Genomic DNA, 56,701 nt, shown 5'->3' on the forward strand with positions numbered 1-56,701 from the left:
GTCAGGGGAGAGCTTGCCATGGGAACTCGCTAAACTGCTGTTGCCGCTATGCTACTGTGAACTATCCAAATTTTTACGGTTTTTTTACAGAATATTTCTCCAGGAAAATTGAGCAATAAAAAACCCCACCGGCTGGCAGGGTAATTCTAAAATTTTATGTTCTCAGTATTCAGCTTTTAAAGATTGAGGCTGAATATGGCCTAGCGGATATATTCTTTCAGGATGCTGTTGCGGTTCGGGTGACGCAGTTTACGCAGCGCTTTTGCTTCGATCTGACGAATCCGTTCACGGGTTACGTTAAAAATTTGGCCAATTTCTTCGAGGGTTTTCATGCGGCCATCATCCAAGCCATAACGGAGACGGAGGACATCACGCTCACGGGCACTGAGGGTATCAAGTACATTTTCAAGATCTTCCCGCAGGAGGCTCTTGGAGACTTGATCCTCGGGGGTTTCCCCATCGGCTTCGATAAAGTCACCCAAGCGAGAATCTTCTTCTTTACCAATCGGCGTTTCGAGGGAGATCGGTAACTGGGCAGACTTGGCGATGAAGCGCAGTTTTTCGATGGTCATTTCCATGCGCTCAGCAATCTCTTCCTCGGTGGGTTTGCGGCCTAATTCCTGGGAAAGAATCTTGGTGGTTTTTTTGATGCGGGAAATGGTTTCGTAGAGGTGAACAGGCAGACGAATGGTACGGGATTGATCGGCGATCGCCCGCGTAATCGCCTGACGAATCCACCAGGTCGCGTAGGTAGAGAACTTGTAACCCTTCTCATGGTCAAACTTTTCGGCGGCACGGATCAGACCCAAAGAACCCTCTTGGATCAAGTCCTGAAACGAAAGGCCGCGGTTCATATACTTTTTCGCAATGGAGACCACCAGACGGAGGTTTGATTGCACCATTTTGTCTTTGGCACGGCGACCATGGAACAAGCGACGCCGAAAATCTTTGAGGGGCATCCCAGCGGCTTCGGCCCACTCTTTGTCCGTAGGAACGCGAGACTCATGCTCGGTGAGTTGTTCCCGCATCCGCTCTAGTTCGAGCAAATCAGCAATTTTCCGGGCCAGCTCAATTTCTTCTTCAGCCCGCAGCAGACGAATCCGGCCAATTTCTTGGAGGTAAATCCGAATCGAGTCTTCGGTGTAGGGTTTTTTCTTGGTGGCAGTTTCCTTACGACGACTGGTTTTTGCTTTCCGACTTTTTTTCGTGGGGAGGGTAAGTTCTACATAGTCGGTACCTTCTTTAATTTGCGCTTCCGCAAGGGCACTGTAATCAATATCACCCTCATTCCGAGTCTGATCCAGTACGGGGTTCGTCGCTTGGGTCATGCCTATTTCCTCTTGTTCGTTTAAAAAAGCAACTAAATGGACATTCAATGGGGACTTCTAGCAAACAGAATGATTCTGTCGAAGTCGAGGTCTTCCCTACCAAAGGATATGTTTGATAGAAAAAAACTGTGGGTTTTGATTGTACTAGTAGATGGGAACTTTCCTGCTACCTTTTGGGGGTTTTATTCCGTCTCTAAAACTAGTCAAAATCTGTAATGAGCTTCTCCGACGAGATAGCTTGGAGCAAATCCTTAGCCATTTTAGTGAATTTGTCTTTTATTGCCCACATGGTTATAGCAAAATCTGTAAACTTCGCCCACCCATAGGTTTTTGTTAAGTACAAATATTCTAGTGCCCAAGTAAAGCGACTGATGGATGGCGATCGCCTCTAGCATCGCCAGTCGCAAAAACTACTTCAGGTGGGATGCAACCTTTGTCAAGGGCTATCCAGAAACTTGATGCTAATAGGTTAACTGATCTTTTCTGAAAATGTTCACCATGGGCAAAATTTTCTGCGCTAAAGGTTTTCAAACCGAGACATCTGTGCTTTGGTAATGCGATCGCCGCAAGATTTCCATGCCAATGATTCACAGCCTCCAGCGTTTTTGATCATCCACTCAAGAAAGGTATGCTGCAAAGCCCGTCTCGAAGCGATCGCCCCATGTTGGTGGGGAAAGATTCTGCTATGGTATTAAACCAGTTTAACCATCAAAACTTCTGGTTGACGGTTTTCCCAGATCCCTATTTCTAAAAACATCTCAGGCCATATGAAATCCTATCTCGCGGCAGCGATCCAAATGACCAGTAAGCCCGACTTAGACCACAACTTGGGCGAAGCAGAAGACTTGATTCAATTGGCTGTCAACCAAGGGGCGAAACTTGTGACGCTTCCGGAAAATTTTTCTTTCCTCGGCGAAGAAGCCGCTAAGCTTGCCCAAGCCGATATCATTGCCCAAAAAAGCGAAAAATTTCTCAAGACTATGGCCCAGAGATTTCAAATCACCCTCCTCGGTGGTGGTTTTCCGGTGCCTGGCGGTGACAATAAAGTCTTTAACACGGCCCTGTTGATTTCCCCTGATGGCCAAGAATTAGCCCGCTATCACAAGGTGCATTTGTTTGATGTGAATTTGCCCGATGGGAATACCTACAAAGAATCAAGCACAGTCCAGGCGGGCGATGCACTTCCCCAAATCTTTGCTTCGCCGGAGTTGGGCAAAATCGGTTTATCCGTTTGTTATGATGTGCGCTTTCCGGAGCTATATCGTTCGTTATCAAAGCAAGGAGCCGATATTCTTTGCATTCCTGCTGCATTTACCGCCTATACCGGTAAAGATCACTGGCAAACCTTGATTCAAGCCAGAGCCATTGAAAATACCTGTTATGTAATCGCACCAGCACAAACAGGCAACCATTACGGCATGCGTTATTCCCACGGCCACGCGATGATCGTCGATCCTTGGGGAACTGTGCTGAATGATGCGGGCGTTCACCCAGGGGTGGCGATCGCCGAAATTAATCCAAATCGCCTAGCCCAAGTGCGCCGTCAAATGCCCTCCCTCGAACACCGGGTTTTCGGTTAGGCTGCAACCAAGACAGCGGTGGGCTTTGGTAAAGTTTCTCCTGCCGCTTCGTAGTCTTCAATTAAGCTTTCTAGGCATTCAACACCATTTTGAACAGCTTCTTGATAACTCTCACCATGGGTACGCCAGGTTTGACCAATAAAATCCGGAAAGCCAACCAGATAACAATTATCAGGGTCACTCCACTGAATTACCATTTGATATTTGAGTTTATCCATCGTCTTTTGCCTCGTTAACCTGTTGAATGGCATCTAGAATAGTTTGTTCCTGATAGGGCTTTGCGTCTGTTCCATCTTTTCCGGCTAAGGTGATCCTGCCTGCATATTTTGGATGTGTCCAGTTGGTATGACTTCCTTTGCCTGGTCGCATCGTAAATCCAGCCCGACGCAAGAGTTTTTTTAACTCACGAATCTTTTTAGGCATCCTTCACTGCTTATATTTTAGGTGTCAGCATGATTAATTGTCTGGCCTGGAGCGATCGCCCTAGATCTAACCCGACTCCCAGAGCTTGGGAAATTTCACCAAGCGTTTTTGTGCCGTCGCAAGCCTGCATAAACTGAAACTCAGTGTCGTTGAGGCTAACGAGTTGGTAGTCGTAGTCAAAGAGAGACTGGCTAGGCCAACCGTTCAGACAAGGATGAACCTCTGCTATTGCTTGGGCAAGAGTTTGATCGTCAGACCAATCCATTTTTGCCAGGGGCGGTTTGCAGAGGAAAAATTCGTAGTGGCTAATGGTGGTATCCAACAATTCGATTAAACGATAACGGGAACGCTCATCTAAGTTTTTTGCCCGCTCGATTAACTCTGGTTCCTTACCCACGAGTCGCTCTAGATCCCAAAACTGTGGATTAGAAAAGCCAACAAATTCTAGTTCTGACGCATCAATGAGTTCAAATAAAGTCTTGATGTTGTAGTCCACTTCCTGGGGATGGACATACATATCTGCAAAGGATGCATCCCGGTGATTTTCTAAAGACCAGCGTTCTTTGTCGTATTGAACGAGGCGATTATTTTCTGGTAGGTTCGCGAAAATTTGGCGGCCTACTTTAACTCCGTCAATATAGTCACCGCGCTTATCGGCCTGCAAAATGGCGATCGCCTCTTGCATCAGTTGAATTTCCCAACGGCCCAACTCCGCATAGACAAAAATATGGAAAATGCCGCCGGGGGCTAGTTTTTGCGCGAGGGCTTGAATTCCCTGAATTGGGTCGGGCATATGGTGCAAGACGCCGACGCAATTGATTAGATCAAATTCCCCTTCTAGTTCCGTTGCCTGTTCAATAGGTAAACGCTTAAAGGTGACTGGTGCGGTGTGGTGATCGCGTACCCCAGACTGTTGACAGCGTTTTTCGGCAACTTCTAAGGCCCCTTCACTGAGGTCAATGCCGACAATTTCAGCGGCTGGGTTTAAATGAATTAAATATTCCGTACCGACTCCCGTACCACAACCAGCATCGAGGATGCGAATTTTATCGGTGCTCGGTTTACGTCCAGTGCAAAAGTTGTAGGCGGCCTGCCAATGCCAACGCCAGTTATACCCTGGGGGCGGTTCATCCAACAGCGGCTCCGGCGGAAAAGGATAGGTATTGTAGAGATTTCGGACGGCTTGTTGGCGATCGCTAGGGTGAGTCATAGAGGGAAGGTCGCAAATAGATTAACTGGCTTGAAAACAGTACAGGTCACATTGTGCAACCTTGATCCCCAGTTTTTCTGAATTTTTGACATACTTCTTAATAAATTTCGTGTCCGGGCCGGAAACGTTCTACCCTAAAGTCTAGCTAACTGATAAACATCTCATTTAATAAAGCATTTGGGAGAAGCGATCGCCAAAGGGAACCCGAAAACTCTTGCTGACTTTCTCCCCAATTTCGCTATAAATTGAACATTTTTGATTGGAGATAGTTGAAAATCCATGACGATTAAGGCCAGCGGTGGAAGCTCTTTAGCTCGCCCCCAGTTATATCAAACCGTTCCCCTCTCCAACATTTCCCAGGCAGAGCAACAGGATCGCTACCTGGAATCTGGAGAACTAACGGCACTGAGAACGTTTTATGACTCTGGACTCAAGCGTTTGGCGATCGCCCAAGCGATTAAACTGAGTTCCCAGCTCATCGTCTCCCGTGCCGCGAACCGGATTTTTGCCGGTGGATCCCCTCTTGCTTACCTCGACCAACCGGAAACCGATACCGATGACAGCGATCTCGGCGTTTCCATGGCCGTCGGGGATGCCAGTGGCGCCACAGGGATCTTTGGTGGTGTCAAAAATTTGTTTCTCGGTTCTGGTGGCGGTAAGATTCCCGCTGGTTTCCGGCCAATCAGTGTTTCCCGTTACGGCCCCCGCAACATGACCAAGTCCCTGCGGGATATGGCTTGGTTCCTCCGCTACACTACCTATGCCATTGTGGCCGGGGATCCGAGCATCCTCGTGGTCAACACCCGTGGTCTAAAAGAAGTCATCGAAAATGCTTGCTCCATTCCGGCGACCATCGTGGCGATCCAGGAAATGAAAGCGGCTTCTTTGGATCTGTTCCGGGGCGATCGCGAAGCCCAAGAAACCGTGGTTCAGTATTTCGACGTGTTAATCACTGAAATGCAGACCCAAGTGCCCAACGATAAATTGCGCCAACGGCCTTCCATCGATGCCCAGGGTTTACAACTGCCCCAGAGCTACTTCAACGCCGCCGAAAAGCGTCAGAAGTTCGTGATGAAGCCTGGCTTGTCTGCCCTAGAGAAAAACTCAGTCGTCAAAGCCGCCTATCGCCAAATCTTTGAACGAGACATTACACGGGCCTACAGCCAATCCATTTCTTACCTTGAATCCCAAGTGAAAAATGGCGACATTTCCATGAAGGAATTTGTCCGTCGCTTGGCGAAATCCCCCCTTTATCGGAAGCAATTTTTTGAACCTTTTATCAACAGCCGAGCTTTAGAGCTTGCTTTCCGTCACATCCTCGGTCGTGGCCCCTCTTCCCGCGAAGAAGTCCAAGAATACTTTGCCATTGTCTCTAGCGGTGGTTTAGCAGCCCTGGTCGATGCTTTGGTTGATTCCCAAGAATATGCCGATTATTTCGGGGAAGAAACCGTGCCTTACCTCCGTGGTTTAGGCCAAGAAGCCCAGGAATGTCGTAACTGGGGCATGCAACAGGATCTGTTTAAATACAGCGCACCTTTCCGCAAAGTCCCTCAATTTATCACGACCTTCGCCAGCTATAATCAACCCCTACCGGATCAGCACGTATATGGCTCTGGTAACGATGCCTTAGAAATTCAATTTGGGGCAATCTTCCCGAAAGCAACCCGGAGTCCCAGCGCCAGCCCTGCTCCCTTTAATAAAGATACCCGGCGGATCTTGATTCACCGTGGCCCTGGCATTAACAACCAACTAGGTAATCCCCGTGCCCGCGCCACACAACCCGGCAGCCTTGGAGCCAAGGTATTCCGTCTCAATAACGAACTACCGTCAGGTAAGACTACCAACGTTAGTTTCTCGGAAAGTGCGACCCAAAAGGTCATTGAAGCGGCTTACCGTCAGGTCTTCGGTCGGATGGTCTATGCTGGCCAACGCCAGAAAGTGGCAGAGATCAAGCTCGAAAATGGTGAAATTACCCTGCGGGAATTCATCCGGGCCTTGGCAAAATCTGATGTTTTCCGGAATACTTACTGGTCTTCTCTATACGTAACCAAGGCTGTGGAGTACATCCACCGTCGTCTGTTGGGTCGTCCCACCTATGGTCGTCAAGAAATCAACAACTACTTTGATACCTGTGCGAAAAAAGGCTTCTATGCGTTGGTAGATGCGATCATTGATAGTAAAGAATACGAAGAAGCTTTCGGTGAAGATACAGTTCCCTACGAACGCTATCTGACTCCCGGTGGTTATTCGCTGCGTCAGACTCGCCCCGGTGCGCTCCGTGAAGATGTAGGGGCTAAGGTTCAGGTTGAGAAGACAGCTCGCTTTATTGAGTTGGGTACTTCTAGCACGAAGAATCTACCGGTGACGGATGTGGATGCTCGCCTCAAGCAAGGGGTTAACGTCCAACGTCAGCAAACGAAGGCCTTTAAACTCACGGATACCTTCAACAAGGTCGAACTGAAAACGGCGATCGCCGCGGCTTACCGTCAGATCTTTGAGCGGGACATCGAGCCCTATGTTGTCGATGCGCAATTTACTGCCCTCGAAAGTAAGCTGGGCAACCGCGAGATCAACATGAAGGAATTCATCGAAGGTCTGGGTTGTTCTGAGCTGTACCAGAAGGAATTCTATACTCCCTACCCCAACACGAAGGTGATTGAAATGGGAACGAAGCATTTCCTTGGTCGAGCTCCCTTAGATCAGCAGGAAATCCGTAAGTATAACCAAATCCTTGCTTCCCAAGGTCTGAAAGCCTTTATCGGCGCGATGGTTAACAGCATGGAGTACCTCGATAACTTCGGTGAGGATACGGTACCCTTCCGTCGCTTCCCGACTTTACCGGCGGCAAACTTCCCCAATACGGAACGACTCTACAACCAACTCACGAAGCAAAATCGTGATCTTGTAGTACCGAGCTTTGAGCCTGCGGTAAAACGCTAAAACACGAAAATTCGGTTAAGACCATAAAAACTGCCCCCCTTTCAAAATTAAGAGAGGAGGGCAATTTTTTAATTAGTTTTTTAGAGGATTATTTTGGGAAACCGACGGTTATTGATACTACTGGGAAATTTGTAAAACGTAGGGAGCGCGACCTGCATTGCCAGCTTGTTCAAAGTTGCCGATAAAGACTTGGTAGCGGCCTGGATTCCAAACACCAGCAATTTCGGCAGGAATCCCGCTAAAAGGATCGGCGATCGCACAGAAGGGATCTGCACTGGGATCATCGGCATTTTTGATCAGAAGCGTAAAGGGTCTGGAAACGCCACCGTTAGGATCGACGACGCTGAGATTGAGAGACATCAGGCCATTGCCATTAATGCGAAAGGTGTGGTTAGGGCGATTGGCAATCCAGCCACAAAAGTTACTATTGGTTGGCCCCCCAGCCTGGCCGGTGATTGTCCCGTTAAAGACTTCATTGGAGGTAATGGCTCCGTTAGCGGCGATCGTAAAGGTTTCCGGGCCGGCGATCGCCCCTTGAATACCACCAAGACCAGCAGCAATGGTCAGGAGCGTTGTTGCCCCAATAATGGTCGGTGCATAAAATTTTGTCATGGCTGTCCCCCTCCCCAGTTGGGTTATACCGTCAGAGGCTCCCTCGATAAAGTGAGCGTCTAGGCTCTATGAAAGAAAAGATTCCAGGAAAGTTCCACTACTGCTGTTTTGTGAAGGCTTGTTAAGCAAAAAGGACCTGAAACAGCGATGGCGATCGCCACCTTTAAGATCGATACCAAGCAAAAATAAACCATGGTTGAACATGGGAAGATTCGCAATTTGCCAATCGAGCGGTACCATTTTAAAGGGTTTGAGCGAAATTTCCCGTCACCTTATCATAAACAATTTGATCACCCTCCCCCAAAAGGAGCCGATTAGTAAGCATCTAAGGAGAAAATCCATGAGTCGCGTGTATGTCTTGCTGTTTAATGCCCGGACAGAAAATGAAGGGATTCACACACTCCAAACTGGCGATCGCAACAAAATTTTAATGTTTGAAGATGAAGATGACGCCACCCGGTTTGGGCTAATGTTGGAGGCCCAGGATTTCCCGCCCGTCTCCATCGAAGCCATGGATGAAGAAGACATTATCGAGTTTTGTCGGGATGCAGATTATGATTGGCAACACGTTGCCGCCGGTGAATTAGCCACGCCCCCCGAAGCGAATGTGACAGATTTAGCTTGGGATCCAGAGGGAAAGCAACAGCCAGCAGAGCAAGCCACAGCGTCAGAAAATGATTTGTCGGATACAGAATTAGACCGCATTCGACGTCAATTAGAAGGGCTTTTGTAGTGTATTTGGGAATAGATTAGATTGACAGCATCTTAAGGCCCAAGGCGATCAAAACCCCACCGCCAAAAAATTCTACCTTTTCACCTAAGTGCCCGGAAATGAGTTTGGCACAAAATAGGCCCCCATAGGTGGCACAAAAAGCAGCCAAGCCAATGCTGAGGGAGTAGGGCACAAGCGGTTTACCAATGAGGCCGAGGGAAACGCCCACCCCCAAAGAATCGATGCTGGTGATGCTAGAAATAAACAAAATTTTCCACAGGCTATGGATTTTGACGGATTCACCATCGTCATCGCCTGGCTTGGTTCGCATTTCTTGGTAAGCGTTGTAGCACATATGTCCACCCACCAAAACCAATAGGGCAAAGGCCACCCAATGATCGTAGGCCATAATTATAGTCTGGGCAAAACGTCCCAAAATGAAGCCGAGGGCGATCGCCACCCCTTCAGAAAGCCCCGAACTGAGCGCAAAAAATAAAGCCCGTTTTCCAGAAAAGTGGCGAATACCAAGGGCTAAGGCGGCGGAAAAAGAGTCAATACTGAGGACAAGGGCGAAAATAATAATGTCTGATTCAAAACCCATAAATGCCGTGGTGATCGCCAACTCGAAAGGAATGCATTTATTACTATAAACGAAAAATCGTGGGTCGATTTATCATAGTTTTTTCATTGTTTCCGAGTTCCACAAAATTATTTAAAAAATTCTTCCCAAAAAAGTAATTGCCTACAAATAAATCCTAATCCTCGTGAGACTGAGCGAAATAATAATCTGCTTTTTACTTGGAAAATGACGACTCTAGACTTATAAAAATCGGGTCTAAATAATCATTATATTGAGAGCATTTTAAGGCCCATAGCAATCAGAATACCACCGCCAAAAAACTCTACCTTTTCCTTTAATTGACTAGAGATTAATTGTGCGCAAAATAAGCCCACATAAGTAGCAAAAAAGGCTGATACTCCGATCCCCAGGGAATAGGGAATTAAGGGTTTGCCCATTAAACCAAGGGAAATACCAACCCCCAAAGAATCAACACTGGAAATGCTAGAGACTAGGAGGATTTTCCAAAGGCCATGAATTTTTCTGGATTCATCATCATCGCCTGGGAGTTTTTGCATTTCTCGGTAGGCGTTGTAGCACATGTGAACACCGATGAGGATCAAGAGAATAAAAGCAATTCCTTGATCATAGAAGGTGATGTATTGGGCGAAATTACCCAGGAGAAAACCGAGGGAAATAGCGCCGCCACCGGAGAAACCTGAACTGAGCGCAAAAAATAAGGCCCGCTTGCGGGAAAAATGGCGTGCTCCTAGTGCAAGGGCGACGGAAAAACAGTCAATACTCAGCACTAGGGCAAAGAGAAGAATATCTAAGTCAAAGTCCATGAAATCCCCTATGGGTACTTCCCTAAAAAGATTATGGCGATCGCCATCAACAAAAAAACAAAAAATTGAATTATTTGATTCTTATTTCCTACGAGTCTTAAACCTTAAAAAGCGGCTTTTAAATTCTCAGAAAGATAATCTGCTGTGGCTTCAACTAAGGCGATCGCATTTTCATAGAACATCCGCGTCGGGCCAAGCACCGCAACACTGCCAACGGGCGTTTTTTCCTGGTAATAATATGTGGAAATAAGGGCGCAGGTTTTCATGGGTTCTAGGGGATTTTCGGTGCCGATGTGAATGAGCGTCGGGCGATCGCCTGGTAAACCACTAAAAACCACCGGGAGTAGCTGTTCTTGTTTCGCCTCTAGCAAGTGCAATAGGGTTTGTAACTGCTCAATTTGGGAAAACTCAGGTTGCCGCAGCACTTCCGAAATGCCCCGTACCAGAATTGGCGTCGCAATCGTATTAGGCACAATCTGAGCAATCTTACCCAAAATCGTCTCCAATAACAGCTGACAATGGTGAAAGTCTTCGTCTAAAGCCTGGGGATCAAGGCTGGCAATTTCTTGGAGCGATCGCCCCTGGAGATGGTGATTTAAAAAATTCGATAGAATCTCTAGCTCATCGGGGTCACAGTCCAGGGTCAAGGACAACGATTGGGGTTGATAACTATCCGTCACCACAATCATCATCACCTTCTGATCCCCCAGGGGGAGCAACTGCAGATAGCGTAGGCGAGCATGGTTTTGATGGGGCACCGTGATTAGAGCAATATAACCACTTAACGTCGCCAGGATTTGCGTTGCTCGCTGGAGGGTCGCTTCTAGTCCCCAATACTCTGCAGCGGTCTGTTCCTGTAACGTTTGGCTCGCTCGTTTGCGGGTCTGGGAATTGGGGGTGACGAGCTCGTCCACATAAAAGCGATAGCCGGAATCAGAGGGGACTCGTCCCGCCGAGATGTGGGGTTGATACAAGAAACCTGCCTTTTCCAACTTGCCCATCACATTACGAATGGTGGCAGAACTGACCTGAAAGTCATATTCCTCCACAAGGGTTTTGGAGCCTACGGGTTCCGCTGTGGAAATGTAATGGTTGACCGTTGCTCGAAAAATATTTTGGTGACGGGGATTAAGAATTTTCTGAGCAACCATACGCCGACAGTAGTGCTTTCAATAACTAAGAAATATAAAAAAATAGTAAAAAAACTTGGCTTAACTTAAGAAAGATTTAAGGTCTAAGTTTGGGTTAGTATAGCTCATTCTTCCCTAGTAGCGCGGTAGGCTTTGATCCACAGAGAGGGTGTAAAGGTGAATCCCACCTTCAATATTGATCACTTGGGTAAAACCTTGTTGTTGCAGCCAATAACACATTTGCGCCGAACGTACACCGTGGTGACAAAGCACATAGGTTTCTGCCTGGGGGTCAAAGTCCACGGCAATGCGGGCAGCCCATTGTTCAAATTGACTCAGGGGTAAATTGGTAAAGCCTGGGAGAGCGACAATCTCTAGCTCATCGGGCTCACGCACATCAATGAGTTGCAAAGATTCGGTCGTGGCGACGCGCTGGGCAAAAACTGTGGGACTGACGGCCTGGAGTTGTGGGTTAGAACTAGGGTTGGTCATGGTCAAGCTACTGATAAAAAATTAAGAGGTGAGCATTTCTAGCATTTTCTGGCTGCGTTTGGGAATGCCAAGGCTGAATTGCTAGGGGATCTTCACCTTAGGGGGGTTCAAAGTTAAGGAGTATTGCAGTTCCCCCGGAGAGTCGGTCAAGAAAATTTGGGAATGGTACAAGTAACGTTAGAGGCGTTAGATCTTCTGTCCCACTTTTTGAAGATGGTACAGGGTAAAGCATTCTGCTTGGCGATCGCCTTTATTCTGCGTTAACGATTTATAAATATTGCATTTTTTAAGAAACAGCCATTAATTTTTTTGAGTTTGTATGAACTTTGCAAATTTTCCGTGGTTATCCACGATTATTTTATTTCCCATTATTGCGGCATTATTTTTGCCCCTCATCCCCGACAAAGATGGGAAAACAGTGCGCTGGTATGCCTTGACCATTGGCTTAATCGACTTTGTGATCATCGTGACAGCCTTTTACACGGGCTACGATTTTGGCAACCCGAATCTGCAACTGGTAGAGAGCTATACCTGGGTCGAAGCAATCGATCTGCGCTGGTCAGTGGGGGCCGATGGCCTTTCCATGCCCTTGATTCTTCTCACGGGTTTTATCACCACTTTGGCGATCTTGGCGGCCTGGCCCGTAAGCTTTAAGCCAAAGCTATTTTATTTCCTGATGCTGCTGATGTATGGCGGTCAAATTGCTGTCTTCGCCGTGCAGGATATGCTGCTGTTTTTCTTTACCTGGGAACTAGAACTGGTTCCGGTTTATCTGATTCTGTCCATTTGGGGTGGCAAAAAACGGCTCTATGCCGCAACGAAATTCATCCTCTACACCGCTGGCGGTTCGTTATTTATTCTGATTGCCGCCCTGACCATGGCCTTTTATGGGGATACGGTCACCTTTGATATGACGGCGATCGCCCAGAAAGACTTTGGCATTAACCTCCAACTGCTGCTTTATGGCGGCCTTCTTATTGCCTACGGGGTGAAGTTACCGATTTTCCCTCTGCATACCTGGCTCCCCGATGCCCACGGTGAAGCCACGGCCCCGGCCCACATGCTCCTCGCCGGAATTCTCCTAAAAATGGGCGGCTATGCCCTACTGCGGATGAATGCGGGGATGCTCCCCGATGCCCATGCCCTGTTTGGCCCGGTGCTCGTGATCCTCGGAGTCGTCAATATCGTTTATGCGGCTCTAACTTCCTTTGCTCAACGTAATCTCAAACGAAAAATCGCCTATTCCTCCATTTCCCACATGGGTTTTGTGCTAATTGGGATGGCTTCGTTCACTGATTTGGGGACGAGTGGTGCAATGTTGCAGATGATTTCCCATGGGCTCATTGGGGCGAGTCTCTTCTTTATGGTTGGTGCCACCTATGACCGTACCCACACCCTGATGCTCGATGAAATGGGTGGGGTCGGCAAAAAAATGAAGAAAATCTTTGCGATGTGGACGACCTGCTCGATGGCTTCCTTGGCACTGCCGGGGATGAGTGGTTTTGTTGCTGAATTAATGGTATTCGTCGGTTTCGCCACCAGTGATGCCTATAGCCCTACTTTCCGGGTGATCATTGTTTTCCTCGCGGCAGTGGGCGTCATTTTAACGCCGATCTATCTGCTTTCGATGTTGCGAGAAATCCTCTACGGCCCTGAAAACAAAGAGCTTGTGGCGCATGAAAAACTGATCGATGCTGAACCCCGCGAAGTCTTTGTGATTGCGTGCTTGTTGATTCCGATTATTGGGATTGGTCTGTATCCGAAGGCTGTGACCCAGATCTATGCTTCTACCACAGAAAATCTAACGGCGATCCTGCGCCAATCGGTGCCAAGTCTTCAGCAAACGGCACAGGCACCTAGCTTAGATGTTGCGGTTCTGCGTGCCCCAGAGATTCGCTAATCGTTCAAACTTGAGTCCATAATTTTTGCAAGGCGGTGTGTTAATGGGCACCGTCTTTTTTGTTAAGAAGATAGCGACGGCAATGGCAGCCTAACCACTCACAGAGAAGGTATCAGTTTCGCCGTACCAACCCGCTAAACTCTGGCCAGAAGCGACGGTGTAGGGAAGTGGGCAACCTTCTAGGGCTTCGCGCTCCGTTAAGGGGGTTTCGTCGATGAGGCTATAGTCTGGCTTCACGTAGGCGTGTTTTGTTTCGTCGTAGGCTAACACTTCGCCATTTTCGATGTTGTAGATCCAGCCATAGATTTTCAGCTTGCCCTGGTGGAGCCGCGATCGCACTACGGGATAGGTTTTGAGATTATCAATCTGGACAAGAACATTTTCTGCAACGAGGGTTTCGACCAGTTCTTCCCCTTCACAGTGGGGGTAAGTATCCCGGACGAGACGACGGGTGGCTTCGGCGTGCTTGAGCCAATCGTAAACCAAAGGCATATCCGCTTGGAGTTTGTTGAGCTTGAGCAACCCCTTCATCGCGCCACAGTGGGAATGGCCACAGACAATAATTTGCCGAATATCGAGGCCTTGGAGAGCATATTCTAGGGTGCCCCCTTCGCCACCATTGGCCGCACCATAGGGAGGAATAATATTTCCGGCATTGCGGATGACGAAGATTTCACCAATATCCGTTTGGGTAATCAGCGCCGGGTCAACGCGGGAATCGGAGCAACAAATGAACAGAACGCGGGGCTTTTGGCCGTGGGAAAGTTGTTCAAAAAGATCCTGGTGGCTCGCAACATAGCTTTGCTTAAATTTGTCCAGGCCGCGAATAAGTTTTTTCACTGTTCGATCGTCCGATGTCAAAACGAGGTGACTACTGAGGGATCATAGTAAACCAAAACAATCCATTTAGATAAATGAGGATGGCACATATTTTTCATAAGGTATACCAATCACCTGGGGAGATTTTTGGCGATCGCCGACTCAATAATCCCGTTAATTTCCCCCCTAGATGCCGCTAAAATAAGCTTGATTTAATCGGTCGAGCCTATGCCGGATTTAGCCATCCCCATCCTCAACGTTCAACACTTGACCCGGCGCTTCGGGGGCTTGGTGGCGGTGCATGATGTGTCTTTTCAGGTGGCCCCAGGGGAAATTTTCGGCTTGATTGGGCCGAATGGGGCGGGCAAAACAACTTTTTTTAATCTGTTGACCGGGATGATTCCCCCTTCCCAAGGAAACATTCTGTACCAAGGCCGCAAGATTCACGGTCTGGCTCCCCACCAAATTGCGGCCTCTGGTATTGCGCGGACGTTTCAAAATCTGCGCTTGTTTGGAAATTTGTCGGCCCTCGAAAATGTGGCGATCGCCCGCCATCTGCACCAAAAAAACAACATTTTTGAAGGAATTTTAGGTTTACCCAAAGCGAAAAAAGCTGAGCAAGAAACCTACGACCGAGCGAAGGAATTGCTAGATTTGGTGGGCTTAACTGGAAAATACCGTCAACAGGCAAAAAATTTTTCCTATGGTGATCAGCGGCGTTTAGAAATTGCCCGCGCCTTGGCTCTAGAACCCCAGCTTTTACTCCTCGATGAACCCGCTGCCGGGATGAACCCCAACGAAAAAGGCGCTTTGAGTGATTTGATTCGACAAATTCGGGCGCAATTTGACCTGACGATTCTGTTGATTGAGCACCATATTCCCCTGGTGATGGGACTGTGCGATCGCCTGGCGGTGTTGGATTTTGGCGAACTGATTGCCCTCGGTTTGCCAGAGGATGTAAAGGCAGATCCAGCGGTGATTGAAGCGTATTTGGGGGATGAGTAAATGTTGGAACTCATTGATGTCTCAGTCAATTACGGTGGTATCGAAGCCCTGAAAAATATCCACTTATCGGTCAATGCCGGGGAAATTGTCACCCTGATCGGCGCGAATGGAGCAGGAAAAACCACCACTCTCAAGGCCATTTCGCGGCTGGTCAATCTCCGCCAAGGCCGAATTCTGTATCACGGCACCGAGATCACCAAAAGTGCCCCCCATGCCGTTGTCAGGGCTGGCATTGCCCATAGTCCAGAGGGAAGACGAATTTTAGCGCGGCAAACAGTTTTAACGAATTTGGAATTGGGGGCCTACACGCGCCAGGATCGGTTAGGGATTAAAGCAGATCTCGAAAAACAATTTGCCATTTTCCCGCGCCTCGCAGAACGGAAAAATCAAATTGCGGGCACCCTCAGCGGTGGGGAACAACAAATGTTGGCGATCGCCAGGGCGGTGATGGGGCGGCCAAAACTTTTACTCCTTGATGAACCGAGTCTGGGTTTAGCGCCCCAAATTGTGAAGGAAATTTTTCAGGTGATTCAACAACTCCACGCCGATGGCACCACGATTCTTTTAGTCGAACAAAATGCGAGTCTGGCCCTCGAATGTAGCGATCGCGCCTATGTTTTAGAAGCGGGTTACCTTAAAATTAGCGGCAACGCCCGGGATCTACTCACCGATGAACGGGTTAAAGCAGCCTATCTTGGCTAGGTAGGTGCTCACTTCTTCCCTGCGGTACCCATTGTGAAAGCTGTTCGTTTTGTTCCCCTGCGCCCCAAGGCTTGGCAGAAGGTCATTCGTTTATTTTTCGCCACGGCGATCGCCTTGATCTTGGTGCGAAATGCGTTGCCTTTGATCAGACAGATTAGCTTTTTTGGCCTGTACCAAGTCGCCACCCCAGAGAAAGTTGTTGCTTTGACCTATGATGACGGCCCGGCACCGCCCTATACCGAAGCGATTTTAGAGATTCTCAACGACTACCAAGCGAAGGCCACCTTCTATGTGGTGGGGCAAAATATCGAACTCTATCCAGACACCATCCGCCAAACCATCGCCGCTGGCCATGAACTGAGTAACCATTCCTACGAACACAAATACATGGCCTTCCGTTCCTGGGACTACATCACCAACGAAGTGGACAAAACGGATCAACTGCTGCGGAATTTGGGGGTCACGGGCCAGATCGATTTTCGGCCGCCCTGGGGTCGTCGTTTTCTTCTGCTTCCCCTTTATCTCCATCAGCAACAGAAACGCCTCGTGATTTGGGATGTGGATTCTTTTGATTGGGAAATTGAGGCTAGTCCTACGGACATTGCGGCACGGGTCATTGGGGCTGTACAACCCGGATCGATTGTTTTGATGCACGATGGTGGTGGCGATCGCCAACGCACCGTAGAAGCGACAGATTTGATTTTGAGTCAGTTGACCGAAGCTGGCTATCGCTTTGTGACCGTGGCTGAACTCTTTGAATTGTCCTAAAAAAATTAAGCCGATTGCACCGAATCTATTTCCCCCTGCAAAGGACAAACGCAAGTCTCTTGTTCCAACCATTGGGAGCCAACTTGATGGAGGGCGGTCATCACCGGCTGAATTTCTCGTCCCTTTGCTGTTAACGAATATTCCACCCGGGGGGGGATCTCTGCGTAAATGCGCCGTTCCACCAGGCCATGGGCTTCTAGTTCTCGCAGGCGCACCATTAACGTTTTGGTACTGATCCCCGGTAAAGCCTTAAGCAGTTCATTGGTGCGGCGATCGCCTGTAAAAAGCTCCCGCAACACTAAAATTGACCATTTATTTCCCAACAAATCCACCACAAATTGGATCGGACATTGGAAATTAACATCATTACAAGGGTTGGGGTCAGTCATTGGCCAAACATACTTCATTGCTAAAACTTTAACATTTCTTCAATGTCCCCGGAATCCTAACAAAGGCAACATTTTTTTACCCCAGGTAACTATAGGCTAGCCGGAGAAACCCTCTTGAAACTTCAGGATAATTCCGAAAAGATGAATCCCAGAAAGATTTAAAAAACACCTTTTAATCAGCCTATGGTTACGCTCACTGACCAGCCGAGTCCAGAACTTCTCAGACCAGGGGTTAAAAAACCAGTTCAAGAAACCCTCCTAACACCCCGCTTTTACACCACGGATTTCGATAAAATTGCCAACATGGTGCTCTCTTCCCACGAAGAAGAAATTTTGGCGGCCCTCGAAGAATTGCGGGCCGATTATAACCGCAACCATTTCATCCGTGACGAAAGTTTTGAGCAATCTTGGGATCATTTTGATGAAAAAACTCGCAGCATTTTCATTGACTTTTTAGAACGTTCTTGTACTTCTGAGTTTTCTGGCTTTCTTTTATTTAAAGAGCTTTCCCGCCGCCTCCGCGATCGCAGTCCGATTTTGGCCGAAGCTTTTCACCTGCTGGCCCGGGATGAGGCACGCCATGCGGGATTTATCAACAAATCAATGGTGGACTTTGGGCTTTGTTTAGACCTGAAATATCTCACCCAAAAACGAACCTATACTTTCTTTCCGCCGGAGTGGGTAATTTATACCGTTTACCTGTCAGAAAAGATTGGCTATTGGCGTTATATCCTCGTGTATCGCCACCTGGAGAAACACCCAGAACACAATATTTATCCGCTGTTTAAGTATTTTGAAAGCTGGTGCCAGGACGAAAACCGCCACGGAGACTTTTTTAAAGCCCTATTGCGATCGCAAAAATCCCTCTGGAAAACTTGGCAATCTCGCTTGTGGTCGCGCTTTTTCTTGTTAACGGTATTTGTCACCCATTCCCTGACGACCCTGGAGCGGTCTGATTTTTACGAGATGATTGGCCTTGATGCCCACCAATACAATCGGGACGTGATTCGCAACACCAACGAAACGTCTCTACGGGCTTTCCCGGAAGTGCTCGACACGAACCATCCGCAGTTTTTCCCCCGCTTAGAAGCCTGCGCCGCCGCCAATGAGCACCTAAAGGCGATCGCCACCAACGGCAACCCCAAAGTGATTCAGTTTTTCCAAAAAATCCCCTGGATCACCAACATCGTTTGGCATATGGCTTTGATCTTCTTCACCAAGCCTGTGGATGCCGAAGCCCTACGGGCCGAGGTTCACTAAAAATTCCCCTCAGCATTTTTCCGCTTATTTACCCCATGGAGTAGCCATGACGACCCTATCCCAACGCCTCCGCTTTGGTACCCAAACCTCCCATACCCTCTCAGAAAATACAGCTTTTATGAAGTGCTTTTTGAAAGGCATTGTGGAGCGGCAACCCCTCCGGAAATTGATGGCCAATTTGTATGCGGTCTATTACACCCTGGAGACGGCTTTTGAACAGTACAAAGACCACGAAATTCTAGGGGAAATCTATTTCCCGGAGTTGAACCGAGTGCCCCATCTGGAAGAGGATCTTGCCTTTTACTACGGTGAGCATTGGCACAGGCAACTGGAACTACTCCCGGCGGGTAAAGTCTACCAAGCGCGCTTACAAGAACTGGCCGCCACTGATCCGCTGCTCCTGATTGCTCATGCCTATGTGCGCTATATGGGAGATCTGTCTGGGGGTCAGAGTTTAAAGAATATTATCCGCTCGGCCTTAGCGTTACCCGATGGTCAGGGCACCAGATTTTATGAATTTGACTCTTGGCCGACCCCAGGCGATCGCCGCAATTTCAAGTTGCAATATCGAGACGCCCTGGATCGGTTGAATTTAGACGAAGAAACCATCCAAAAGATTATCAACGAAGCCAATTATGCCTTTGCCCTCAACCGGGATGTGATGCACGAGTTGGAGCCAGACGTAAAGGCTGCCATCGGCGAACACACCTTTGATTTGTTAACTCGCCAAGACCGCCCGGGCAGTACCGAAAACCGCGATCGCCAGCCCGATGATCCGGCCCTTATCGCGTCTTCCTAGAACCAGTTTTAATCCTCTATTCCTACGAGTTTCCCCGAGCGCTTTTAAGTATCGTTTGAAAGCATTATTTCTCACTGAGATTAGAAGTGCTAGGGGATTTTTTTTGAAAAATCAACTTTAATTAATCTCTTTTTCCGATGAATTTAGCCTGTCAAAATGTCCGCTTTAATGGGCCGCTCCTCCAAAAATATAATCAAGCGGTTCCCCGCTACACCAGTTACCCTCCCGCAACGGAATTAACCCCTGATTTTGAGGGGAATCTTTTCCGCCAGGCGATCGCCATGGGGAATTATAAAAAAACGCCCCTTTCCCTCTACTGCCACATTCCCTTTTGTGAAAAGCCCTGCTATTTCTGTGGCTGCAATACGATCATTACCCAGTACAAACCGGCGGCGGCTACCTATCTGGACTACCTGATTCGTCATATTCAACAGGTTGCCCCCCTCGTCCAAGGCGATCGCCTGGTGCAACAACTCCACTGGGGTGGCGGCACACCCAATTATTTAAACTTGGAGCAAGTGACGCGTTTGTGGCAAACCCTCCAGGACAATTTTCAATTTGCGCCCGATGCGGAGATTTCCATCGAGATCAACCCCTGCGAGGTGAGTCGCGAGTATATTTTTGCCCTGCGCCAACTGGGGTTTAAGCGGATCAGCTTCGGCATCCAGGATTTTAACCCCCAGGTGCAAGCGGCGGTAAATCGCATCCAACCGGAGGAAAAACTCTTTGAGGTGATGGCCTGGATTCGGGAAGCAGGTTTTGAAAGCGTCAATGTAGATTTAATCTACGGCCTGCCCTACCAGACCCTGGCGACGTTTACAGAAACTGTCCAGAAAACGATCCAACTGAACCCCGACCGCATCGCCGTCTTTAGCTTTGCCTATGTGCCCTGGTTGAAACCTCTGCAAAAACGGATGCCCGAAGCGGCGATGCCCCCCACCGCCGAAAAGCTGGAAATCCTCAAGATGACGATCGCTAACCTCACTTACCACGGTTATGTATTCATCGGCATGGATCACTTTGCCAAGCCCAACGACGAATTGGCGATCGCCCAACAGGCCGGGGAATTGCACCGGAATTTCCAAGGCTACACCACGAAGCCGGAATCGGATCTTTTAGGGTTTGGCATGACTTCGATCAGTATGCTCCAGGATGTGTATGTCCAAAACCACAAACGCTTAAAAGATTTTTACGCGGCCATTGATCAACGGGTTCTCCCCATCGAAAAGGGTGTCCAGCTCACCCAGGATGACCTGATTCGCCGCACCGTGATTATGGAATTAATGTGTCAGTTTCGCCTGTCGGCCCCGGCGCTGGAGAACAAATATCACCTGGGCTTTGATTTGGACTTTAACGACTATTTCCAAGCCGAATTGAATGCTTTAAATGATTTGGAAGCCGATGGGTTGATTCACCGTTCCGGGGATGGCTTCCAGGTGACGCCCAGCGGTCGGCTCTTGATCCGCAATATTGCGGCGGTGTTTGACACCTACCTACAACACAAAACTGAGAAAACTTTCTCCAAGGCGATTTAGCGATCGCCACCGTTTCCCCTGGGGCGGATCATCAACCGGGTTCGCCCCATTGTCTTGTTTTATTGTTTGAGAATTCATGACCCAATCTGTGCAACAACTCCCCCAAAAACCAACCCTAGACTGGGTTGCCGTGTTCTTTTTTGGCGCGGTTCATCTCCTGGCCCTTGGTTTGGCCCCCTTCTTTTTCTCTTGGTCGGCGATCGCCGTTTGTCTGTTTCTCCACTGGCTCTTTGGCAGTATTGGCATTTGTTTGGGCTACCATCGCCTCTTGAGCCACCGCAGTTTCAAAGTCCCGCAATGGCTGGAATATACCCTGGCGTTTATCGGTGCCCTTGCTCTCCAGGGTGGCCCTATTTTTTGGGTGGCGGGCCACCGGCTGCACCATGCCCACACGGAAGATGAAGTTAAAGACCCCTATTCCGCAAAACGGGGTTTTTGGTGGAGCCATATGCTCTGGATTTTCTACCCCGATCAACAATTTTTTGATGCTGACCAATACAGCCGCTATGCCCAGGATCTCGCGAAACAGCCCTTTTACCGTTGGCTAAACCGCAATTTCCTACTGCTACAAATTCCCTTGGCGATCGCCCTTTATCTCCTCGGCGGTTGGTCTTGGGTCGTGTATGGGATGCTGGTGCGGGCGGTGTTGCTATGGCATAGCACCTGGTTTATCAACTCTGTCACCCATGTGTGGGGCTACCGCAGTCACGCAAGCGACGATAATTCCCGCAATCTCTGGTGGGCGGCAATTCTCACCTATGGCGAAGGCTGGCATAACAACCACCATGCCTATCCCAATGTGGCGAAAGCCGGTTGGCGCTGGTGGGAAATCGATGTTACCTGGTGGGCCATCTGGCTCCTACAACGGCTTGGTCTCGCCACGAAAGTCATTTTGCCGCCAGCCGTCGTCACAGAATAAATTTGCGTTTGATCATTACCGCCAATTCAAAAAAATAACCCCCCATTTTCCGTTTGGCATGGGGGATTTTTGTAGCAATATCAATCGTGGTTAGCCTAGCGAATCCCAAGCAATTCCACATCAAAGATCAAAGTGGCATTGGGGGGGATCACACCACCAGCACCACGGGAACCATAGCCCAGTTCCGCGGGAATAATCAGCGTGCGCTTACCACCAGGCTTCATGGTAATGACACCTTCGTCCCAACCTTTAATCACTTGCCCAACACCGATCACAAAAGAAAAGGGTTCATTGCGCTTGACGGAGCTGTCAAACACGTCGCCGTTTGTCAGTTTGCCAGTGTAATGAACCGTCACCATTTCCCCTTCCATGGGGGATGCCCCTTCACCGACAACTTCATCGATGTACTGGAGGCCGGATTCGGTTGTGACTGCTTTTGATAAATCAATATCCATATCTTTGAGTTCCTCGGTGGGATTGGCGGCAATTTGTACCACTGGACTGGTCGAGTCGAGTTCAGCGGCGATCGCCGTTTGGCTGGTCCCATTAAAGACCGCAGACAAGATTAACATAACCCCACAGATAACGATGACCCCAAAACTAAGCCAAATTTCTCGCATGGATGTTCATTCACTCCCAGATTTACAAACAGTGTGCATTGCTTTCCTATCTTACCGGGCCTATCGCCACTGCTTATTTTCCAGTTCGCGCACCTGCCGCTCTAAACGATCAATGCGACCGCGCAGTTCATCCATTTCTGACTGACGAGGCACCCCAAGATCCCGCAAAATATTCCGCACCTGCCGCTCGAAATAAGCCTCTGCATTGCCCTGTTCGAGTTTGAGTTGGTTCATCATGTCATCGAGCATTGTTTTGGCCTGCTCTGGGTTGATCGTCCCTTCTTTTACCCACTGGTCACTGGCTTCTTTGACTTTTTCGGCGACGATCGAGGTGGTCCCAATCCCAATCATCAGCATTTGTTGCAGGAAGTTGTTGTTGTCCATGGTGTAGTCTGTCTCGTCTTCAGTATGGGTTTCCCTAAATGGTTTCAACCTTAAGCTAGAATAGCTTAGCGAATTTGAACCTAGTTATATTCTAATGATGCCTGCTTCTTCTGAGTCCCCCCGGATTGCCACCGTTGCCCGGGTGACGGGTGAAACCAATGTGAAAGTAACAGTAAATCTGGATGGGACCGGCAAGTGTGAGGTGAATACTGGAGTGCCCTTCCTCGACCACATGCTGCATCAGCTTTGTTCCCATGGTCTATTGGATCTGCACATCCAGGCCCAAGGGGACTATGAGATTGACGACCACCACACCAACGAGGATGTGGGCATTACCCTGGGGATGGCGATCGCCAAAGCCATTGGTGAGCGCAAAGGGATCCAGCGGTTTGGTCATTTTGTCGCGCCCCTCGATGAGGCCTTAGTACAGATCGCCTTAGATTTTTCTGGTCGGCCCCACCTCAGCTATGGTTTAGAAATCCCCACGGAACGGGTCGGCACCTACGATACCCAACTGGTGCGGGAATTTTTTGTGGCGATCGTCAACCATGCCCAAATGACGATCCACGTGCGCCAACTAGACGGTATTAATTCCCACCACATCATTGAAGCGACTTTTAAAGCCTTTGCCCGGGCGATGCGCATGGCCCTGGAAATTGACCCCCGTCGAGCGGCAACGATCCCTAGTTCTAAAGGGGTTCTTTAGGCTCTTTCTAAAATTTTTATTCCCAACATTTGCAAGCAAATTTTCACAGCTAAAGTGTATTGGGGCATTGCTTCGCTCCTCTCCCCTTGCGGAAAGGTTAAGGTACACTTTTCTGAAGAATTGGCTCATTTAATCAAGAATGCTCACGGAAAACCCACCTACCTCTAGTCCGAAAGCTACCCGTCGTCTTTGGCTTGCGGCGATTAAACCCCCCATTTATACGGTGGCGGTGACCCCTGTGATCGTGACAACGGCAGCGGCCTATGGGGAATTTGGGGTGTTTGACCCGGTGCGGTTTGGGCTTTTCCTGGGGGCGGCAATTTGCTTAATTGCTTGGATGAATCTCAGTAATGATGTGTTCGACGCGGACACGGGCATTGATGTCAATAAAGCGACTTCGGTGGTCAATCTCACGGGCGATCGCCAACTGGTTTTTGGCATTGCCCTCGGTTTTTTGGGTCTGGGAATCACCGGAATTGCCCTAATCAGCTATCTCCAGCAGGATTGGATGGTGTTTAATTTGTTGCTCCTGGCAACGGCGATCGCCTATACCTACCAGGGGCCACCGTTTCGGTTGGGTTATCTCGGCATTGGCGAGTTTGTCTGTTTTCTCGCCTATTGGATTACGGGGTTGGGAGTCTTTTATAGCCAAGCCCAAACCCTCACGCTCAATGCGGTCTGGGCCTCGGCTTGGGTTGCTTTGACGACGAGTATTATTTTGTTTTGCTCCCATTTTCACCAGGCCGAAGATGACCTAGCCGCCGGGAAAAAATCGCCCATTGTCCGCCTCGGCACCTACCAAGGGGCGCAGGTATTGACCTACAGCCTGGGAGCCGTTTTAGTTTTGACCTGCCTATTAGTGGCTGTCGGCACCTGGTCGCCCTGGATGCTCCTCACGTTTGCCAGTGCCCCCTTTGCCCTGAGTCTGATCAACCATGTCCGCTTGAACCATGACCAACCCGACAAGGTTAGTAACTGCAAATTTTTTGCGGTCAAGTTTCACTTTGCCAGCGGTCTGTTGTTGGCGATCGCCTATGTTTTGTCCTATTACAACCTCGAATTTCTCAGCGTTACGGGCTTGGGTTATTAGCGATAGTTCGTAAACTGAATCGGCATCGGGAAATCTAAATCCCGCACCGCCTGCATTACTGCCTGGAGGTCATCCTTTGACTTGCTCGAAATGCGGACAGCATCTCCTTGGATCGAAGCCTGCACCTTTTTAAAATCTGTTTTGACCATCTTGGTGATTTTCTTCGCATCATCCTTAGAAATGCCCTGGCGCAGGGTGATCACTTGGCGCACACGGCCACCACTGGCGGATTCTGCCTCGCCATAATCAAAAAGTTTCGGTGACAGATTCCGTTTAATGGCCTTGGTGACCAGGATAGTTTGCACTGCATCGAGGGTAAAATCGCTGGCAGTATTAATTGTGATGGTGTTTTCTCCCAGCTCAATGGTGGTCTTGGTATCCTTGAGGTCATAGCGCGTGTTGATGTCCCGGAGAGCTTGATCAATGGTATTGACCACTTCCTGACGATCAAAATCACTCACCACATCAAAGGAATTTGTAGAAGCCATAAAGATACTTAGCTGAATTCAACAGATGAAAATTTCAAGGTTCACATTGGCCTGTAAACGTTGTGCGAGGCCCTGGGGATTTTCCTAGAGGCTTTGGACGGCGATCGCACTCAAGGCAAAAAGCGTAATGTTGGCGATATTTCCCACGGCAAACATCATCGAACGCAATACTGGAATGTTGAGGATGTAAAACAACGGGTAGAGGGTTCTCGCCACCAAAAAGGCGATCGCCGCAATTTTTGCCCAGGGAGAATCCACCCCCGTTACCAACGCAGACAAACAAGCAACACCATAAACCGCCAACGCTTCAAAAGCATTTTGGTGCGCCCAATTGGCCCGCTGCGCATAATCTGGCAATAGATCTACCGTTGCCCTAGGCCGCCGAAACATCTCCAGGCGATCGCTCATTTGACCAGCCAGTTTAACCCGCGCATAGCCCACCACCCCATAGGGCAGATAAACCAGAAATACCGCGCCGATCAACGAATAGATAAGGACAGCAGAAACAGACAGATTCATGGATTAATCCTAAACAACTGGGCAAATGGGTAGCACAAAAAAATTAATCGAAATAGAAGAGGGTGACAAGTTTTCGCTGTTCTTCTGCTTCTTGGCAGGTTTGCAGGAGGGTGTCACTGTCATGGAACGCAAAACAAATAAGCTGTTGGCAGCGGGAAATAATTTCACTATTACACAGGCTGCTGGCTTCTCCCAGAGAAAGTTCATCATTCTCGGGATGCTCTACCAGATGCACGACCTTTTCGAGTTCCACACGGGATTCACGGGGTTGCTTTTCGAGGCTCTGGGGCAGAATTACAGTTAAAAGGCTCGAATCAGCCCGCATTACACCCTTAATCGCCGCTGAGTTTGTCCCCGTTGCGCCGGAGGTGATAATTCGATTTCCCCCTAGGGCTAGGGCATAGCTCATCATTTCGATCAGGTGCTGGTGGGTAATCGGGACATGCCGAGAACCGAGAAGAGCAATGCGCTTAGAGCCAGTTTGTTGAATGGCAGCTAGCTCCTGTGCCAGGGTGTCAAGGGTCGGAATATCTAAAGATTGACTCAAAGATCGTAAGGGGACTCGATAGCCTGAATAATCGATGCCATTTTAATCAAACATCCCTGATAAAGCAATCCTTCTGTTTTTCTTTGCCGAGATGCTTGCATATTCTTAAATGCTAGTGCTACATTTATATACTGTTTGCAACCCGGACGTATAGCTCAGTTGGTTAGAGTACATCGTTGACATCGATGGGGTCACTGGTTCGAATCCAGTTACGTCCATACACAAGAAATAACCCCTAGCCGTTTCCCGACCAGATACTGGCGAGTTCGGGTCGGAAAATGTCCTGTCTCGTTTTTCTAGCCCATTAGCGCTATGATTTTACGGCACCTAGGGGGCGATCGGCGATCGCCTATGGTCTTTTCCAGTGATTGAGCCGCTGTCTGGCCGATACTGATTCAACCAGAGGAGCTGTGCCCATTGACTTGAGGTTGTGAAAATGGGACTGGTGATTCTCATTCTCAATGCTCTAAATACTGGGGCAAAAATACCGGGATTGACAACATTAGGCTATATTTCTGCATAACAAAATTAGAAAACTCCTTTATTATTCCTTAAGGTCAGGCTCCACAACTGTTGCGTCCCCTTAGCTTTTGATTTACTGCTTTATGACGTTTCTCCAGCATTCTATCCAGGCACAAGCATCGTTGCTCGATATCCTCAATGAGCGGGCACGCAGCCAACCCAATGCCCAAGCCTATGTTTTTTTAGAAAATGGAGAAACTGAATCTGGTCACCTCACTTACCAAGAATTAGCGACCCAGGCAAAGGCGATCGCCTCCCATCTGACCCCCTGGCGTGGGGAACGGGCATTGTTACTGTATCCGTCTGGATTGGCGTTCATCACAGCATTTTTGGGGTGTCTTTATGCCGGGGTGATTGCGGTGCCTGTCTATCCGCCGAAGCGCAACCAAAAGTTATCGCGCCTGTTGGCGATCGCCGATAATGCCCAGGCCAAACTTGCCCTAACCACCGAGGCCTTGTTAGGAGATATTCAACAAAGATTTGCCCAAGCAGAGCCGTTTCAGGATTTAACCTTTTTGGCGACGGATACTTTAAAACAAGCTCCCCAAGGCTTCAAGCCCCAGGAGATTCAGGGGGATGATCTGGCATTTCTGCAATACACTTCTGGCTCCACAGGGACACCCAAGGGCGTGATGGTTTCCCACCGGAATATCCTCCACAACCAGCGACTGATTCAAACCGCCTTTGGCCATAGCGAAAAGAGTATCGGGGTCGGTTGGCTGCCCCTTTTCCATGATATGGGTCTCATTGGCCATGTACTCCAGCCGCTTTACGTGGGCTTTCCCAGTATTTTGATGCCTCCGGTGGCGTTTTTAACTAATCCTCGTCGCTGGCTCCAGGCGATCGCCAAGTATCGGGCTACGACCAGCGGTGGGCCAAATTTTGCCTATGATCTATGTGTTGATCGCCTAACGGACAGTGATCTAGCCGATCTAGATTTAAGCAGTTGGAATCTTGCTTACAGCGGTGCAGAACCAGTGCGGGCGGCGACCCTCGAAAAATTCAATCAAAAATTTGCCCCCTGTGGTTTCCGGCCAGAGGCCTTTTATCCCTGCTATGGCATGGCGGAGGCGACCCTATTCATTACGGGGGGTGATAAGCAGCAAGCCCCGATCACCACCAGTTCGTCCGAAGAGTCAGACAATTTATTTGTTAGTTGTGGCCAACCCTACCATGACACCCAGGTGGCGATCGTTGATCCGGAATCTTTTGCCCCTTGTCCTGAAGGGACGACTGGGGAAGTGTGGGTGCGGGGGGACAGTGTCGCCCAGGGTTATTGGAATGCCCCCATTGCCACCCAAGAAACCTTTACGGCAACTCTCAATCACCATCAAAAATCTTTCCTGCGCACTGGTGATCTCGGTTTTATCGCCGCAGGAGAACTGTTCATTACCGGTCGCCTCAAGGATTTAATTATCGTCCGGGGAAAAAATCACTATCCCCACGACATCGAGCTCACGGCCCAACAATCCCACCCAGCTCTCCGGGAAAATTGCGGGGCGGCCTTCACGGTAGAAATTGACGGTACAGAACGCCTAATGCTGGTGCAAGAGGTAAAACGAACCTTTCTCCGAAATCTGGATGTCGAGGCGATCGCCCAAAAAATCCGTCAGGCGATCGCCGCAAACCACGAACTACAAACCTATGGCATCATCCTGATTAAAACCGGTAGCATCCCAAAAACGTCCAGCGGTAAAATCCAACGACACCGTTGCCGTCAGGCGTTTCTGGCCGATGAGTTGATGGTTGTGGGCCGCAGCGTCCTGGGTGAAGTAGATCATGTTTCCGCCCAAAGTTTTAATCCTCCCCAGAAACAACAACCCTCCCAGTCGACCACTGACTTAATTAAGCCCCTCCGCGAACAATTGGCCCAAGCCCTCTCGTTGCCCCTTGATACTATCCAAGACGATCAGCCCATCGCCGCTTTGGGCCTAGATTCCGTGCAAGTTGTTGAAATCAAGCATTACATCGAGCAAAAATTCGACTTAACAGTGCCCCTTGAAAAATTTTTTGAGGATCTTACCGTTGCCCAACTCGCCCAAGATATCCTGACTCTAGCTAATCTCCCCCAAGAATCCCAACATCACCAAAACGGACATTTCCCCCAAGCGACTCAGCTAGAAGCAGAGGGCATCGATCTCGACCAACGGTTGCGCCTCGCTTATAAACCAAGCCGCAATGTCCTCGATAAAGCCAGGGAGTTTAACCTGCCGGATCAATTGCGAGCCAATGATCTACTGCCCTATTTCCGAGCCCTTGAACGCAATGAAGGGGCCACCTGTATTTTTGAAGGGCGACAACTAATTATGTTGGGCTCCAATAATTATCTGGGGCTGACTGCCGATGTCCGAGTACGAGAAGCCACTGCCAAGGCCGCTCTAGAAGAAGGGCCGAGTTTAACGGGATCACGACTACTCAATGGTTCGACCCGCCAACACCGAGAATTTGAGCGAAAACTTGCCGCCTTCGTCGGTCATGAGGATGCTTTAGTCTTTACCACGGGATATCAGGCGAATTTAGGCTTTATTTCCGCCTTGATGAACGAAAATACAACGATGATCCTCGACAGTGAGGCCCATGCTTGCATTTACGATGGGGCGTTTATGAGTCGCTGCCGGGTAGTTCAATACCAGCACAATGACCTGCAAGATTTAGAACAAAAATTGATCCAGGTGACGCCAGAGTCCGCAACAATGGTCACGATTGATGGTCTGTATTCAATGACGGGGGATATTGCTCCCCTACCAGAAATTCGGCAATTATGCGATCGCCATGGGGCTACCCTCGCAGTAGATGATGCCCATGCTCTGGGTGTTTTGGGAAAAACGGGCCGGGGAACGGAGGAGCATTTCGGGATGATCGGCAGCAGTGATATTCTTTGCGGCACTTTTTCCAAGAGTTTGGCTTCCATTGGCGGTTGGGTCGCCGCCGAAGCAAAGGTGATTGATTGGATTCGTTTTAACGGGCGGTCAATGTTATTTTCGGCTTCTATACCCCCCACCTCCTTGGCTGCGGCTGCCACGGCCTTGGATATTTTGATCGCCGAACCCTGGCGGGTGCAAAAGCTCCATGAAAATGCCCAATATTGGCAACGGGGGTTACAGTCCCTTGGGTTTACCGTTGGCACTGCGCAAACGCCGATTATTACGGTACACATTGGCGATGATTTTAAATGTATGCAGTTCTGTAAGGCGCTACTAGAGGCGGGAGTTTATGTGAATGCGGCGGTATATCCGGCGGTGCCTCGTAATAAAGCCGCCCTCCGCACCAGTGTGATGGCGACCCACACCCAGGAACATTTAGACAAAGCCCTCGCAATTTTTGCGGAAGTCGGTCAGCAATTTCTGGCTGAAATCGAGGCTGAATAGATGCGACACGCAATTATTACGGGGGGATCGAGTGGGATTGGTTTGGCGATCGCCTGTCAGTTAGCTCAACAGGGGAATGTCAATCTTTCAATCATTGCCCGCAGTCCCACTAAGCTCCAGGTAGCGCAAACTCGGATTCAAGAAGCTTCTACCGATGTCCAGCAGCAATGTTTAACCCTCAAGGCAGATGTGGCCCAACGTAGCAATATTGAACAGGCGATCGCCACAGCCATAGAAAAATTTGGAGCGCCGGATTTATTAATCACCTCAGCGGGAATGGCTCACCCCGGTTATTTTCAGGAACTGCCCCTGGAGATTTTTGAACAAACCATGGCGGTAAATTATTTCGGCACGTTGTATGCGATTCGCGCTGCTCTCCCAGCAATGAGTGCCCAAAAACGGGGCCAAATTGTGATGATTTCTTCTGGAGCGGGTCTAGTGGGTTTGTTTGGCTATACCCCCTACAGTCCGAGTAAATTTGCCCTGCGGGGTCTGGCGGAATCTCTCCGGGGAGAATTAAAGTCCCAGGGGATTCAGGTGGCGATCGCCTATCCGCCCGATACCGATACCCCCCAACTGGCCGCCGAAAATTTGACAAAACCGCCGGAAACCAAGTTAATTACAGAGACCGCCCAAATGTGGACAGCAGAACGGGTTGCCGCCACCATTCTCCGGGGTATCCAGCGACAACAATTCGTTATTACCCCTGGCTTGGAAATGCAACTACTTTATCGCCTCCATAGCCTGCTGGCCCCCGTCCTGCAATGGTATTTTGATCGACTGGTGGCCCGCGCCCGCCAACACTAAATCTTTATCCCTTTCCTTTACCCTGACCCCATGGGATCGCCCACCATGACCCATTCTGCGAAAACCATTGTTGATCTGCTTCGTCACCGCGTTGACAGCACCCCCGACCGCACCGCCTATCACTTTATTTCAGGCGAAGATAACCTCACAACCCTGACCTATGCCCAACTAGAGCACCAGGTAAAGGCGATCGCCGCCCATTTGCAAAACTTTATCGAACCGGGCAATCGCCTTTTGTTAGTGTTCCCCTACTCGGCGGGCCTCGAATTTGTTGCTAGTTTTTACGCTTGTCTCTACGCCGGGGCGATCGCCGTCACCATTAACCCCAGTCGCAGTGATGATGCCCTCGAAAAGCTCATGGAACGGGTAGAAGATTGTCAGGCCAAGGGAATCCTCACAACCCGCGCCCTCATTGACTATTTCCAAAAGAAACTCACTAAAGCCCCCCGCCAGGCCGCTGGTCTTGTGCGCAAATTTAGCCAAGTCAAAGTAATTGCGATGGATGAAATTCCCGCAGATCTCGCAGCAGACTGGCAAGCCCCCAACATTACCGACGACACCCTCGCCTTTTTGCAATACACCTCCGGCTCCACAGGGAAACCCAAAGGCGTGATGGTCACCCATGGTAATGTGCTCCATAACTCCGCCGTGATCTACAAATCCTTTAGCCACAGTCCCGAAACCCGGATGGCCAGTTGGCTCCCCATGTTTCACGATATGGGCTTGATCGGCGGTGTTCTCCAGCCCTTCTACGGCAACTTTGAGGCCTTTCTGATGTCTCCCATCGAGCTAGTACAAAAGCCTGTCCGGTGGCTAGAGATCATCTCCCAGCACCGCATCACCACCAGTGGTGGCCCGAACTTTGCCTATGATTTGGTTGCTCGCCAAGTCACCCCAGAACAACTCAAAACCCTCGATCTCAACTCTTGGGATGTGGCCTATAGTGGCGCTGAAACTGTCCGGGCCAGTACCCTCGAAAAGTTTGCCCAGACCTTCGCCCCTTGCGGGTTTCGTCGCGAAGCCTTTTATCCTTGCTATGGCATGGCCGAAGCGACTCTGTTCATCAGTGGCGGCTCCAAGGAAAAAGCGCCAGTGGTGCAATATATGGCCCCCGAAGCCCTCGAACAAAACCAAGCGATCATCAGTACCGATGGCAGTCGGGGCATTGTCAGTTGTGGCTGGACATGGCTTGACGACGAGGTGATTATCGTTGACCCGGAAACCAAAACCAAACTTCCCGAAGGCCAAGTGGGCGAAATTTGGGCCGCAGGTAAAGGGATTGGTAAAGGCTACTGGGAACGGCCAGAAATCACAAAAGAAACCTTCCAAGCCTATGTGGATAACCAAGGCCCCTATCTCCGTACGGGGGATCTCGGCTTTTTAAAAGATGGCGAACTCTTTATTACCGGACGTACGAAGGACGTAATGATTCTTTGGGGCCGTTACCGTTATCCCCAGGATATTGAGCTGACTGTGGAGCAATGTCACCCAGCTCTGCGTCCCTGTGCGGGTGCGGCTTTTTCCGTGGAGGCCGCCGATGAAGAACGACTGGTGGTGGTTCAAGAATTGGAACGGAGCTATGTCCGTAACTTTGATCTAGAGGAAATTGTTGGGGCAGTTCGCCAGGCTGTTTACGAGGAACACACAGTGGAAGTTTACGGTATTGTCCTCTTGCGAACGGGCAGTATCCCCAAAACTTCTAGCGGTAAAATTCAGCGGCAAGCCTGTCGTCAGCAGTATCTGGCAGGTACCCTCAACGGTTTGGGGGAATGGCAGTTGGCGATCGCCGATAGTGATGTCACGGCCCTGGCCAATAGCCTCTAAAGGGTGGCGATGAAAATTGCGATTATTTCGAGTACCTTTTTGCCTTCCCACGATGGGGTGAGCATCACGCTATTTGAACGTTTAAAATTCCTATCTGCCCAGGGACATCAGGTGCTCTGTTTTGTTTCCAGTTACCAGGAAGTCGCCGCTATTTATCCCCGTTGGGCTGATTATGTGGGCGATTTGTTTGCAAATATCGCAATTGTGCCATTGCCCAGTGTGGCCTGGTTGGGGATTCCCCAGGAACGCAATCCCAAGCGGAGTAGTTTAAGGCGCATCGAAACAGAATTAGCACAATTCCAGCCAGATTTGATTCAAGTCGAAGAACCAGAACGGCTTTGGACGACGCTTTTCGCCTTACCGGGGTTGGATTATGCCCAAGCGCGAAATATTCCCTATATCGGCTGTTACCGGACGAATTTTGTCGATTATCTCCAGGACTATGCCCCGGCTTGGTTAATTGGGCCAGCGAAATGGGCCGCTTTAGCCCTAACCCGTCGGCTCTATGGCAAATGTTCTGTCACCCTGGTGGGCAGTCATTTTATTGAACAGCGCCTAAAGCAATGGCAACTAGAAAATGTGGTTTATATGCCCGTGATTGGCCCGCCGAAAATTGCGAATCCCCAAGCCCTAAAACAGACTAATTTTTTTCAGCAGCATTATGGCTTACCAGACCTAGATCAGCAGGTCAAAATTCTTTTTTTGGGGCGACTGTCTCCCGATAAAAATTGGGCTTTTATTCTGAAGCATTTACCAGAACTTGGTCGAGCAAACATTACTGAAAACTTTACGCTGCTAGTAGCAGGCCGGGGAGAATTGGCAGAGGCGATCGCCAATAGTGAATTTGCCCAAAGCTTACCGACGGCGATCCTGGGGGAGGTGCCCCACGAGCAGGTGCCAGCCCTCTTAGCGAATGTGGATCTTCATGTGACTGCTTCCCTTAAAGAAACCTTTGGCCGGACAGTGCAAGAATCCCTCTATGTGGGGACGCCCGTTTTAGCCCCGGACTGTGACTGGGCGCGGAATCTGATTGAACCAGGGGTCAATGGTTGTTTGTTTCAACCTGAAGACGGAGAAGATTTTATTCAGCAGCTAGCTCAGTTGATCGACTCTAAAGGCGATCGCCAACGGCTGCAAAACAATATCCAAAAGCAAAACCAAAATCGAGAGGTGCAACTTGATCCTAGTGAACAATGGGTTCGTTATTTAGAAACCCAAATCCGATCAACGGGTTAAATATTCCGGCGTTGGTGTCGAACGTCGTTGCACTTCCCGCCACGTACAGAATAAATTCAGTGAAAACCCAACACCATTGGCAATGAGAGTCGCCATCCCCGCCCCCAAAGCTCCGTAATAGTAAGCCAAAACCACCAGTAACGGCAGATAGAAAAGAAGAATGGCGGTGGCATTATTTCGCAGTGAGATATGGGGCATTTCCATCGCAAACAGGGCTGGTTCAAGCAAGTAATTTCCCATCATCAAAATACCGCCGATAATCAGCAAAACTAAGGTGCCATAGGCCGCCGTAAACTCTTCTCCCATCGCGTAGTAGAGTAACCCTTTACCCCCCAACAGAATGGCAATCAGCAAAATAAAACCAATCCCCTGGAGCACCCGCCCTAGTTTCCACAGCAGCTTTTGAAATTTGCGCCAGCGTCCTTGGGCACTCAAATGGGCCAATTCCGGGTAAACCGACTGAGTAAAAATTAAAGCGAGCTCTCGGAACGGCGTCGAAAATTCGTAGCCAGCCCGAAATAAGGCTACAGCACTGGGGGTTGCCACCGCGCCGACAATCAACGGACTCAGGGTGATCGCCAGCGGTAAAGAAGAATTCAGATTAGAAACAAAGCAAAATTTTAGAACACGGCGATCGCCAAACAAAAAATCCGGCAAAGACCAATCCCAACGACGCAAAATTTGTTTTCTATGCGCTTGCCACAAACCCAAAGCCAACAGCGAAAGACCATTAAGTGCCTCCCCACACAACCAAGCCAGAAGATAGCCCATCAAAGGAGCATCGAGCCAGAGGACAATGAGAGTGCCCACAAGACGCGTAAGCGGTGGCACCAATTGTTGGGCCGCAAGTAGATCAAAGCGATCATCGAGTCGCAGTAAACCAATAGGGGTTGAGCCAAGGGTACAAAGCATCAAAATACTGGCCTGCTGCACAGCATGAATCGTCTGCGGCTCCCATCCCACGATTGGCCCGACCCACGGCGCCGCCGCAACAGCAACTAGATACCCCCCCAAAGAACCCAGAAGATCCAGGCCAGTGGTTAATTTAAATAACTCGCATAAACCCTTAGAATCCTTGTTCTTTACATAATCAGCGCCATAACGAATTAACGCTTGCCATGACTGAAAAGTCGTCAAGCCAATCAAAAGCTCAATGTAGGCCCGGAGTAAAATTAACCTCCCAAAAGTCTCAACCCCAAGGGCATGGGCCGTGAGACTGAGATAACAGAAGTTGATGATCGCCGTCAGGATTTGGCCACAGAGCAACCAACTGAAATTTTTTAAGATTTTGCGGAGAATGCGGTCTGCCCAAAAAAATTTAGCCATTGATTCGTGACGAAAAAAAATTACGGCCTTCACTGTTGAGACCCAAAGGTTTGCCGGGACAACTATAATACAAAAGTTCACAAATGTTCCCTGGCCCAATCATGGCGAACCGCAAGGGTTGTAGCCAACATAGCCTGTTTACTCTATTGAAGTTTTGCGTGAACTGCAAGTGTGACCTATGGAAATTTTGTTGCCTTTACTCATCTTCAGCCTGGCCTTTATCTTCGGTAGTTTTCTGGAATATTGGATTCACCGAATTTTCCATGCTTCCCCCAAGCATCCCCTGAAGCGAACTTTTCCTAAACTGGGCCAAGGCCATGCCCAACATCATGTTGGTGGTACTGGTCAGGGTTTTCTTTGGGAGTTTCGCAACTATGTTTTCGGGATTAATGTTGTGATGTTGCCTTTTTTTCTCCATTCTCTGACCCTAGGAATCAGTTGGTTTCTGGGCTGTTTTTTCTACGCGGCCTTTGCTGCCTTCGCCCACCAATTGCAACATGACAACCCGATTAAATGTTTTTGGCTACCAATGCCCGTCCATTACGTTCACCATAAATACAATCAGTGGCACCATAATTTTGGGATCGGGGTTGATTGGTGGGATCGGCTTTTTGGCACCTATCGTCCGATGCCCGCTTGGCTCACAGAAAAGGAACAGCGCACGGCAGACCAGAAACTCTGGCAGATTAAATGGCTCTAGAGAATATGTAGTCTGAGCAGCATTTATTCGGACAAAAAAATGGGCTACTTAGAGCCCATCCATTTCAGATTATTTTCCTAAATTTATGGTGCTAACCCAAGGAGCTTATCAATGGAAAGCATCCAATGATTGCTAAAAACGAGGGGCAATCAGGGCCGGCATTTGCGAGCTTAAACCCATTTGCGCTTGGCGATCGCCATTTTGGGGAAGTTGCTCTGCATACAACGGTAAAGCGGCCCGTACCTTCGAGGCGACCTCAACGGTTTTGAGATCATAGGTAGTCGTTGCCAGTTTTGGATAAAGGCCAATGGCAATAATCGGGGCCAGCAAACAAACTGCCACAAAGATTTCCCGCGGTTTGGCATCTTCCCCAGCCGCAAGGCTGAGTGGAGCCTGGGAGCCTTTGCCGTAGAATACTTCCCGCAGCATTGAAAGCAAGTAAATGGGCGTTAAAATCACCCCAACCGCCGTTAAGAAAATGGCGATCGCCTTAAAGCCATAGCTATAGGCATCACTATTGCTTAAACCGAGGAAGACGGTCAGTTCACTGACGAAACCACTCATCCCTGGCAGTGCCAAAGACGCCATCGCCGCCGCCGTAAACATCGCAAAGGTTTTGGGCATCAACCGCGCAATACCGCTCATTTCGTCCATCATCAAAGTATGGGTGCGTTCATAGGTGACCCCAGACAGGAAGAACAGGGCCGCCGCAATGAAACCATGGGACAACATCTGTAACACGGCACCATTCATTCCCAAATCGGTGAATGAAGCAATCCCAACGAGGACAAAACCCATGTGGGAGATAGAAGACGAAGCCAAACGTCGCTTTAAGTTGGTCTGTCCAAAGGCGGTCAGCGCCCCATAGACAATGTTGACAATCCCCAGAACAATCAGCAGGGGAGCAAAACGAATATGGGCATCCGGCAACATTTCCATGTTTAACCGAATCAAACCATAGCCACCCATTTTTAAGAGCACACCAGCAAGGATCATGGAGACCGGCGCAGACGCTTCACTATGGGCATCCGGTAGCCAAGTGTGGAGCGGGAAGATAGGCAATTTAACGCCAAAGCCAATGAGAAATCCAGCATAGGCCAGTAATTCTAACGCCAGCGGATAATCCTTTAATCCCAGGGCTTGCATATCAAAGGTCACGTCACCGCCATAGAAAGCAAGGGCTAAGGTAGACGCAAGGATGAAAACAGAACCCAGGGCTGTGTAGAGAATAAACTTAGTGGCCGCATAGAGGCGTTTTTTTCCGCCCCAAATGGAAATGAGGAGATACACAGGAACTAGCTCTAATTCCCACATAATAAAGAACAGCAGCAAATCCTGGACGGCAAAAACACCGATTTGCGCACTCAGCATCACGAGGATGAGGCCCGCAAAGAGTTTCGGTTTCTTGGTGACGTTCCAGGCCGCGAGGGTCGCCAAGGTGGTGATCAGGGTCGCCAAAATAATTAAAGGCATTGACAAACCGTCAACGCCTAGGGACCAGTTCAACCCCAATTGGGGAATCCATGCAAAATTTTCAGTGAGTTGAAATTCTGTGCGACCGAGATCGTAGTTTTGCCAAAAAGCAGTGACTAAAAGGGCAAAATCGGTGAGGGCAACGCCTAGGGTATACCAGCGGATGGTTTTACCTTCTTTGTCGGGGATGAGGGGAATGACAAGGGCGGCCAAAAGCGGAAAGGCGATCGCCGTAGTGAGCCACGGGATTTGCAAGCTATCCATAGGACTAGGAAAAAATACTTATTATTGCGTTCGCCTCCGATTATATGAATTTTTGTTACAACCTGCCAAGGGGTTAAAGTAAAAACTTTTTATGGTCATGTTTATTTTTTGGGTTGTCTGTCTATCAGAAGACAGAATCCTGGTTTTGTGATGGAAAAAAGAAAAAAAATAATGCTTTTTTTACATCGAAATTCCCCCCAAACAAAAATCCACGGCGAGACAGCTCACCATGGACGATGTGGGCAAAACTTAACATCAACCGAAACATTAGGGCGACTCTGTGGTGGCCAGTTTAGGAATTTGTAAAACCGGGCGATTTAGAGCGACCACAAGGGCTTCTTCTCCCTGGGGAGAGGTTTCGACTAGGGCAGCGGTGGGTTGCTGATCGGGGTCATTTTTAGCAAAGCGATCAAAGTTAAGGCGCGGCATCTGACCCATAACCCCAGCCACAAAGAGAGCGGCGATCGCCCCACTGCCCCAGAGGGAAAGGGTGCGTAACTGGGAACGACGCAACCGCGCCAATACCCGTTGACCGAGATATTGGGCCGAAATGCTGGTGGGAATGGGCAGCAACTGTAGCGCTTGTTTGAGCTGCCGTAGCTGTTGATATTGCTGTTTGACCTGGGGGTCAGTATCCAGGAGGTGCTGAATTTCCTTGCGTTCTGCTGGGGTGGCCTCCCCATCAAAATAGGCGCTCAGGCGCTGGAACTGCTCAAAATTGTGGCCCATAGGAGTTTCAGAATCGGTGTGGTGTTGGTGAGAAGTGTGGTTTTTTTTCATTTCTAGGTCACCCCCTCTTCGGCGATCGCCATCGGTTTGTCGCTGAGAAAAGCTTTCATTATCTAGTCCGCCAAATAGGGCTGGAGCATTTCCTGTAACTTGGCCCGGGCCCGGGCGATCCTTGACTTGACGGTGCCGAGAGAAACCCCGGTGATTTCCGCAATTTCTTCGTAGGCGAGCCCTTCAATTTCCCGCAGCACGATTGTTGTGCGAAAGACTTCTGGTAGTTCGGCGATCGCCTCCCGTAAGTGTTCGTAAAATTCCTGGGTTGCCAGATCATCATCGGGGCTGGGATCATCAGAAGCCACATCCCAAGCCACTTCTCCATCCTGGGTCTGAAACGGATTGTCCAACGAGAGGGGACGACGAACCCGTTTACGTTTGCGTAGCTCGTCATAGAAGAGGTTTGTAATAATTCGACTCAGCCAACCCTTAAATTTTTGGGGATCATTCAAACGCTGAAGATTGCGATAAACCCGAATCCAAACTTCCTGGGATAAATCAGACCGATCCTGCCAATCCGGAGCGAGGTGGTAGAGGAGTCGATCCACATGGGACTGGTAACGTTTTAATAATTCCACGAAAGCAGCCCGCTCAGGCTTACTACCCGCCTGGCAACGGAGAATTAAATCATAGTTAGAGAGTTTTTCCGGAGACACACCACTTTTGGGAACGACTCCCTGCTGGGAAGGAATGGGGATAGAAAGGGATCGGTTCATGCTCTCTTCACAAAGAACTCATAACGGGACTTCTTCTTGCAAAGACCCTACGGCCCAGAAAAAAGTTCCAGCCCCTAGCTCTAAGTGTCAGCCCCCAGTCCTAGGAAAACACATTCTCTTCCTGTTCAAAGCCCGGTGCATAGCCTTCCAGGAGCTTACTAACCTGGGCTAACATGCTCTTGTCTTGGTTCGGAGAGGCGATCGCCTGGCGCTCAGGGAAAAAGTCCGGTCGGTCTAGATAGCGAGACAGGGCTGCATCCACCTGTTCATTAATTAAACCCTGCAATTCCTCACGGGCCTTTTGACGCTGATAGTTCGCTCCCTCTTCCGTCGTTGCGTAGAGCGGTGGCAAACGGTTTAGGGCATAGGCCGCAATATCCCCTACATCCAAACTTTGGGTGCTACTCGCCTCGATCTCAGCGACCCGGGCAATGGAGCGGCTAATAACTAGCTCCTCCATAACATTGATGAATTGTTTCCGGGGGACAGCAATCACTTCCCCCGTGAGCAAAGCCCCCATCAGGCGATCTAGCGCCATATATTCCTCAATGGAAAGCTCAGAGGACATATCGCAAATGCGTCCAACTTCCGCTTCCATGCTCGGGGTGAGATAGCCGTCTTTTAGGGCTTGTTCAACAATTTGATCAATACTCATAGGTTTCTTGGAAAATTCCGGGACAAGGGGGCCAATCACTTCACTATCTTTGCGTAAAAATCGGGGAAAAACCACGATTCTCTAAGAAAGTACATCCCATTACTATCATTCCAATTTATAGCAAGGGAATGGGCAATCTTTTTGCTTGACTTACACAGATTTACAAATGTTTTACTTCCCAAATAGGGAATGTAATTTACTCTAAAGGATTTTTGTCAATTTGCTACCGTCTATTTTGCCGCGACTAACGCCTTTGTTCTAGACACTCATCTCTAGCATTTTCTGAATCGGTTTCAAGGCAGCCGTCGCAATGTCGGGGCTAAGAGTGATTTCCGGGGCTTTATGTTTCATGGCCAAATAAAGTTTTTCTAGGGTGTTAAGGCGCATATGGGGGCATTCATTGCAGGCACAGTTACTGGTAGAAGGGGCCGGGATAAAAGTTTTACTGGGGCTGGCCTTTTCCATTTGATGGATGATGCCCGGTTCGGTGGCGACAATGAAAGTCTGGCTGGCACTCTCTTGGGAGCGTTTTAGTAGGGCGGTCGTGGAGCCGATAAAGTCAGCATGGTTTAACACAGGAGTTTCGCATTCAGGGTGAGCGAGCACCTCCGCGTCGGGATGTTCGAGTTTGAGTTCGATGATACGTTTTTCGGAAAAGGTTTCGTGGACAATGCAACTGCCCTGCCAGAGGAGGAGATCCCGTCCGGTTTGTTCACTCACGTAACGACCGAGGTTTTTATCGGGGGCAAAGATGATCGGTTGGTCGGCGGGAATTTGGTTGACGATTTTGACGGCGTTGGAGCTGGTGCAGATAATATCGCTCATCGCCTTGATCTCGGCGGTGCAGTTGATATAGGAGATGACGATGTGGTCTGGGTGCTTGGCTTTAAATTGGGCAAATTCGGCGGGGGGGCAACTGTCGGCGAGGGAACAACCGGCATCGAGATCGGGCAGAAGCACAAGTTTATTGGGGTTGAGGATTTTTGCGGTTTCTGCCATGAAATGTACCCCAGCGAAAACAATCACTTCGGCATCGGTTTCGGCGGCTTGGCGGGCTAAACCTAAGGAATCACCAATGTAGTCGGCAATGTCTTGGATATCGTTTTCTTGATAGTAGTGGGCGAGGATGATGGCGTTGAGGTCTTGTTTGAGATCGGCGATCGCCCCAAAGAGGTCTTGGGGAATGGCGGGTGTTGTCGGGCGGGCAGCGGCAGCAGCAAACATGGTCGTTTTTCCGTGAGAGATGGATCGCGGCAAATATGGAAATTCAGTCTAGCAAGGATTGGCAAGGAGCAAAACTTAGAGGGTGAGCTGGGCAGTGGGGTTAAAAAATTGCCGATAAAGGCCCTCAGTCACCAGGGAAGTACAGATGAGGTTAATGGTCACAATCAAAAAGAGAATCAAAATTTGATAGGAGGCAGCATTAAGCGGATCAATGCCCGATAAGACTTGCCCCGTAAACATCCCCGGCAAACTCACTAAACCTACTACCATCATAGAATTGATCGTCGGGATTAGGCTGGCGCGGATCGCTTCGGTACGGTAGCTGGCGATCGCCTGTTTGGGGGTTGCACCGAGACAAAGCTGGGTTTCGATTTCCAAACGACTGGTTTTAATCCGACTGCTGAGCCGTTCTCCCGCCAGGGAAGCACTATTCATCGCGTTCCCCAAGACCATCCCTGCCAACGGAATCAAATACTGGGGGTCATACCAAGTTTCCGGCTGCACAATCACCAGTAGGGTATACGCCAACGGCACACTGAAACTGATAAAAATTGATCCCCAGATCAACGGCAATTTAACCCGATCATTAATCCGATTTTTCGCGGCGATCGCCGCAATGGTCAACATCACCAAAACAATCCCTAATACCGCCAATGGGTGCGCCAAGGCAAAGACCATTTCCAGGGCATAGCCCACCACCAGCAATTGCAAAATTGTCCGTCCCGTTGCGAGTAAAAGCTGTCCCTCTAGCCCCAACTTTTGCCACCGGGCCAGGGCGATCGCCAAGGCAATTAGTCCCAACGCCCAGCCCAAATCTCCCGGATCTAAGGCAATAAATTCACCCATGCGCTTTTTTTTTTCACTCCCATAACCTATAACATTTATATTTACGCTTTTATGCGAATTCCTACCCAAAAAATCACCGTCACCCATGAGCCAAATTCCTCCCGTTGATCTAGGGCGCCAGTACGCAACCATTGCCGATGAAACCAATGCCGCCGTCTTGGAAGTGCTCAGTTCCGGTCGTTACATCGGGGGGACAGCAGTAAGCGAATTTGAAAAACATTTTGCCGCTTATCACCAAGTTAACTCTGCCATCGGCTGCAACTCCGGCACCGATGCCCTTTATCTTGCCCTAAAAGCCCTTGGAATTGGCGTTGGCGATGAAGTGATCACCTCTACTTTTACTTTTATCGCCACCGCAGAAGCCATTGCCATGTGTGGCGCAACCCCTGTCTTTGTTGATATTACCGCCGCAACCTTCAACCTCGACCTCGATCAACTAGAAGCGGCCATTACTTCCCGTACCAAGGCCGTGATCCCCGTCCATCTCTTTGGACAACCTGTGGATATGACCCGTCTTGGGGAAATTGCCCAAAAACATAGCCTGTTTATCGTTGAAGATTGTGCCCAGGCCACGGGAGCAAAATGGGGCGATCGCCAAGTGGGAGCCTGGGGAGATGCTGGCTGTTTTAGCTTTTTTCCGACGAAAAATTTAGGCGGTTGTGGCGATGGTGGTGCTGTGACGACCAACAATCCTGATCTCCATGGGCAGATCAAAATGCTCCGGGAACATGGTTCCAAAGTCCGCTATCAACATGAAGTGCTGGGGGTAAATAGTCGGTTAGATGCGGTGCAAGCCACGATTCTCGCCGTTAAATTGCGTCACCTCGACCTTTGGAATCAACAACGTCAGGCGATCGCCCACCGTTACCATGAATTGCTGGCTGGGATCGAAGGCATTCAACTCCCCCAAGCAACCCCTGGTGGGACCCATGTCTGGAACCAATACACGATCCTCGTTCAAGCCGGCGATCGCGATACCCTCCGTAGCCAGCTACAGACCGAAGGCATCATTGCGATGGTGTACTATCCCAAACCCCTACATCTCCAGCCCGTATTTGCAACCTTTGGCTATCAATCCGGAGCATTTCCCATTGCTGAGCAATGTTCTCACCAGGTGCTGTCTTTGCCTATGTTCCCCGACCTCAGCATCCCAGAACAAGAACAAGTGGCCACGACCCTCAAGCGTTTATTGGCGGCTTAACAACGCGATAATACTGAACAGTCAAAAAATAAAAAAGCCCAGAGAGTCAACGTTGTGACCATCTAAGCCTCCGTACACATTTTTAGTTTGTCCGACCAAAGCCAACTTCTATTTAGGGGCAACCATTTCCTTAAACTGTTTACCAGCAGAAAATGCGGGCACTGTGGTTGCTGGAATTTGCATTTTTTCGTTGGTCTTAGGGTTGCGACCTTCTCTCGCTTTGCGGTGGCGGGGTTCAAAGGAGCCAAAACCGACGAGGGTTACTTTGTCACCATTGGCAACGGTTTCCATGATTGCCTCTACGGTGGCACTAATCACAGAATCTGCCTGCTTTTTGCTGATACCAGCTTTCTCAGCGACTAAATCGACTAATTCGCCTTTATTCATTAAAAATCTCCTGAATTTTAGATATTGTGAGAAGTATAGGTAAAAAAACCAGGCAAAACAAGAATCCCAGAAGAGATATTTTGCACTGTTGCGGGTCAAACTTATCTTGTTGCAAGGTTTTCCTGCATTATTCTAAGCGTTCTTTGCTCAATATGGATCGCTGAAAGCATTAATTTACATAGATTTCAACAATTTTTCCGTTTCAAAACTTTAAAAACAGAACAAGGGAGAGCAAATTTGTCAGAGAACGCCAAAATAATTGCTATCTAGACTTGATTTTTCTCAGATTTATGGCTGTCGGACAGGGACGGAGTCGCCGTTGAGGTGAGGGACACGGGTAATGGTTTTGTTTTGAGGTAAAGATTATCGAGCAGTACAGCGGCTCCCGCAACCCAGGGTGGCACAATCACCGCGCCTAAAATTCCCAGCACCTGGGCCCCTCCTAAAACCGCCAGCAACTGATAAAGCGGGTTCACTTTGACCGAAGAACCGACTAATAACGGATCTAATACATAGGTTTCGAGGTTTTGGATCAAGGTAAAAAGCAGTAGGACGGATAAAAATGTCCATCCTCCCTGGGCGATCGCCACAATCAAAGCCGGCACAGCACCTAGCACAGGCCCAAAAAACGGAATTAAATTTGTCACCGCCGCGATCACCCCCAAACCGAGGGCTAATTCTGAAATCCCCAGCAGCCTTAGGCCAATGGTGATGACAATGCCGAGAATCCCCGAAACCACGATCCGACCTTGAATATAACTTCCCATCCGCTCGCTCATGGGCTGCACCTGTTCCAGAAGTTGTTCATCCCAGGGAGCCGGAAAAAGACTGACAAAGCCTTTAATTAATTTGTCAGAACCAGACAGCATATAACCAGAGAGCATAAACGCCAGAATCAAGCTTAAAATGCCCCCAATGACCCCCCGCGTAATGCCGTAGGAACGAATCAGCAGCTCTTGGGAAGAACGGAAGGCCCAGGCTGTCAACGCTTGCAAATCAAAAAGACGGTTCAATTGTTCTAAAACTTGTGGCTCTGTCATGCCCAAGCGCACGGCCCAGGATTGAACCAAAACCCCAACAATTTCTAAATACAGGGGTAGCTTCCGGATCAACTTTTGAATTTGATCAACTACCGTGGGGCCAATGAGTAAAACTACCCCCGTGAGAATTGAGATCAAGCCGAGGTACACACCGATCACTGCCAGCCAGCGGGGCACCCGGAAAGATTCAGCGATGGTAATCACTGGTGCAAGGGTCGCTGCAATGACGACGGCAATCATGAGCACAACCAGCAGACTACGTAATTGCCAGAGTAAAAATAGCAATAGCACTGCCCCGACAATCAACAGCAGCGTTGAAAAAGATACTGTAATTTTCCGCTCAGACATACTGAATTTTGCTATTGGTCAGAATTGTTCCCATTGTCGGGGCAAAGTTGCTTGAATGTCACACAAAAGCTATTTTTCTTTTGAGAATACGTCGTTAATACGCAACTAGCCAAGAAATTATTTTTAGAGATTTAAGTGCCCACTTTTCGGGGAGCGCCCACCACTTCTGCAAAGGCAAAATCTGGAGCGGCGAGAACAAACACGGTGCTTGGTAAGTTCTGGGCCCGTTGGGAAAGGCTTTTGTAATAGTCCTGGAAATCGGCAGGCTCGTGGGGGCGGGCCATGCCAAGGAAAACAAGATCTGCACTCGCAGAGGATTGGTACAGGATATCTTCAAAGGAGCGATCGCCAGCGATAATAACCATCGGTTCTGCTTTGATGCGGGCACTACTAATCAGGGACTCTAGGTTTAAACGGGCGGCCTGGGCGGCTGTGGCATCCTGTACCACCAGCTTGAGGTAAATCTGGGCACTGCGCCACCGGATATCGGTACGGAGCAAATAAGCCAGCATCAACATTAAGCCGCCATTGCTCTGAACCCCGCCCCACCAGATATCAATCCGTTTTTTACGACCAAAAACCCGCTCTGGATTTTCATGGAAGATAATAATATTGCGTTGGGCAATGTGAACCTGCTGCAAAAGATGACAGTAGGCGGCAAATCGTTCAGGTGATTCTGTACTGCCCAGCAAAACCGTGTTGGGGGTTAAATCTCCTAGGCCATAGGTTTCAATTAAATTTAAGGCGCCAACAAAGGGATCATCGGCGGTACTGAGGCGCACCAAGGCTTTTACACCCCGTTTGGCCAAATAATCGCGGATTGTGGTTTCCATTTTCACCTGTTGGCCAGGGTCACGGGAACCTTCGGGGAGCACTGTGGCCACCGTCATCAAGGCCCGATTGTGACTAAAACCATCTGCTAACTCGATTAAAGACCAACGTTTTCGGGGTGCCCCAGAAAGCACCAGGAGGTGAGGCCGCCAGTTTTTGCTATCTTCAGCTCCCGCCACTTGATAAATCGCTTTACTAATCAGGGCCATCCACAAACCACGCCGAACATCTCCCCAGGTGACTTGGAGTTCCCGCCGCTGTAGCCAGAAGTAAATGATCGTCACGATCAAAGCGGCAACGACCGTGGCGATCGCATTGATTAAAAACATCACCCCAAGGCAGCCCACAGCCCCCAACAGAGAAAGCGCCCAGTGCACCCGGAAGGTCGGTCGGAAGGAAGGACTTTGGAGGAGAGTTTCAATACCGGCGGAAATATTGAGGACGAGATAGGTGGTCAAGAAAAACATCGTCAACACCGGCGCAATAATGTTGAGATCACCAATACAAACAGCGGCGATCGCCACCCCCAAAGTGACAATGGTGCCAATACGCGGCTCATCCTCCGACCCACTACCAGATCCCAGAAAACCTAACCATGGCGGCAACACGCCATCCCGGGCGAGGGCTTGTAAAACCCTAGGGGCACCGAGGATGCTTCCAATTGCGCTACTGAGCGTTGCGCCCCAGACCCCCAATAAAATCGCTGGCCCCCAAACAGACAAGCGTTGCATCACCAGGGGATCCTCAATGAGGCTGGCTGTATCTCCCCGTTGGGCCAACAGCAACGGAATGAGCATATAGATCACATAACCAGTACCCACGGCAGCCAGAGTACCAATGGGAATTGCTTTAATCGGATCCTTGAGATCACCGGACATATTTACGCCAGACATAATCCCCGTAACTGCCGGAAAAAATACTGCGAAAACTGTCCAAAAGGGGACTGTCACCTCAGCGCTAGAACCCCACAGGAGAATATCTCCAGCTTCGGGCAAGGGGCGACCCAGCACCAGGGAAACAAGAGAAAGGGCGATCGCCGCCATAATGAAGTATTGGGCTTTAATGGCAATGCTGGCGGACGTAAGGGCTAAAACTCCCACCAAAATCGTCACAATCAAAGCCACATAAAGCTGATTTAAGCCGCCAAAAACTTGGACAACACTCTCTGCGAAACCAATGGTGTAGAGGGCCACCGAAAAAGCCTGGGCGAAATACAACGGGATTCCCACCGCCCCTCCAGTTTCTAGTCCCAAAGAGCGACTAATCATGTAGTAAGCGCCCCCCACACGAACCACCTTATCCGTGGCGATCGCACAGATCGAAAGGGCCGTTAAAAAAGTAATTGCATTAGCGAGGGTGACGATGGCGAGGGAGCCTAACAATCCTGCATTACCCACAACCCAACCAAACCGGAGGTACATGATTACCCCAAGGATGGTCAAAATAGAAGGGGTGTAGACCCCCCCAAACATTCCTAACCCAGATTTTTTCTCACTCGCCATAAAAATTCTAAGCTTGCCAAGTTTGTGTCCAGCATAGCGTTATTTTTTCCTTCCTTTGTGCAGAAACAAACTATTTCCGCCTTTTCTAGGATATTTGGCCCATTGTCCTAGGGTTTTTTTCATCGCAAAGCGAAAACCCCCTGCCTAAAAGACAAGGGGTGAGATTTTAGCAGGTTAATTTTCAGAAGAACTTAATTAACCAAACTTACCTGACGTCGAAGCAATCAGGAAGGCCGCGTAGGTGAGGACGTAACCCACCGTGAAGTGGGCTAAACCAACCAAACGAGCCTGAACGATGGAGAGCGCAACGGGCTTGTCCTTCCAACGAACAATGTTCGCCAGGGGAGTGCGCTCGTGGGCCCAAACGATGGTTTCGATCAGCTCTTGCCAGTAACCACGCCAAGAGATGAGGAACATGAAACCAGTTGCCCAAACAAGGTGTCCGAAGAGGAACATCCAAGCCCAGACGGAGAGATTGTTTACACCGTAGGGGTTGTAGCCGTTGATCAACTGTGCGGAGTTCGCCCAGAGGTAGTCACGGAACCAGCCCATCAGGTAGGTGGAGTTTTCGTTGAACTGAGCAACGTTACCTTGCCAAATGCCGAGGTGCTTCCAGTGCCAGTAGAAGGTCAACCAGCCCAGGGTGTTCAGCATCCAGAACATTGCGAGGTAGAAGGCATCCCAAGCGGAGATATCACAAGTACCGCCACGACCGGGGCCATCACAGGGGAAGCTGTAGCCGAAGTCTTTCTTATCGGGCATCAGCTTAGAACCACGGGCATCCAACGCACCTTTCACAAGAATGAGAGTGGTGGTGTGGAGACCGAGGGCGATCGCATGGTGAACGAGGAAGTCACCAGGACCAATGTTGAGGAAGAGAGAGTTAGAACCGCTGTTGATGGCATCTAACCAGCCGGGAAGATAAGCCGCACTTGCATTGGAAGCGATGCTATCAGCGTTGGAAAGAAGCACATCAAAGCCGTAGAGTGCTTTACCAGAAGCCGCTTGGACAAACTGAGCAAAGACGGGTTCGATGAGGATTTGCTTTTCGGGCGTACCGAAGGCAACCACTACATCGTTGTGGACATAGAGTCCGAGGGTGTGGAAACCGAGGAAGAGAGATACCCAGCTGAGGTGGGAGATCAGGGCTTCCTTGTGCTCCAGCATGCGATAGAGAACGTTGTCTTTGTTCGCTTCGGGATCGTAGTCACGGACGAAGAAGATCGCACCGTGGGCAAACGCACCGACCATCAAGAAACCAGCGATGTACTGGTGGTGGGTGTATAGGGCTGCCTGGGTAGTGTAATCCTTGGCGATGAACGCGTAGGAAGGCAGAGAGTACATGTGCTGTGCAACCAAGGAGGTGATTACACCCAAGGATGCAAGCGCCAGACCCAACTGGAAGTGGAGGGAGTTGTTAACGGTATCGTAAAGACCTTTGTGGCCGGCACCAAGCTTACCGCTGGGGGGCTGGTGGGCATTGAGGATCTCTTTGATGCTGTGACCAATCCCGAACTTGGTGCGATACATGTGACCCGCGATGATAAACAGCACGGCGATCGCCAAGTGGTGATGAGCAATGTCAGTCAACCAGAGAGACTCAGTTTGGGGGTGGAAACCACCAAGGAAGGTCAGAATTGCAGTACCTGCACCTTGAGATGTGCCAAACACATGACCCGCAGTATCAGGATTTTGCGCATACACACCCCAGTTTCCAGTGAAGAAGGGCATCAAACCAGCGGGGTGAGGCTTCACAGAAAGGAAGTTATCCCAGCCAACATGAACACCGCGAGACTCAGGAATTGCAACGTGTACGAGGTGACCTGTCCAAGCCAAAGAACTGACACCAAACAAACCAGCTAGGTGGTGGTTGAGGCGAGATTCAGCATCCTTGAACCACGCAAGACTAGGACGGAACTTGGGTTGCAAGTGCAGCCAGCCTGCGAACAAAAACAGAGAAGAGAGGATCAGAAGGAATACTGCGCCTTGGTAGAGGTCAGCATTGGTGGTCATCCCAATGGTGTAGAACCAATGGTAAACCCCAGAATATGCAATGTTTACAGGGTTAGAAGCGCCCGCTTGGGTAAAGGCATCAATTGCACCTTGACCAAAGTGGGGATCCCAGATCGCATGGGCGATGGGACGGACATTCAGGGGATCTTTGATCCACTGCTCGAAATTGCCTTGCCAAGCAACGTGGAAGAGGGTGCCGGAAGTCCACAGGAAGATGATTGCGAGGTGACCGAAGTGGGAAGCAAAGATCTTTTGGTAAAGATTCTCCTCAGTCATCCCGTCGTGGGTCTCGAAATCATGTGCTGTAGCGATTCCGTACCAAATCCGACGTGTAGTGGGATCTTGAGCAAGGTCTTGGCTAAATTTTGGAAATTTAGTTGCCATAACTATGCTTGAGGTTCTCCTCGTTAAACAAATGAGGGTGAGGTCGTCAAATGTAACCTCTGTATTTTCCCGCAGGGAAAGATACTAGGAGCCAATTGGGAGGGAAGGTGAATCGAGTGAAATACAACTCTTACAACTCCCCCTGAAATTGGCGATCGGTAAACCATTTCAGAGTTAACCGATGGACAAGCTTCTCGCTAGGAAGAAGGCCCAGGTTGTCACGATCCCACCGAGGAGATAGTGAGCAACACCAACCGCACGACCTTGAACGATGCTCAAAGCACGGGGTTGAATCGCAGGAGCCAACTTGAGCTTATTGTGTGCCCAAACGATGGACTCGATGAGTTCTTGCCAATAGCCACGTCCACTGAAGAGGAACATGAGACTGAAGGCAAACACAAAGTGACCCGCCAGGAACATGATGCCGTAAGCCGACAGTGCAGAACCGTAGGAGTTGATCACCTGAGAAGACTGTGCCCAGAGGAAGTCACGGAGCCAGCCGTTAATGGTAATTGCGCTTGTGGCAAAGTTACCACCAGTGACGTGGGATACGCTACCGTCTGGGAGGATTGTGCCCCAAACATCGGATTGCATCTTCCAGCTAAAGTGGAAAATTACGATGGAGAGGGAGTTGTACATCCAGAACAGGCCAAGGAAGACATGGTCCCAACCAGAAACTTGGCAAGTACCACCACGACCAGGACCGTCACAGGGGAAGCGGAATCCCAGTTGACCCTTATCGGGTACGAGACGGGAGCTGCGGGAATAGAGAAGACCCTTCAGCAGAATAAGTACAGTGACGTGGATGGTAAACGCATGGATATGGTGAACCATGAAGTCAGCAGTACCGAGGGTGATGGGCATTAGGGCAACTTTGTTACCGATTGCCACTACATCACCGCCGAAAACTTGACTCGCAGAGGCGATCGCATTGGGAGCGGTGCCACCGGGAGCAAGGGTATGGATGTTTTGAATCCACTGCGCGAAGATAGGCTGCAACTGAATCGCAGAATCAGAGAACATATCTTGGGGACGACCCAACGCACGCATGGTGTCATTGTGAATGTAGAGACCAAAGCTGTGGAAGCCAAGGAAAATACAAACCCAGTTGAGGTGAGAAATAATCGCGTCACGGTGACGAATTACGCGATCTAAGAGGTTGTTAACGTTCTTAGCGGGGTCGTAATCGCGAACCATGAAAATTGCGCCGTGGGCACCAGCACCAACAATGAGGAAGCCGCCAATCCAAGTGTGGTGAGTGAACAGAGACAGCTGAGTGCCGTAATCTGTTGCCATGTAAGGATAGGGAGGCATGGAGTACATGTGGTGCGCGATGATAATGGTTAAAGAACCAAGCAGCGCGAGGTTAACCGCCAATTGAGCGTGCCAAGAGGTGGTTAGAATTTCGTAAAGACCTTTGTGACCTTCGCCAGTGAAAGGGCCTTTGTGGGCTTCGAGGATCTCTTTCATGCTGTGGCCAATACCGAAACCAGTCCGGTACATATGACCTGCGATGATGAAGAGAACAGCGATCGCCAAATGGTGGTGAGCCACATCGGAAAGCCAGAGGCTACCAGTAGTGGGATTCAAGCCACCCTTGAAGGTTAAGAAATCAGAGTATGCAGCCCAATCTAAAGTGAAGAAAGGCTTCAGACCCTGGGCAAAGCTGGGATACAGTTCCGCCATTACCGAAGCATCAAAGAACTCGTGGGGTAAAGGAATATCCTTTGCAGCCACACCAGAATCTAGGAGCTTGTTTACCGGTAAAGAAACGTGGATCAAGTGGCCAGTCCAGCCCAAAGAACCACAACCTAACAATACGGATAGGTGGTGATTCATCATGGCTTCAGCATTCTGGAACCATTCCAGTTTTGGAGCTGCTTTGTGGTAGTGGAACCAACCGGCAAACACCATTAGGGCTGCCATAACAAGACCGCCAATGGCAGTCACATAGAGCTGATAAGAGTTGGTAAAACCAGCAGCACGCCAGAGGTAAAACAGACCAGAGGTAATTTGAATACCGCTGAAGCCGCCACCGACGTCTCCGTTCAGAATGCCTTGACCCACAACGGGCCAAACCACTTGTGCACTTGGCTTAATAACAGTGGGGTTATTTAACCAAGCTTCATAGTTAGAAAATTTTGCGCCATGGAAGTACATGCCGCTGAGCCAAACAAAGACTACAGCAAGGTGACCGAAGTGGGCGCTAAAGATTTTGCGCGAAATATCTTCGAGATCACTTGTTTGGCTATCGAAATCATGTGCATCAGCATGGAGGTTCCAAATCCAGGTGGTGGTTTTTGGACCCCGTGCCAGAGTTCGGTCAAAGTGACCCGGTTTGCCCCACTTCTCAAAGGAAGTTGGTACCGGATCCTTATCAACCTTTACTGCCATGAGGATTCTCCTCTCTAGACAATCGACGTAATAAAGGTTCTATCTAAATAGATGTATTCAAATAGATAAGCTGTGAGCGAATCACCAGCTTGCAAGGTTTCCAGTGATTTAGGACTGCTCTAAAACCCATTGGGCAAAAAGCATTGATGTAAATGATAGGGCCTACTTTCCAAGGATGTTGGGGGACATTAACAATATTTAAAACTCCCTGAAATCATTACGGCACAATGGCTGAAATCAATTGAATTCCGCCGAAAAACTGAAAACGCAAACGGTTTTTTGTAACAAAAAGCAATGTAACGTTACCTTTCATTATGGGAAGTTCTCTGGCGATCGCCCCCAGGAACGACGGCCATGATTCCAAGGGGGTTCCTTCGTTTTTTATGGAATGCCCAATATGAACACCAAGGTTAAGTGAAATAATGGTTGTTGGCGATCGCCTTAAGTCGTTTTTGTCACGCATCCCAAGCCTGTTCTCCGTAGACCTCTCCCCTCAAATGCGGAGCTATGCTACCCTGATAAGGTTGTTTAAAACTCGCACATCTGGGATTCTTTCGGGTGTTTCGCACAGATGAAATGTCCCCAGATGAAGGTTTAACCCGAAAAGGAGTAAACAGAATATGCCCGTTGTATCTCTCGCTGAGCTACTAGAATCTGGTGTCCACTTTGGGCACCAAACTCGTCGCTGGAACCCCAGAATGGCACCTTACATCTACACATCCCGTAACGGTGTCCACATCATTGACCTGGTTCAAACTGCGCAACTCGTTGAACAAGCCTACACCTACATGAAGGAAGCTTCCGAAAACGGTAAGCACGTCCTTTTTGTCGGCACCAAACGTCAGGCCGCTGGCATCATTGCCCAAGAAGCAAAACGCTGTGGCGCTTTCTACATCAACCAGCGTTGGCTGGGGGGAATGCTCACCAACTGGGAAACTATTAAAACCCGTGTTGAGCGCCTCAAAGAATTAGAAGCCCTCGAAGAAAGCGGTAACCTTGCTCGCCGTCCGAAAAAAGAAGCCTCCATGCTTCGTCGCGAACTGGACAAGCTGCAAAAATACCTCGGCGGCATTAAGAATATGCGCAAAATCCCTGACATTGTGGTGATCATTGACCAACGTCGGGAGCACAATGCCATCCAAGAATGCCAAAAATTAGGGATTCCCATCGTTTCTCTCCTAGATACCAACTGCGATCCCCAAACCGTTGACTTGCCAATTCCGGCCAACGACGATGCAATTCGTTCTATTAAATTGATTGTGGGTAAATTGGCCGATGCAATTTATGCCGGTCGCCACGGTCAGCCCGTTGATGATAACGGTGACTACGGAGACTTCGATGAAGCAATCGATGAGTACGCCGATGAGACCGATGCATCTGAGTCTGAATAAGCGTAATATCTTCTTGAATTGACCTGATAATTTTTTGGTGAACAGCAACATGGCACAAATTTCTGCAAAGCTTGTCAAGGAACTGCGCGATAAAACTGGCGCAGGGATGATGGATTGCAAAAAAGCGCTTGGTGAAACCAATGGGGACATCACTAAAGCGATTGAGTGGCTCCGTCAGAAAGGGATTACCTCTGCTGAGAAAAAAGCAGGTCGGGTAGCAGCCGAAGGACTGATCGAAAGCTATATTCACACCGGTGGTGGCATTGGTGTTCTCGTAGAAGTGAACTGCGAAACGGATTTCGTTGCCCGTGGTGATATCTTCAAAGATCTGGCCAAAGGGATTGCGATGCAAATCGCTGCTTGTCCTAATGTTCAGTATGTGAAAGTCGATGACATTCCGACTGAAATTGCCGACAAAGAGCGCGAAATTGAAATGGGTCGCGATGACCTGGCCGGTAAACCCGATAATATCAAAGAAAAGATTGTTGAAGGCCGCATTGCTAAGCGCCTAAAAGAGCTTTCTTTGATGGATCAGCCTTACATTCGTGATCAGAATATGACGGTTGAAGAGCTTGTGAAGCAGTCGATCGCCACCATTGGTGAAAATATCCAAATTCGTCGTTTCCAACGGTTCGTCCTGGGCGAAGGCATTGAGAAAAAAGAAGAAGACTTCGCCGCAGAAGTCGCTGCGCAAATGGGTCAATAGGAACTCTAATTTCTGATTTGATTGTGTGTGCTTAAATATTGTCCCGCCTTCTCCATGTTATGGGGGAGGTTTTTTCTATGGTTGATGGTCAAGGTTTGCCTGGGCATTGCGTCGCCACATGGCTGGTTTAATACGCCGCAGCGCCGATCCTGTGAGTCTTTGATCCCATTCTGTTTCGGATAAGGTGGCAAGTTCGGCTAACTTTGGCGCACGATGTTTGGGGTAAGGCTGAAAATCTTCAATATTGGTGGGTTGGGCAAAGCGCTGGTTCCAGGGGCAGACATCCTGACAGATATCACAACCTGCCACCCAATTTTGTAGGTGTGGGGCAATGTGAGGGGGCAGTTGTTCGGCTCGATTTTCGATGGTGTGATAGGCGATGCAACGGTTCGCATCAACGGTAAAGGGAGCGGCGATCGCCCCGGTTGGACAAGCCTCGATACAACGGGTACAAGTACCACAATGCTTTGTATGGGGCTGATCCGGCGTCAAAGCTAAAGTGGTGAGGACCTCCCCCAAAAAGACCCAACTACCGTACTCTCTGGTAATGACATTGCTATTTTTGGCAATCCAACCGAGGCCAGCTCGTTCTGCCCAAACCTTATCCTGGACAGGCCCGGTATCCACATAGAAACGGTGGTGTTCCTCCGGAAATTCTTTGGTGAGCCACTGGCAGAAAGCTTTTAGACGTTTGCCTAAGACACGATGGTAATCTCGGCCCCAGCCGTACCGGGAAATCTTGCCTACGCCTGGTGCCTCAGAATGGGCATGGGGTGTGTAATAGTTGAGGGCCACACAAATGACCGACTGCACCCCTGGTAAACAGGCTTGGATATCCTGGCGTTTCGGGTTAGTCATCCAGACCATTTCCGCTTGATACCCTGCCGCCAACCAAGCCTGTAACTGCTGTTGATTGTGAGCATTGTCCACGGTAGCATCGGCAATGCCCACCAAATGAAATCCTAAACTTAAAGCATAATTTTTGACTCGGACAGTCCTATCTGTTTGCAACTGCGACATTTTGAATAATTTGATGAATCTCCGCCAAGGCGCTTTTTAACCGACCAGACCAGAACGAAGGGCACGCACAGCAGCCTGGGTACGGTCATCGGCACAAAGCTTATTGAGAATATTGCGGACATGGGTTTTAACGGTACCCACGGTGATAAATAAATGCTCGGCAATTTCGGAGTTGCTGCAACCATCAACAATCAATTGGAGTACTTCCAATTCTCGATCCGTTAGGGGACAGCTTTCTAGGAGTTGTTGATCTTCTGGGGAAGTCGCTTGAATCGTAACTGTAGAGCCAGAAAGGGATTCTCCCCCTTGCACTTGATTGAGGACAATACGGGCGATCGCCGGATCAATCCAACTGTTGCCTGAGTCTGTCGTTTTGACCGCCTCTACCAAGTGATCAAACGTAATATCCTTCATACAATAGGAATCAGCCCCTGCCGCAAAGGCCGCTAAAACAGCCGCATCATCATCCTGCAACGTCAAAATCAAAACCTTTGTTTGCGCCTCGTGGGACTGATCCTTGAGCTTTTCTTGTTTCAAAATCCGGGTCAACTCAATCCCATCAAGCTCAGGCAAACCAATATCCACAATCGCTAAATCAGGATGAATCTCTTCTAACAAACGCAATCCATCCGCTCCATTGGCCGCCTCTGCTAAAAGTTCAATGTCCGCACATTGTTGTAGAGAAGTTCTTAGCCCGATGCGCGTTAAATCATGATCTTCAATTAGAACAACCCGAATTTTTTTCATGGTTTTCCCGGAGACTTTCCAAAATATAGCATGATCGATATACATTTATATGCAGTGAATCTTCAAGCCCTCCTTGTAAAAATCGTGTTAGAACAATCCGTAATCACCTCGACCCTCCTCCTTACATTGCTCTTGATGGTCGGTCTGTTTTTCTTCATTCGCGCTTCCATCAAAGATCGCACCGAACAAGTAGAGCTATTGGCAAAAGAGCCTGAAGAATCCATCTTTGAGCGTCTCCAAACCTACTTCGAACAGCGAGCCTATCGGATTACCACCGTTGATGGTGTCAATAACATTGTCACCTATGAAGGCTTTGTTCCTCCCAGTGGCTTTATTGCTGTTTTTTTAAGCCTATTAGCAGCCCTCGGTTTAGTTTGTATTGCCCTGGTCTTAGCACTGCTCTATCCCAATATTGGCTTTGCTTTCCTTGGTATTTGTCTCCTGGCTCCCTTGGCAGGTCTCTTTTACTGGCGTAAGGCAGGGAAGGTAGAAAAAGTTATTTTACAGATCACCACACAAACACCGATTACTGAGACTCCCACCCAATTAATTACGGTGACCGCCCACCGGGATGAGTTGATCCAACTGCGTCAGGTGATGCCTTACCAGCTCCATGAAGCTTAGGAAATGTCCCCAACAAAACCAATTAAGCTATCCATTAAAACCATGGCAAAAACGCGACAAAAATAGCCCCGACCCGAAAATGGGTGGG

Annotated in this window: 54 protein-coding genes and 1 tRNA gene; 23 read left to right on the plus strand and 32 right to left on the minus strand. The window is 49.3% G+C overall.

Features of this window, described 5'->3' with window-relative positions; genetic code table 11:
* Positions 1 to 200: 200 nt before the first annotated feature.
* A complete protein-coding gene (gene rpoD, locus AACT35_RS03420) occupies positions 201 to 1,328 on the minus strand; it encodes an RNA polymerase sigma factor RpoD (protein ID WP_012307623.1) in 1,128 nt (375 codons plus the stop codon).
* Between the two features lie 767 nt (positions 1,329 to 2,095).
* On the opposite strand from rpoD, the gene AACT35_RS03425 reads away from it, so the two are divergent.
* A complete protein-coding gene (locus AACT35_RS03425; protein ID WP_099238812.1) occupies positions 2,096 to 2,908 on the plus strand; it encodes a carbon-nitrogen hydrolase family protein in 813 nt (270 codons plus the stop codon).
* Here the strand turns inward: AACT35_RS03425 and AACT35_RS03430 are convergent.
* The 3 genes from AACT35_RS03430 to AACT35_RS03440 are packed head-to-tail and all read right to left on the minus strand — an operon-like array spanning position 2,905 to position 4,541.
* Positions 2,905 to 3,126, minus strand: a complete 222-nt coding sequence (locus AACT35_RS03430) for a type II toxin-antitoxin system HicB family antitoxin (RefSeq protein ID WP_030007874.1) — start codon at positions 3,124 to 3,126, stop codon at positions 2,905 to 2,907. The two genes, AACT35_RS03425 and AACT35_RS03430, sit on opposite strands and share 4 nt — an antisense overlap.
* On the minus strand, positions 3,119 to 3,331 hold the full coding sequence (locus AACT35_RS03435) for a type II toxin-antitoxin system HicA family toxin (RefSeq protein ID WP_030007873.1): 213 nt from the start codon (positions 3,329 to 3,331) through the stop codon (positions 3,119 to 3,121). The genes AACT35_RS03430 and AACT35_RS03435 overlap by 8 nt, the downstream gene beginning before the upstream one ends.
* A 10-nt stretch (positions 3,332 to 3,341) precedes the next feature.
* Positions 3,342 to 4,541, minus strand: a complete 1,200-nt coding sequence (locus AACT35_RS03440) for a class I SAM-dependent methyltransferase (protein WP_099238814.1) — start codon at positions 4,539 to 4,541, stop codon at positions 3,342 to 3,344.
* A gap of 279 nt (positions 4,542 to 4,820) precedes the next feature.
* Between AACT35_RS03440 and AACT35_RS03445 the strand changes: the two genes are divergently transcribed.
* Complete coding sequence (locus tag AACT35_RS03445) at positions 4,821 to 7,481, plus strand: phycobilisome rod-core linker polypeptide (RefSeq protein ID WP_099238816.1); 2,661 nt, start codon at positions 4,821 to 4,823, stop codon at positions 7,479 to 7,481.
* A 117-nt stretch (positions 7,482 to 7,598) separates the two neighbouring features.
* On the opposite strand, the gene AACT35_RS03450 is transcribed toward AACT35_RS03445, so the two are convergent.
* Positions 7,599 to 8,093 carry a hypothetical protein gene (locus AACT35_RS03450; RefSeq protein WP_099238818.1) on the minus strand — a complete coding sequence of 165 codons (495 nt, stop codon included), beginning with the start codon at positions 8,091 to 8,093 and terminating at the stop codon, positions 7,599 to 7,601.
* Between the two features lie 340 nt (positions 8,094 to 8,433).
* Between AACT35_RS03450 and AACT35_RS03455 the strand changes: the two genes are divergently transcribed.
* Entirely contained in the window at positions 8,434 to 8,826 is a 393-nt protein-coding gene (locus AACT35_RS03455) for a DUF3110 domain-containing protein (RefSeq protein WP_099238820.1), read from the plus strand.
* 16 nt (positions 8,827 to 8,842) lie between these two features.
* On the opposite strand, the gene AACT35_RS03460 is transcribed toward AACT35_RS03455, so the two are convergent.
* The 4 genes from AACT35_RS03460 to AACT35_RS03475 form a co-directional block, all read right to left on the minus strand.
* The gene (locus AACT35_RS03460; RefSeq protein ID WP_099238822.1) at positions 8,843 to 9,427 is read right to left on the minus strand and encodes a manganese efflux pump; all 585 of its coding nucleotides are present in this window, start codon (positions 9,425 to 9,427) and stop codon (positions 8,843 to 8,845) included.
* A gap of 224 nt (positions 9,428 to 9,651) precedes the next feature.
* The gene (locus AACT35_RS03465) at positions 9,652 to 10,209 is read right to left on the minus strand and encodes a manganese efflux pump MntP (RefSeq protein WP_062435016.1); all 558 of its coding nucleotides are present in this window, start codon (positions 10,207 to 10,209) and stop codon (positions 9,652 to 9,654) included.
* A 104-nt stretch (positions 10,210 to 10,313) separates the two neighbouring features.
* Entirely contained in the window at positions 10,314 to 11,360 is a 1,047-nt protein-coding gene (gene hrcA / locus AACT35_RS03470; protein ID WP_099238824.1) for a heat-inducible transcriptional repressor HrcA, read from the minus strand.
* Positions 11,361 to 11,474: 114 nt separating this feature from the next.
* Positions 11,475 to 11,831: a rhodanese-like domain-containing protein gene (locus AACT35_RS03475; RefSeq protein ID WP_030007866.1), complete on the minus strand. Its 357-nt coding sequence runs from the start codon at positions 11,829 to 11,831 to the stop codon at positions 11,475 to 11,477.
* Positions 11,832 to 12,150: 319 nt separating this feature from the next.
* On the opposite strand from AACT35_RS03475, the gene AACT35_RS03480 reads away from it, so the two are divergent.
* On the plus strand, positions 12,151 to 13,731 hold the full coding sequence (locus AACT35_RS03480) for an NAD(P)H-quinone oxidoreductase subunit 4 (RefSeq protein ID WP_012307609.1): 1,581 nt from the start codon (positions 12,151 to 12,153) through the stop codon (positions 13,729 to 13,731).
* A 90-nt stretch (positions 13,732 to 13,821) separates the two neighbouring features.
* Here the strand turns inward: AACT35_RS03480 and AACT35_RS03485 are convergent, their stop codons facing one another.
* Positions 13,822 to 14,571 (minus strand): carbonic anhydrase, encoded by a 750-nt coding sequence (locus AACT35_RS03485; RefSeq protein WP_012307606.1) that lies wholly within the window; start codon positions 14,569 to 14,571, stop codon positions 13,822 to 13,824.
* Positions 14,572 to 14,778: 207 nt separating this feature from the next.
* On the opposite strand from AACT35_RS03485, the gene AACT35_RS03490 reads away from it, so the two are divergent.
* Genes AACT35_RS03490 through AACT35_RS03500 form a run of 3 tightly spaced genes read left to right on the plus strand, consistent with a single transcriptional unit; the run spans position 14,779 to position 17,025 of the window.
* Entirely contained in the window at positions 14,779 to 15,555 is a 777-nt protein-coding gene (locus tag AACT35_RS03490; protein ID WP_030007864.1) for an ABC transporter ATP-binding protein, read from the plus strand.
* Positions 15,556 to 16,257, plus strand: coding sequence for an ABC transporter ATP-binding protein (locus AACT35_RS03495; protein ID WP_030007863.1), 702 nt, complete (start codon positions 15,556 to 15,558; stop codon positions 16,255 to 16,257). It abuts the gene before it with no gap.
* Between the two features lie 33 nt (positions 16,258 to 16,290).
* Positions 16,291 to 17,025 carry a polysaccharide deacetylase family protein gene (locus tag AACT35_RS03500; protein WP_099238826.1) on the plus strand — a complete coding sequence of 245 codons (735 nt, stop codon included), beginning with the start codon at positions 16,291 to 16,293 and terminating at the stop codon, positions 17,023 to 17,025.
* Positions 17,026 to 17,030: 5 nt separating this feature from the next.
* Here the strand turns inward: AACT35_RS03500 and AACT35_RS03505 are convergent, their stop codons facing one another.
* A complete protein-coding gene (locus AACT35_RS03505) occupies positions 17,031 to 17,432 on the minus strand; it encodes a winged helix-turn-helix transcriptional regulator (protein ID WP_030007861.1) in 402 nt (133 codons plus the stop codon).
* Positions 17,433 to 17,597: 165 nt separating this feature from the next.
* Between AACT35_RS03505 and acsF the strand changes: the two genes are divergently transcribed.
* The 4 genes from acsF (at position 17,598) to AACT35_RS03525 (ending at position 21,927) form a co-directional block, all read left to right on the plus strand.
* Positions 17,598 to 18,674 (plus strand): magnesium-protoporphyrin IX monomethyl ester (oxidative) cyclase, encoded by a 1,077-nt coding sequence (acsF, locus tag AACT35_RS03510; protein WP_099238827.1) that lies wholly within the window; start codon positions 17,598 to 17,600, stop codon positions 18,672 to 18,674.
* A gap of 46 nt (positions 18,675 to 18,720) precedes the next feature.
* Positions 18,721 to 19,473 carry a biliverdin-producing heme oxygenase gene (locus AACT35_RS03515; RefSeq protein WP_099238828.1) on the plus strand — a complete coding sequence of 251 codons (753 nt, stop codon included), beginning with the start codon at positions 18,721 to 18,723 and terminating at the stop codon, positions 19,471 to 19,473.
* A 137-nt stretch (positions 19,474 to 19,610) separates the two neighbouring features.
* Positions 19,611 to 21,008, plus strand: coding sequence for an oxygen-independent coproporphyrinogen III oxidase (hemN, locus tag AACT35_RS03520; protein ID WP_099238829.1), 1,398 nt, complete (start codon positions 19,611 to 19,613; stop codon positions 21,006 to 21,008).
* Between the two features lie 76 nt (positions 21,009 to 21,084).
* Positions 21,085 to 21,927, plus strand: coding sequence for an acyl-CoA desaturase (locus AACT35_RS03525; RefSeq protein WP_099238830.1), 843 nt, complete (start codon positions 21,085 to 21,087; stop codon positions 21,925 to 21,927).
* Positions 21,928 to 22,022: 95 nt separating this feature from the next.
* On the opposite strand, the gene AACT35_RS03530 is transcribed toward AACT35_RS03525, so the two are convergent.
* Positions 22,023 to 22,547 (minus strand): FKBP-type peptidyl-prolyl cis-trans isomerase, encoded by a 525-nt coding sequence (locus tag AACT35_RS03530; RefSeq protein ID WP_065716749.1) that lies wholly within the window; start codon positions 22,545 to 22,547, stop codon positions 22,023 to 22,025.
* Positions 22,548 to 22,607: 60 nt separating this feature from the next.
* Complete coding sequence (locus AACT35_RS03535) at positions 22,608 to 22,931, minus strand: phasin family protein (protein ID WP_012307595.1); 324 nt, start codon at positions 22,929 to 22,931, stop codon at positions 22,608 to 22,610.
* Positions 22,932 to 23,025: 94 nt separating this feature from the next.
* Between AACT35_RS03535 and hisB the strand changes: the two genes are divergently transcribed.
* Together hisB and menA are read left to right on the plus strand one after the other, a co-directional pair.
* Positions 23,026 to 23,637, plus strand: coding sequence for an imidazoleglycerol-phosphate dehydratase HisB (gene hisB / locus AACT35_RS03540; RefSeq protein ID WP_030007855.1), 612 nt, complete (start codon positions 23,026 to 23,028; stop codon positions 23,635 to 23,637).
* Between the two features lie 139 nt (positions 23,638 to 23,776).
* Positions 23,777 to 24,727: a 2-carboxy-1,4-naphthoquinone phytyltransferase gene (gene menA / locus AACT35_RS03545; RefSeq protein ID WP_099238832.1), complete on the plus strand. Its 951-nt coding sequence runs from the start codon at positions 23,777 to 23,779 to the stop codon at positions 24,725 to 24,727.
* Here the strand turns inward: menA and AACT35_RS03550 are convergent.
* From AACT35_RS03550 to AACT35_RS03560, 3 genes are all read right to left on the minus strand, one after another.
* On the minus strand, positions 24,724 to 25,215 hold the full coding sequence (locus AACT35_RS03550; RefSeq protein ID WP_099238834.1) for a YajQ family cyclic di-GMP-binding protein: 492 nt from the start codon (positions 25,213 to 25,215) through the stop codon (positions 24,724 to 24,726). The genes menA and AACT35_RS03550 overlap by 4 nt on opposite strands.
* 84 nt (positions 25,216 to 25,299) lie before the next feature.
* Positions 25,300 to 25,734 (minus strand): MAPEG family protein, encoded by a 435-nt coding sequence (locus tag AACT35_RS03555; protein ID WP_012307591.1) that lies wholly within the window; start codon positions 25,732 to 25,734, stop codon positions 25,300 to 25,302.
* Positions 25,735 to 25,777: 43 nt separating this feature from the next.
* Positions 25,778 to 26,281, minus strand: coding sequence for a hypothetical protein (locus AACT35_RS03560; RefSeq protein WP_012307590.1), 504 nt, complete (start codon positions 26,279 to 26,281; stop codon positions 25,778 to 25,780).
* A 144-nt stretch (positions 26,282 to 26,425) separates the two neighbouring features.
* Here AACT35_RS03560 and AACT35_RS03565 point away from each other — a divergent pair.
* Positions 26,426 to 26,499, plus strand: a tRNA-Val gene (locus AACT35_RS03565).
* Between the two features lie 109 nt (positions 26,500 to 26,608).
* Here AACT35_RS03565 and AACT35_RS03570 read toward each other — a convergent pair.
* Positions 26,609 to 26,737 (minus strand): hypothetical protein, encoded by a 129-nt coding sequence (locus tag AACT35_RS03570; RefSeq protein ID WP_256376219.1) that lies wholly within the window; start codon positions 26,735 to 26,737, stop codon positions 26,609 to 26,611.
* Between the two features lie 149 nt (positions 26,738 to 26,886).
* Between AACT35_RS03570 and AACT35_RS03575 the strand changes: the two genes are divergently transcribed.
* The 4 genes from AACT35_RS03575 to AACT35_RS03590 are packed head-to-tail and all read left to right on the plus strand — an operon-like array spanning position 26,887 to position 34,038.
* Positions 26,887 to 30,171: an aminotransferase class I/II-fold pyridoxal phosphate-dependent enzyme gene (locus AACT35_RS03575; RefSeq protein WP_254047989.1), complete on the plus strand. Its 3,285-nt coding sequence runs from the start codon at positions 26,887 to 26,889 to the stop codon at positions 30,169 to 30,171.
* Complete coding sequence (locus AACT35_RS03580) at positions 30,172 to 30,978, plus strand: SDR family oxidoreductase (protein ID WP_099238838.1); 807 nt, start codon at positions 30,172 to 30,174, stop codon at positions 30,976 to 30,978.
* 45 nt (positions 30,979 to 31,023) lie between these two features.
* Complete coding sequence (locus tag AACT35_RS03585) at positions 31,024 to 32,802, plus strand: fatty acyl-AMP ligase (protein WP_099238840.1); 1,779 nt, start codon at positions 31,024 to 31,026, stop codon at positions 32,800 to 32,802.
* A 9-nt stretch (positions 32,803 to 32,811) separates the two neighbouring features.
* A complete protein-coding gene (locus AACT35_RS03590) occupies positions 32,812 to 34,038 on the plus strand; it encodes a glycosyltransferase (RefSeq protein ID WP_099238842.1) in 1,227 nt (408 codons plus the stop codon).
* Here the strand turns inward: AACT35_RS03590 and AACT35_RS03595 are convergent.
* Complete coding sequence (locus AACT35_RS03595) at positions 34,027 to 35,364, minus strand: lipopolysaccharide biosynthesis protein (protein ID WP_099238860.1); 1,338 nt, start codon at positions 35,362 to 35,364, stop codon at positions 34,027 to 34,029. The two genes, AACT35_RS03590 and AACT35_RS03595, sit on opposite strands and share 12 nt — an antisense overlap.
* 178 nt (positions 35,365 to 35,542) lie before the next feature.
* On the opposite strand from AACT35_RS03595, the gene AACT35_RS03600 reads away from it, so the two are divergent.
* Positions 35,543 to 36,064 (plus strand): sterol desaturase family protein, encoded by a 522-nt coding sequence (locus AACT35_RS03600; RefSeq protein WP_099238844.1) that lies wholly within the window; start codon positions 35,543 to 35,545, stop codon positions 36,062 to 36,064.
* A gap of 132 nt (positions 36,065 to 36,196) precedes the next feature.
* Here the strand turns inward: AACT35_RS03600 and AACT35_RS03605 are convergent, their stop codons facing one another.
* The 6 genes from AACT35_RS03605 to AACT35_RS03630 all read right to left on the minus strand — a co-directional run bounded on the left by AACT35_RS03605 (position 36,197) and on the right by AACT35_RS03630 (position 42,025).
* The gene (locus AACT35_RS03605) at positions 36,197 to 37,801 is read right to left on the minus strand and encodes an NAD(P)H-quinone oxidoreductase subunit 4 (RefSeq protein WP_012307583.1); all 1,605 of its coding nucleotides are present in this window, start codon (positions 37,799 to 37,801) and stop codon (positions 36,197 to 36,199) included.
* A gap of 267 nt (positions 37,802 to 38,068) precedes the next feature.
* Positions 38,069 to 38,581: an anti-sigma factor family protein gene (locus AACT35_RS03610; protein WP_099238846.1), complete on the minus strand. Its 513-nt coding sequence runs from the start codon at positions 38,579 to 38,581 to the stop codon at positions 38,069 to 38,071.
* Positions 38,582 to 38,643: 62 nt separating this feature from the next.
* On the minus strand, positions 38,644 to 39,300 hold the full coding sequence (locus AACT35_RS03615) for a sigma-70 family RNA polymerase sigma factor (RefSeq protein WP_012307580.1): 657 nt from the start codon (positions 39,298 to 39,300) through the stop codon (positions 38,644 to 38,646).
* A gap of 100 nt (positions 39,301 to 39,400) precedes the next feature.
* Complete coding sequence (locus AACT35_RS03620; RefSeq protein ID WP_030006461.1) at positions 39,401 to 39,955, minus strand: late competence development ComFB family protein; 555 nt, start codon at positions 39,953 to 39,955, stop codon at positions 39,401 to 39,403.
* A gap of 258 nt (positions 39,956 to 40,213) precedes the next feature.
* Positions 40,214 to 41,179 carry a quinolinate synthase NadA gene (gene nadA, locus AACT35_RS03625; protein WP_065710991.1) on the minus strand — a complete coding sequence of 322 codons (966 nt, stop codon included), beginning with the start codon at positions 41,177 to 41,179 and terminating at the stop codon, positions 40,214 to 40,216.
* Positions 41,180 to 41,254: 75 nt separating this feature from the next.
* Positions 41,255 to 42,025, minus strand: a complete 771-nt coding sequence (locus AACT35_RS03630) for an ABC transporter permease (RefSeq protein ID WP_030006459.1) — start codon at positions 42,023 to 42,025, stop codon at positions 41,255 to 41,257.
* An 85-nt stretch (positions 42,026 to 42,110) separates the two neighbouring features.
* Here AACT35_RS03630 and AACT35_RS03635 point away from each other — a divergent pair, with 85 nt between their 5' ends.
* Positions 42,111 to 43,226 carry a DegT/DnrJ/EryC1/StrS family aminotransferase gene (locus tag AACT35_RS03635; RefSeq protein ID WP_099238848.1) on the plus strand — a complete coding sequence of 372 codons (1,116 nt, stop codon included), beginning with the start codon at positions 42,111 to 42,113 and terminating at the stop codon, positions 43,224 to 43,226.
* A 108-nt stretch (positions 43,227 to 43,334) separates the two neighbouring features.
* Here AACT35_RS03635 and AACT35_RS03640 read toward each other — a convergent pair whose 3' ends face one another.
* From AACT35_RS03640 to AACT35_RS03665, 6 genes are all read right to left on the minus strand, one after another.
* Positions 43,335 to 43,613 carry an HU family DNA-binding protein gene (locus AACT35_RS03640; RefSeq protein ID WP_012307575.1) on the minus strand — a complete coding sequence of 93 codons (279 nt, stop codon included), beginning with the start codon at positions 43,611 to 43,613 and terminating at the stop codon, positions 43,335 to 43,337.
* A gap of 266 nt (positions 43,614 to 43,879) precedes the next feature.
* Positions 43,880 to 45,001 carry an AI-2E family transporter gene (locus AACT35_RS03645; RefSeq protein WP_065710989.1) on the minus strand — a complete coding sequence of 374 codons (1,122 nt, stop codon included), beginning with the start codon at positions 44,999 to 45,001 and terminating at the stop codon, positions 43,880 to 43,882.
* Between the two features lie 131 nt (positions 45,002 to 45,132).
* Complete coding sequence (locus AACT35_RS03650) at positions 45,133 to 47,334, minus strand: amino acid permease (RefSeq protein WP_045441614.1); 2,202 nt, start codon at positions 47,332 to 47,334, stop codon at positions 45,133 to 45,135.
* Positions 47,335 to 47,529: 195 nt separating this feature from the next.
* On the minus strand, positions 47,530 to 49,731 hold the full coding sequence (gene psaB / locus AACT35_RS03655) for a photosystem I core protein PsaB (RefSeq protein WP_012307572.1): 2,202 nt from the start codon (positions 49,729 to 49,731) through the stop codon (positions 47,530 to 47,532).
* Between the two features lie 174 nt (positions 49,732 to 49,905).
* Positions 49,906 to 52,125, minus strand: coding sequence for a photosystem I core protein PsaA (gene psaA, locus AACT35_RS03660; protein ID WP_099238850.1), 2,220 nt, complete (start codon positions 52,123 to 52,125; stop codon positions 49,906 to 49,908).
* Between the two features lie 217 nt (positions 52,126 to 52,342).
* Positions 52,343 to 52,588, minus strand: coding sequence for a hypothetical protein (locus AACT35_RS03665; RefSeq protein WP_099238852.1), 246 nt, complete (start codon positions 52,586 to 52,588; stop codon positions 52,343 to 52,345).
* Between the two features lie 157 nt (positions 52,589 to 52,745).
* Between AACT35_RS03665 and rpsB the strand changes: the two genes are divergently transcribed.
* Together rpsB and tsf are read left to right on the plus strand one after the other, a co-directional pair.
* Positions 52,746 to 53,516 (plus strand): 30S ribosomal protein S2, encoded by a 771-nt coding sequence (rpsB, locus tag AACT35_RS03670; RefSeq protein ID WP_012307569.1) that lies wholly within the window; start codon positions 52,746 to 52,748, stop codon positions 53,514 to 53,516.
* A 49-nt stretch (positions 53,517 to 53,565) separates the two neighbouring features.
* Entirely contained in the window at positions 53,566 to 54,222 is a 657-nt protein-coding gene (gene tsf / locus AACT35_RS03675; RefSeq protein ID WP_012307568.1) for a translation elongation factor Ts, read from the plus strand.
* A 75-nt stretch (positions 54,223 to 54,297) separates the two neighbouring features.
* Here tsf and queG read toward each other — a convergent pair whose 3' ends face one another.
* Complete coding sequence (gene queG / locus AACT35_RS03680) at positions 54,298 to 55,242, minus strand: tRNA epoxyqueuosine(34) reductase QueG (RefSeq protein WP_099238854.1); 945 nt, start codon at positions 55,240 to 55,242, stop codon at positions 54,298 to 54,300.
* 36 nt (positions 55,243 to 55,278) lie between these two features.
* Positions 55,279 to 55,989 (minus strand): response regulator transcription factor, encoded by a 711-nt coding sequence (locus AACT35_RS03685; RefSeq protein WP_030006454.1) that lies wholly within the window; start codon positions 55,987 to 55,989, stop codon positions 55,279 to 55,281.
* Between the two features lie 84 nt (positions 55,990 to 56,073).
* Between AACT35_RS03685 and AACT35_RS03690 the strand changes: the two genes are divergently transcribed.
* On the plus strand, positions 56,074 to 56,613 hold the full coding sequence (locus AACT35_RS03690; protein WP_232308889.1) for a cofactor assembly of complex C subunit B: 540 nt from the start codon (positions 56,074 to 56,076) through the stop codon (positions 56,611 to 56,613).
* Positions 56,614 to 56,701 lie beyond the last annotated feature (88 nt).

The sequence above is a fragment of the Synechococcus sp. BDU 130192 genome (assembly GCF_963876085.1).
Taxonomy (GTDB): Bacteria; Cyanobacteriota; Cyanobacteriia; order Cyanobacteriales; family MRBY01; genus MRBY01.

Bases quoted from the DNA above. Each gene is read 5' to 3' on its own strand.
- rpoD (WP_012307623.1), bottom strand. From the start codon at position 1,328: ATGACCCAAGCGACGAACCCCGTACTGGATCAGACTCGGAATGAGGGT.
- AACT35_RS03425 (WP_099238812.1), top strand. From the start codon at position 2,096: ATGAAATCCTATCTCGCGGCAGCGATCCAAATGACCAGTAAGCCCGAC.
- AACT35_RS03430 (WP_030007874.1), bottom strand. From the start codon at position 3,126: ATGGATAAACTCAAATATCAAATGGTAATTCAGTGGAGTGACCCTGAT.
- AACT35_RS03435 (WP_030007873.1), bottom strand. From the start codon at position 3,331: ATGCCTAAAAAGATTCGTGAGTTAAAAAAACTCTTGCGTCGGGCTGGA.
- AACT35_RS03440 (WP_099238814.1), bottom strand. From the start codon at position 4,541: ATGACTCACCCTAGCGATCGCCAACAAGCCGTCCGAAATCTCTACAAT.
- AACT35_RS03445 (WP_099238816.1), top strand. From the start codon at position 4,821: ATGACGATTAAGGCCAGCGGTGGAAGCTCTTTAGCTCGCCCCCAGTTA.
- AACT35_RS03450 (WP_099238818.1), bottom strand. From the start codon at position 8,093: ATGACAAAATTTTATGCACCGACCATTATTGGGGCAACAACGCTCCTG.
- AACT35_RS03455 (WP_099238820.1), top strand. From the start codon at position 8,434: ATGAGTCGCGTGTATGTCTTGCTGTTTAATGCCCGGACAGAAAATGAA.
- AACT35_RS03465 (WP_062435016.1), bottom strand. From the start codon at position 10,209: ATGGACTTTGACTTAGATATTCTTCTCTTTGCCCTAGTGCTGAGTATT.
- hrcA (WP_099238824.1), bottom strand. From the start codon at position 11,360: ATGGTTGCTCAGAAAATTCTTAATCCCCGTCACCAAAATATTTTTCGA.
- AACT35_RS03475 (WP_030007866.1), bottom strand. From the start codon at position 11,831: ATGACCAACCCTAGTTCTAACCCACAACTCCAGGCCGTCAGTCCCACA.
- AACT35_RS03480 (WP_012307609.1), top strand. From the start codon at position 12,151: ATGAACTTTGCAAATTTTCCGTGGTTATCCACGATTATTTTATTTCCC.
- AACT35_RS03490 (WP_030007864.1), top strand. From the start codon at position 14,779: ATGCCGGATTTAGCCATCCCCATCCTCAACGTTCAACACTTGACCCGG.
- AACT35_RS03495 (WP_030007863.1), top strand. From the start codon at position 15,556: ATGTTGGAACTCATTGATGTCTCAGTCAATTACGGTGGTATCGAAGCC.
- AACT35_RS03505 (WP_030007861.1), bottom strand. From the start codon at position 17,432: ATGAAGTATGTTTGGCCAATGACTGACCCCAACCCTTGTAATGATGTT.
- acsF (WP_099238827.1), top strand. From the start codon at position 17,598: ATGGTTACGCTCACTGACCAGCCGAGTCCAGAACTTCTCAGACCAGGG.
- AACT35_RS03515 (WP_099238828.1), top strand. From the start codon at position 18,721: ATGACGACCCTATCCCAACGCCTCCGCTTTGGTACCCAAACCTCCCAT.
- hemN (WP_099238829.1), top strand. From the start codon at position 19,611: ATGAATTTAGCCTGTCAAAATGTCCGCTTTAATGGGCCGCTCCTCCAA.
- AACT35_RS03525 (WP_099238830.1), top strand. From the start codon at position 21,085: ATGACCCAATCTGTGCAACAACTCCCCCAAAAACCAACCCTAGACTGG.
- AACT35_RS03530 (WP_065716749.1), bottom strand. From the start codon at position 22,547: ATGCGAGAAATTTGGCTTAGTTTTGGGGTCATCGTTATCTGTGGGGTT.
- AACT35_RS03535 (WP_012307595.1), bottom strand. From the start codon at position 22,931: ATGGACAACAACAACTTCCTGCAACAAATGCTGATGATTGGGATTGGG.
- hisB (WP_030007855.1), top strand. From the start codon at position 23,026: ATGATGCCTGCTTCTTCTGAGTCCCCCCGGATTGCCACCGTTGCCCGG.
- menA (WP_099238832.1), top strand. From the start codon at position 23,777: ATGCTCACGGAAAACCCACCTACCTCTAGTCCGAAAGCTACCCGTCGT.
- AACT35_RS03550 (WP_099238834.1), bottom strand. From the start codon at position 25,215: ATGGCTTCTACAAATTCCTTTGATGTGGTGAGTGATTTTGATCGTCAG.
- AACT35_RS03555 (WP_012307591.1), bottom strand. From the start codon at position 25,734: ATGAATCTGTCTGTTTCTGCTGTCCTTATCTATTCGTTGATCGGCGCG.
- AACT35_RS03570 (WP_256376219.1), bottom strand. From the start codon at position 26,737: ATGAGAATCACCAGTCCCATTTTCACAACCTCAAGTCAATGGGCACAG.
- AACT35_RS03575 (WP_254047989.1), top strand. From the start codon at position 26,887: ATGACGTTTCTCCAGCATTCTATCCAGGCACAAGCATCGTTGCTCGAT.
- AACT35_RS03580 (WP_099238838.1), top strand. From the start codon at position 30,172: ATGCGACACGCAATTATTACGGGGGGATCGAGTGGGATTGGTTTGGCG.
- AACT35_RS03585 (WP_099238840.1), top strand. From the start codon at position 31,024: ATGACCCATTCTGCGAAAACCATTGTTGATCTGCTTCGTCACCGCGTT.
- AACT35_RS03590 (WP_099238842.1), top strand. From the start codon at position 32,812: ATGAAAATTGCGATTATTTCGAGTACCTTTTTGCCTTCCCACGATGGG.
- AACT35_RS03595 (WP_099238860.1), bottom strand. From the start codon at position 35,364: ATGGCTAAATTTTTTTGGGCAGACCGCATTCTCCGCAAAATCTTAAAA.
- AACT35_RS03600 (WP_099238844.1), top strand. From the start codon at position 35,543: ATGGAAATTTTGTTGCCTTTACTCATCTTCAGCCTGGCCTTTATCTTC.
- AACT35_RS03605 (WP_012307583.1), bottom strand. From the start codon at position 37,801: ATGGATAGCTTGCAAATCCCGTGGCTCACTACGGCGATCGCCTTTCCG.
- AACT35_RS03610 (WP_099238846.1), bottom strand. From the start codon at position 38,581: ATGAAAAAAAACCACACTTCTCACCAACACCACACCGATTCTGAAACT.
- AACT35_RS03615 (WP_012307580.1), bottom strand. From the start codon at position 39,300: ATGAACCGATCCCTTTCTATCCCCATTCCTTCCCAGCAGGGAGTCGTT.
- AACT35_RS03620 (WP_030006461.1), bottom strand. From the start codon at position 39,955: ATGAGTATTGATCAAATTGTTGAACAAGCCCTAAAAGACGGCTATCTC.
- nadA (WP_065710991.1), bottom strand. From the start codon at position 41,179: ATGTTTGCTGCTGCCGCTGCCCGCCCGACAACACCCGCCATTCCCCAA.
- AACT35_RS03630 (WP_030006459.1), bottom strand. From the start codon at position 42,025: ATGGGTGAATTTATTGCCTTAGATCCGGGAGATTTGGGCTGGGCGTTG.
- AACT35_RS03635 (WP_099238848.1), top strand. From the start codon at position 42,111: ATGAGCCAAATTCCTCCCGTTGATCTAGGGCGCCAGTACGCAACCATT.
- AACT35_RS03640 (WP_012307575.1), bottom strand. From the start codon at position 43,613: ATGAATAAAGGCGAATTAGTCGATTTAGTCGCTGAGAAAGCTGGTATC.
- AACT35_RS03645 (WP_065710989.1), bottom strand. From the start codon at position 45,001: ATGTCTGAGCGGAAAATTACAGTATCTTTTTCAACGCTGCTGTTGATT.
- AACT35_RS03650 (WP_045441614.1), bottom strand. From the start codon at position 47,334: ATGGCGAGTGAGAAAAAATCTGGGTTAGGAATGTTTGGGGGGGTCTAC.
- psaB (WP_012307572.1), bottom strand. From the start codon at position 49,731: ATGGCAACTAAATTTCCAAAATTTAGCCAAGACCTTGCTCAAGATCCC.
- psaA (WP_099238850.1), bottom strand. From the start codon at position 52,125: ATGGCAGTAAAGGTTGATAAGGATCCGGTACCAACTTCCTTTGAGAAG.
- AACT35_RS03665 (WP_099238852.1), bottom strand. From the start codon at position 52,588: ATGCGTGACAAAAACGACTTAAGGCGATCGCCAACAACCATTATTTCA.
- rpsB (WP_012307569.1), top strand. From the start codon at position 52,746: ATGCCCGTTGTATCTCTCGCTGAGCTACTAGAATCTGGTGTCCACTTT.
- tsf (WP_012307568.1), top strand. From the start codon at position 53,566: ATGGCACAAATTTCTGCAAAGCTTGTCAAGGAACTGCGCGATAAAACT.
- queG (WP_099238854.1), bottom strand. From the start codon at position 55,242: ATGTCGCAGTTGCAAACAGATAGGACTGTCCGAGTCAAAAATTATGCT.
- AACT35_RS03685 (WP_030006454.1), bottom strand. From the start codon at position 55,989: ATGAAAAAAATTCGGGTTGTTCTAATTGAAGATCATGATTTAACGCGC.